The organism is Streptomyces hypolithicus (genome assembly GCF_052934925.1).
In genome coordinates this window covers 1423453-1480123 of sequence record NZ_CM128811.1, presented here as the reverse complement: position 1 = coordinate 1480123, position 56671 = coordinate 1423453, and the positions used below count along the sequence as shown (strand labels likewise).

Annotated in this window: 54 protein-coding genes, 4 pseudogenes and 2 riboswitches (1 of these 60 cut by a window edge); of the genes and pseudogenes, 38 read left to right on the top strand and 20 right to left on the bottom strand. The window is 69.9% G+C overall.

All coding sequences use genetic code 11. The features are described 5' to 3' along the window. From ACU6WZ_RS06735 to ACU6WZ_RS06705, 7 genes and pseudogenes are all read left to right on the top strand, one after another. Positions 1-926 carry the 3' portion of an aldehyde dehydrogenase family protein gene (locus tag ACU6WZ_RS06735; RefSeq protein WP_447032206.1) on the top strand. 424 nt of this gene lie to the left of the window's left edge, so the window shows 926 of its 1350 coding nt (coding positions 425-1350); its start codon lies off the left edge, out of view; it ends in the stop codon at positions 924-926. 54 nt (positions 927-980) lie between these two features. Then, positions 981-2104: pseudogene (locus tag ACU6WZ_RS06730) on the top strand (ISAzo13 family transposase); the annotation flags it as partial. Between the two features lie 64 nt (positions 2105-2168). Beyond that, positions 2169-2549 carry a helix-turn-helix domain-containing protein gene (locus ACU6WZ_RS06725; RefSeq protein ID WP_447034343.1) on the top strand — a complete coding sequence of 127 codons (381 nt, stop codon included), beginning with the start codon at positions 2169-2171 and terminating at the stop codon, positions 2547-2549. 203 nt (positions 2550-2752) lie between these two features. Continuing rightward, positions 2753-3751 carry a proline racemase family protein gene (locus tag ACU6WZ_RS06720; protein WP_447032205.1) on the top strand — a complete coding sequence of 333 codons (999 nt, stop codon included), beginning with the start codon at positions 2753-2755 and terminating at the stop codon, positions 3749-3751. After that, positions 3748-4689, top strand: coding sequence for an ornithine cyclodeaminase family protein (locus ACU6WZ_RS06715; RefSeq protein ID WP_447032204.1), 942 nt, complete (start codon positions 3748-3750; stop codon positions 4687-4689). Before ACU6WZ_RS06720 ends, ACU6WZ_RS06715 begins: the two co-directional genes overlap by 4 nt. A gap of 41 nt (positions 4690-4730) precedes the next feature. Next, positions 4731-5450 (top strand): GntR family transcriptional regulator, encoded by a 720-nt coding sequence (locus ACU6WZ_RS06710; protein WP_447032203.1) that lies wholly within the window; start codon positions 4731-4733, stop codon positions 5448-5450. Positions 5451-5658: 208 nt separating this feature from the next. Next, positions 5659-6107: pseudogene (locus ACU6WZ_RS06705) on the top strand (ISAzo13-like element transposase-related protein); the annotation flags it as partial. Between the two features lie 70 nt (positions 6108-6177). On the opposite strand, the gene ACU6WZ_RS06700 reads toward ACU6WZ_RS06705, so the two are convergent. The 7 genes from ACU6WZ_RS06700 to gcvT all read right to left on the bottom strand — a co-directional run bounded on the left by ACU6WZ_RS06700 (position 6178) and on the right by gcvT (position 13693). After that, positions 6178-6324: a hypothetical protein gene (locus ACU6WZ_RS06700; RefSeq protein WP_447032202.1), complete on the bottom strand. Its 147-nt coding sequence runs from the start codon at positions 6322-6324 to the stop codon at positions 6178-6180. Positions 6325-6469: 145 nt separating this feature from the next. After that, positions 6470-6895 (bottom strand): hypothetical protein, encoded by a 426-nt coding sequence (locus ACU6WZ_RS06695; protein WP_447032201.1) that lies wholly within the window; start codon positions 6893-6895, stop codon positions 6470-6472. Between the two features lie 772 nt (positions 6896-7667). Then, on the bottom strand, positions 7668-8846 hold the full coding sequence (locus ACU6WZ_RS06690) for a cytochrome P450 family protein (protein WP_447032200.1): 1179 nt from the start codon (positions 8844-8846) through the stop codon (positions 7668-7670). 430 nt (positions 8847-9276) lie between these two features. Beyond that, complete coding sequence (locus tag ACU6WZ_RS06685; protein WP_447032199.1) at positions 9277-10659, bottom strand: L-serine ammonia-lyase; 1383 nt, start codon at positions 10657-10659, stop codon at positions 9277-9279. A 158-nt stretch (positions 10660-10817) separates the two neighbouring features. Further along, positions 10818-12080 carry a serine hydroxymethyltransferase gene (gene glyA, locus ACU6WZ_RS06680; RefSeq protein ID WP_447032198.1) on the bottom strand — a complete coding sequence of 421 codons (1263 nt, stop codon included), beginning with the start codon at positions 12078-12080 and terminating at the stop codon, positions 10818-10820. A 19-nt stretch (positions 12081-12099) separates the two neighbouring features. Next, positions 12100-12480: a glycine cleavage system protein GcvH gene (gene gcvH / locus ACU6WZ_RS06675; RefSeq protein ID WP_447032197.1), complete on the bottom strand. Its 381-nt coding sequence runs from the start codon at positions 12478-12480 to the stop codon at positions 12100-12102. 88 nt (positions 12481-12568) lie between these two features. After that, complete coding sequence (gene gcvT, locus ACU6WZ_RS06670) at positions 12569-13693, bottom strand: glycine cleavage system aminomethyltransferase GcvT (RefSeq protein WP_447032196.1); 1125 nt, start codon at positions 13691-13693, stop codon at positions 12569-12571. A 41-nt stretch (positions 13694-13734) separates the two neighbouring features. Continuing rightward, positions 13735-13834: riboswitch (glycine riboswitch) on the bottom strand. Beyond that, positions 13835-13938: riboswitch (glycine riboswitch) on the bottom strand. Positions 13939-14182: 244 nt separating this feature from the next. Here gcvT and ACU6WZ_RS06665 point away from each other — a divergent pair. The 11 genes from ACU6WZ_RS06665 (at position 14183) to ACU6WZ_RS06615 (ending at position 26737) form a co-directional block, all read left to right on the top strand. Beyond that, positions 14183-14896 carry an AAA family ATPase gene (locus ACU6WZ_RS06665; RefSeq protein ID WP_447032195.1) on the top strand — a complete coding sequence of 238 codons (714 nt, stop codon included), beginning with the start codon at positions 14183-14185 and terminating at the stop codon, positions 14894-14896. 141 nt (positions 14897-15037) lie between these two features. Beyond that, positions 15038-15814 (top strand): enhanced serine sensitivity protein SseB, encoded by a 777-nt coding sequence (locus tag ACU6WZ_RS06660; RefSeq protein ID WP_447032194.1) that lies wholly within the window; start codon positions 15038-15040, stop codon positions 15812-15814. 181 nt (positions 15815-15995) lie between these two features. Continuing rightward, complete coding sequence (locus tag ACU6WZ_RS06655) at positions 15996-16799, top strand: enhanced serine sensitivity protein SseB C-terminal domain-containing protein (protein ID WP_447032193.1); 804 nt, start codon at positions 15996-15998, stop codon at positions 16797-16799. 492 nt (positions 16800-17291) lie between these two features. Continuing rightward, positions 17292-18290, top strand: a complete 999-nt coding sequence (locus ACU6WZ_RS06650) for an ABC transporter permease (RefSeq protein ID WP_447032192.1) — start codon at positions 17292-17294, stop codon at positions 18288-18290. A 158-nt stretch (positions 18291-18448) separates the two neighbouring features. Further along, complete coding sequence (locus ACU6WZ_RS06645; protein ID WP_447032191.1) at positions 18449-20218, top strand: ABC transporter substrate-binding protein; 1770 nt, start codon at positions 18449-18451, stop codon at positions 20216-20218. A 194-nt stretch (positions 20219-20412) separates the two neighbouring features. After that, on the top strand, positions 20413-21411 hold the full coding sequence (locus ACU6WZ_RS06640; RefSeq protein WP_447032190.1) for an ABC transporter permease: 999 nt from the start codon (positions 20413-20415) through the stop codon (positions 21409-21411). Next, positions 21408-22505, top strand: a complete 1098-nt coding sequence (locus tag ACU6WZ_RS06635; RefSeq protein WP_447032189.1) for an ABC transporter ATP-binding protein — start codon at positions 21408-21410, stop codon at positions 22503-22505. The genes ACU6WZ_RS06640 and ACU6WZ_RS06635 overlap by 4 nt, the downstream gene beginning before the upstream one ends. Continuing rightward, entirely contained in the window at positions 22502-23752 is a 1251-nt protein-coding gene (locus tag ACU6WZ_RS06630) for an ABC transporter ATP-binding protein (protein WP_447032188.1), read from the top strand. Before ACU6WZ_RS06635 ends, ACU6WZ_RS06630 begins: the two co-directional genes overlap by 4 nt. 30 nt (positions 23753-23782) lie before the next feature. Then, positions 23783-24457: a trimeric intracellular cation channel family protein gene (locus ACU6WZ_RS06625; protein WP_447032187.1), complete on the top strand. Its 675-nt coding sequence runs from the start codon at positions 23783-23785 to the stop codon at positions 24455-24457. Positions 24458-24483: 26 nt separating this feature from the next. Next, on the top strand, positions 24484-25320 hold the full coding sequence (locus tag ACU6WZ_RS06620) for a thioesterase family protein (protein ID WP_447032186.1): 837 nt from the start codon (positions 24484-24486) through the stop codon (positions 25318-25320). A 400-nt stretch (positions 25321-25720) separates the two neighbouring features. After that, complete coding sequence (locus ACU6WZ_RS06615) at positions 25721-26737, top strand: YihY/virulence factor BrkB family protein (protein WP_447032185.1); 1017 nt, start codon at positions 25721-25723, stop codon at positions 26735-26737. Between the two features lie 111 nt (positions 26738-26848). Here the strand turns inward: ACU6WZ_RS06615 and ACU6WZ_RS06610 are convergent, their stop codons facing one another. Continuing rightward, positions 26849-27475, bottom strand: a complete 627-nt coding sequence (locus ACU6WZ_RS06610; protein ID WP_447032184.1) for a TetR family transcriptional regulator — start codon at positions 27473-27475, stop codon at positions 26849-26851. Between the two features lie 90 nt (positions 27476-27565). Here ACU6WZ_RS06610 and ACU6WZ_RS06605 point away from each other — a divergent pair, with 90 nt between their 5' ends. The 3 genes from ACU6WZ_RS06605 to ACU6WZ_RS06595 are packed head-to-tail and all read left to right on the top strand — an operon-like array spanning position 27566 to position 29273. Further along, positions 27566-27733 (top strand): hypothetical protein, encoded by a 168-nt coding sequence (locus tag ACU6WZ_RS06605; RefSeq protein ID WP_447032183.1) that lies wholly within the window; start codon positions 27566-27568, stop codon positions 27731-27733. Positions 27734-27739: 6 nt separating this feature from the next. Next, positions 27740-28048, top strand: coding sequence for a DUF4190 domain-containing protein (locus ACU6WZ_RS06600; RefSeq protein ID WP_447032182.1), 309 nt, complete (start codon positions 27740-27742; stop codon positions 28046-28048). Positions 28049-28103: 55 nt separating this feature from the next. Then, the gene (locus ACU6WZ_RS06595; RefSeq protein WP_447032181.1) at positions 28104-29273 is read left to right on the top strand and encodes a cysteine desulfurase family protein; all 1170 of its coding nucleotides are present in this window, start codon (positions 28104-28106) and stop codon (positions 29271-29273) included. Positions 29274-29354: 81 nt separating this feature from the next. On the opposite strand, the gene ACU6WZ_RS06590 is transcribed toward ACU6WZ_RS06595, so the two are convergent. After that, entirely contained in the window at positions 29355-30023 is a 669-nt protein-coding gene (locus tag ACU6WZ_RS06590; protein WP_447032180.1) for an N-acetylmuramoyl-L-alanine amidase, read from the bottom strand. 54 nt (positions 30024-30077) lie between these two features. Here ACU6WZ_RS06590 and mnmA point away from each other — a divergent pair, with 54 nt between their 5' ends. After that, positions 30078-31217, top strand: coding sequence for a tRNA 2-thiouridine(34) synthase MnmA (gene mnmA, locus ACU6WZ_RS06585; RefSeq protein ID WP_447032179.1), 1140 nt, complete (start codon positions 30078-30080; stop codon positions 31215-31217). Positions 31218-31304: 87 nt separating this feature from the next. Next, on the top strand, positions 31305-31784 hold the full coding sequence (locus ACU6WZ_RS06580) for a hypothetical protein (protein ID WP_447032178.1): 480 nt from the start codon (positions 31305-31307) through the stop codon (positions 31782-31784). A 91-nt stretch (positions 31785-31875) separates the two neighbouring features. Here ACU6WZ_RS06580 and ACU6WZ_RS06575 read toward each other — a convergent pair whose 3' ends face one another. From ACU6WZ_RS06575 to ACU6WZ_RS06555, 5 genes and pseudogenes are all read right to left on the bottom strand, one after another. Continuing rightward, a complete protein-coding gene (locus ACU6WZ_RS06575; RefSeq protein WP_447032177.1) occupies positions 31876-32076 on the bottom strand; it encodes a DUF397 domain-containing protein in 201 nt (66 codons plus the stop codon). Positions 32077-32088: 12 nt separating this feature from the next. Next, positions 32089-32229: a hypothetical protein gene (locus ACU6WZ_RS06570; protein ID WP_447032176.1), complete on the bottom strand. Its 141-nt coding sequence runs from the start codon at positions 32227-32229 to the stop codon at positions 32089-32091. Positions 32230-32242: 13 nt separating this feature from the next. Then, on the bottom strand, positions 32243-32716 hold the full coding sequence (locus tag ACU6WZ_RS06565) for a DDE-type integrase/transposase/recombinase (RefSeq protein ID WP_447033895.1): 474 nt from the start codon (positions 32714-32716) through the stop codon (positions 32243-32245). Positions 32717-32741: 25 nt separating this feature from the next. Further along, positions 32742-33971: an IS110 family RNA-guided transposase gene (locus ACU6WZ_RS06560; protein WP_447032175.1), complete on the bottom strand. Its 1230-nt coding sequence runs from the start codon at positions 33969-33971 to the stop codon at positions 32742-32744. A 501-nt stretch (positions 33972-34472) separates the two neighbouring features. Beyond that, positions 34473-34700 (bottom strand): annotated as a pseudogene (locus ACU6WZ_RS06555) (IS3 family transposase); the annotation flags it as partial. Between the two features lie 203 nt (positions 34701-34903). Here ACU6WZ_RS06555 and ACU6WZ_RS06550 point away from each other — a divergent pair. After that, on the top strand, positions 34904-36247 hold the full coding sequence (locus tag ACU6WZ_RS06550; RefSeq protein ID WP_447028847.1) for an IS4 family transposase: 1344 nt from the start codon (positions 34904-34906) through the stop codon (positions 36245-36247). On the opposite strand, the gene ACU6WZ_RS06545 is transcribed toward ACU6WZ_RS06550, so the two are convergent. The 5 genes from ACU6WZ_RS06545 to ACU6WZ_RS06525 all read right to left on the bottom strand — a co-directional run bounded on the left by ACU6WZ_RS06545 (position 36248) and on the right by ACU6WZ_RS06525 (position 38408). Then, on the bottom strand, positions 36248-36472 hold the full coding sequence (locus tag ACU6WZ_RS06545; protein ID WP_447032174.1) for a hypothetical protein: 225 nt from the start codon (positions 36470-36472) through the stop codon (positions 36248-36250). Continuing rightward, complete coding sequence (locus ACU6WZ_RS06540; RefSeq protein WP_447032173.1) at positions 36469-36777, bottom strand: transposase; 309 nt, start codon at positions 36775-36777, stop codon at positions 36469-36471. The genes ACU6WZ_RS06545 and ACU6WZ_RS06540 overlap by 4 nt, the downstream gene beginning before the upstream one ends. A gap of 53 nt (positions 36778-36830) precedes the next feature. Beyond that, positions 36831-37031 (bottom strand): SseB family protein, encoded by a 201-nt coding sequence (locus ACU6WZ_RS06535; RefSeq protein WP_447032172.1) that lies wholly within the window; start codon positions 37029-37031, stop codon positions 36831-36833. A gap of 266 nt (positions 37032-37297) precedes the next feature. Continuing rightward, on the bottom strand, positions 37298-38077 hold the full coding sequence (locus ACU6WZ_RS06530; protein ID WP_447032171.1) for an alpha/beta fold hydrolase: 780 nt from the start codon (positions 38075-38077) through the stop codon (positions 37298-37300). Positions 38078-38126: 49 nt separating this feature from the next. After that, the gene (locus tag ACU6WZ_RS06525) at positions 38127-38408 is read right to left on the bottom strand and encodes a DUF427 domain-containing protein (protein ID WP_447032170.1); all 282 of its coding nucleotides are present in this window, start codon (positions 38406-38408) and stop codon (positions 38127-38129) included. A 128-nt stretch (positions 38409-38536) separates the two neighbouring features. On the opposite strand from ACU6WZ_RS06525, the gene ACU6WZ_RS06520 reads away from it, so the two are divergent. The 9 genes from ACU6WZ_RS06520 to gatB all read left to right on the top strand — a co-directional run bounded on the left by ACU6WZ_RS06520 (position 38537) and on the right by gatB (position 49157). Next, the gene (locus tag ACU6WZ_RS06520) at positions 38537-39076 is read left to right on the top strand and encodes an LOG family protein (RefSeq protein WP_447033894.1); all 540 of its coding nucleotides are present in this window, start codon (positions 38537-38539) and stop codon (positions 39074-39076) included. 16 nt (positions 39077-39092) lie between these two features. After that, positions 39093-39782 (top strand): SDR family oxidoreductase, encoded by a 690-nt coding sequence (locus tag ACU6WZ_RS06515; RefSeq protein WP_447032169.1) that lies wholly within the window; start codon positions 39093-39095, stop codon positions 39780-39782. Then, positions 39779-40786, top strand: a complete 1008-nt coding sequence (locus ACU6WZ_RS06510; protein WP_447032168.1) for a methionine synthase — start codon at positions 39779-39781, stop codon at positions 40784-40786. The genes ACU6WZ_RS06515 and ACU6WZ_RS06510 overlap by 4 nt, the downstream gene beginning before the upstream one ends. A 40-nt stretch (positions 40787-40826) precedes the next feature. Next, entirely contained in the window at positions 40827-43019 is a 2193-nt protein-coding gene (gene ligA / locus ACU6WZ_RS06505; protein WP_447032167.1) for an NAD-dependent DNA ligase LigA, read from the top strand. A gap of 232 nt (positions 43020-43251) precedes the next feature. After that, positions 43252-45438 carry a putative bifunctional diguanylate cyclase/phosphodiesterase gene (locus ACU6WZ_RS06500; protein WP_447032166.1) on the top strand — a complete coding sequence of 729 codons (2187 nt, stop codon included), beginning with the start codon at positions 43252-43254 and terminating at the stop codon, positions 45436-45438. A gap of 153 nt (positions 45439-45591) precedes the next feature. After that, a complete protein-coding gene (gatC, locus tag ACU6WZ_RS06495; protein ID WP_190154674.1) occupies positions 45592-45888 on the top strand; it encodes an Asp-tRNA(Asn)/Glu-tRNA(Gln) amidotransferase subunit GatC in 297 nt (98 codons plus the stop codon). A 5-nt stretch (positions 45889-45893) separates the two neighbouring features. Then, complete coding sequence (gatA, locus tag ACU6WZ_RS06490; RefSeq protein WP_447032165.1) at positions 45894-47393, top strand: Asp-tRNA(Asn)/Glu-tRNA(Gln) amidotransferase subunit GatA; 1500 nt, start codon at positions 45894-45896, stop codon at positions 47391-47393. Continuing rightward, complete coding sequence (locus ACU6WZ_RS06485; protein WP_447032164.1) at positions 47390-47632, top strand: hypothetical protein; 243 nt, start codon at positions 47390-47392, stop codon at positions 47630-47632. The genes gatA and ACU6WZ_RS06485 overlap by 4 nt, the downstream gene beginning before the upstream one ends. Positions 47633-47705: 73 nt before the next feature. Continuing rightward, positions 47706-49157, top strand: coding sequence for an Asp-tRNA(Asn)/Glu-tRNA(Gln) amidotransferase subunit GatB (gene gatB / locus ACU6WZ_RS06480; protein WP_447033892.1), 1452 nt, complete (start codon positions 47706-47708; stop codon positions 49155-49157). Between the two features lie 132 nt (positions 49158-49289). On the opposite strand, the pseudogene ACU6WZ_RS06475 reads toward gatB, so the two are convergent. Further along, positions 49290-49496, bottom strand: a pseudogene (locus ACU6WZ_RS06475) (DUF397 domain-containing protein); the annotation flags it as partial. A 347-nt stretch (positions 49497-49843) separates the two neighbouring features. Between ACU6WZ_RS06475 and ACU6WZ_RS06470 the strand changes: the two are divergent. The 5 genes from ACU6WZ_RS06470 to ACU6WZ_RS06450 all read left to right on the top strand — a co-directional run bounded on the left by ACU6WZ_RS06470 (position 49844) and on the right by ACU6WZ_RS06450 (position 56369). Beyond that, positions 49844-50197 carry a VOC family protein gene (locus ACU6WZ_RS06470; RefSeq protein ID WP_215016539.1) on the top strand — a complete coding sequence of 118 codons (354 nt, stop codon included), beginning with the start codon at positions 49844-49846 and terminating at the stop codon, positions 50195-50197. Positions 50198-50583: 386 nt separating this feature from the next. Next, positions 50584-50988, top strand: a complete 405-nt coding sequence (locus ACU6WZ_RS06465; protein ID WP_447032163.1) for an ATP-binding protein — start codon at positions 50584-50586, stop codon at positions 50986-50988. A 269-nt stretch (positions 50989-51257) separates the two neighbouring features. Next, on the top strand, positions 51258-53375 hold the full coding sequence (locus ACU6WZ_RS06460; RefSeq protein WP_447032162.1) for a phosphocholine-specific phospholipase C: 2118 nt from the start codon (positions 51258-51260) through the stop codon (positions 53373-53375). 195 nt (positions 53376-53570) lie between these two features. Next, positions 53571-55796, top strand: a complete 2226-nt coding sequence (locus ACU6WZ_RS06455) for an MMPL family transporter (protein WP_447032161.1) — start codon at positions 53571-53573, stop codon at positions 55794-55796. A 24-nt stretch (positions 55797-55820) separates the two neighbouring features. Continuing rightward, complete coding sequence (locus ACU6WZ_RS06450) at positions 55821-56369, top strand: GNAT family N-acetyltransferase (protein WP_447032160.1); 549 nt, start codon at positions 55821-55823, stop codon at positions 56367-56369. Positions 56370-56671: the final 302 nt, after the last annotated feature.

The window sequence follows — 56671 nt, the reverse complement described above, 5'->3', positions numbered from 1 at the left end:
GGAAGGCCGCGCCCGCACTGGCGGTCGGCAACACGGTGGTCCTCAAGCCCGCCCCCGAAGCCACCGCCTGCGCACTGCGGCTGGCCGAGCTGCTGGACGGGATCCTCCCCGACGGCGTGTTCACCGTCGTCCCCGGCGCCGCGACCGAGGGCAACGCCGTCGTCTCGGCCGCCGACGTTGTCTCCTTCACCGGCTCCATCGCGACCGGCGGCGCCGTGGTCCGTGCGGCCACCGCTCGCGGCATCCCCGTACAGGCCGAGATGGGCGGGCTCAACGCCGCGATCGTCCTGCCGGACGCCGACATCGCCCGGGCCGCCGCCGACATCGCCGCCGCCATCAGCGGTTACGCCGGGCAGAAGTGCACCGCGACCAGCCGGGTGATCGCTGTCGGTGCGGCGCTGGAGCCGCTGCGCGCCGCCCTCACGGAGGCGCTGCGCGCGATTCCCGCGGCCGCCTGCGGGCCCGTCATCTCCGAGGCCGCGCGTGACCGTGTCACCAAGTCGTGCGAGGGCACCCGGGTCCTGGCCGGGGGCTCCGCCCCCGACGGGCCCGGCTGGTACGTCGAGCCGACCCTCGTCACGGACGTGCCCGACGGCCATCCACTGCTGGCCGAGGAGGTGTTCGGCCCGGTGGCCGTCCTGCTGCACGCCGCCGACCTCGACGCGGCCGTGACGCTGGCCAACTCGGTGCCGCACGGGCTGGTCACGTCCGTCCACACGGCGGATCTCGACACGGCGCTTTATGGCTTGGACCGGCTGGACACCGGGATGATCCGGATCAACGCGCCTTCCAGCGGGGTCGACTTCCACTTGCCGTTCGGCGGGGCGAAGGCTTCAAGCTACGGGTCGCGGGAGCAGGGCGCGGTTGCGCTGGACTTCTATACCGCGACGCGTACGTATTCGCTCATGCCGACGGGGAGGGCTTAAGGGCTCGCAGAGAATCAACCTGTTGCTTCCCGTGATTCGGCTCGTTGGTGTGGTATGCGCATCAGTGACGAGGTTCGTGGTCAACTCGCGGTGAAGTTCGAGGGGTGTTGTTCCCGCATCTGGACGAGCGGCAGCGGCGGCTGTTGATGGGAGCCGAGGCCCGGATCCTGGGCCATGGCGGGATCCGGGCGGTCGCACGGGCGGCCGGGGTCAGCGAGGCGACGGTGCGTAAGGGCATGGGCGAGTTGGGAGCCGGCGAGGAACCGCTGGGACGGGTGCGCCGGCCTGGCGGCGGGCGGAAGAAAGCCGCGGATATTGATCCGGGGCTGCGGTCGGAGCTGCTCGCACTGGTTGAGCCGGATATGCGTGGGGATCCGATGTCGCCGTTGCGCTGGACGACGAAGTCGACCAGGAAGCTCCAAGACCATCGAAGGCGCACAGCACCGCGACCGGGGCTCCCGGTTCCGCTACATCAACGGGCAGGCCAAGGACCACATGGGTGCCGAGGGCCCGGTGATCAGCGTGGACACCGAGAAGAAGGAACTGGTCGGCGACTGCAAGAACGCCGGACGCCAGTGGCGGCCCAGGGGTGAGCCTGTGATGGTCAAGACGCACGACTTCCTGGATCGGCAGGGGCCGGGCAAGGCGATCCCGTACGGGATCTACGATGTCGCCGCGAACACCGGCTGGGTCAGCGTCGGCACCGACCATGACACCGCCGCATTCGCAGTCGCCTCGATCCGCCGGTGGTGGCAAGCCCGCGGCCAGCACGGCTACCCGCGCGCCACCCGTCTGCTGATCACCGCCGACGCGGGCGGCTCCAACGGCTACCGCACCCGCACCTGGAAGAGCGAACTCGCCGCCCTGGCCACCGAAACCGGATTATCGATCACCGTGTGTCACCTGCCGCCGGGGACATCGAAATGGAACAAGGTCGAGCACCGGCTGTTCTCCCACATCAGCATGAACTGGCGCGGCAGGCCGCTCACCAGCCACGAAGTCATCGTGAACAGCATCGCGACCACCACCACCCGCAACGGACTGAAGTCCATGCCGAACTCGACCCGGGCACCTACGACACTGGCGTGAAGGTCACCGACCGCGAGATCGACGCGCTGGCGATGAACCGGCACCGCTTCCACGGCGACTGGAACTACACGCTCCACCCTGGCCGATCCCAGCCGGCCCCCGACCGTGAGGCGGAACCGGAAGCTGCCGCCGCGATCGCCGCCGAGCAGCGGCATGACTATCGAGCAACTGGACACTCTAGCCGACTCGTTGATCCCGGTGCTGTCACACCGGCGCGCGCGGATTCGCCACGAACGCCGGGGCGGTGAGCGACTCCGCGCGCGAGGCGCGGGCGCCAAGGACAAGCTCTCCGATACGGACCGGATCCTGGCCACCGTCCTCTGCCACCGCGAGATCGGTACCCATGACCTGCTCGCCCGGCTCTTCGGCGTCACCGGCAGCACGCTCACCCGGGCCGTCCAAGAAGTCCGGCCCCTCCTGGCCGACCACGCTATCCCGCCCTCAACCGTCAGGCTCCGCACCCCGACGGATGTGGTCGCCCACCTCGACAAGTACGGCAGCCAGCCCTCGGCGAAGACCAAATCCGCATGTTGATTCTCTGCGAGCCCTAACGACTTCACCCACGATTGGCCGCGACGCCGCTGACAATCGTGGGTGAGGTCGCAAGCCGGGGTGCCCTGCGGGGCTTTCCCCCACCCCGCCCCTTCCCGGGGGCAAGCCCTCAGACCCCGTTCGTCCTCAAACGCCGGACAGGCTGAAACGAGGACCGGGGGAGGCCGATCCGCCGGAGGACCCTAGTGATCACCATCGCGACCACCGACTACCACTCCGCCGGGGAGCCCTTCCGGATTGTCACCGGCGGGCTGCCGCCGATACCCGGCGACTCCGTCGCCGAGCGCCGGGCGATCGCGCTCGGCCGGGGCGGGGCGGCGCTCGACCGGATCCGCCGCCTGGTCGTCCAGGAACCGCGCGGGCACGCGGGGATGTACGGCGGCTTCCTCGTGCCGCCCGACGATGCCGAGGCGCACCTCGGCGTCCTGCTCTGGCACAAGGACGGCTACTCCACCGCCTGCGGCCACGGCACGATGGCGCTAGGCGCCTGGGCCGTCGACAGCGGACTGGTCCCGGCCCCCGACGACGGCACCGCGCAGGTCCGGATCGACGTCCCGTCGGGCCAGGTCACCGCCACCGTCCACCGCGTGGAAGGCCGCACCAGCGCGGTCACCTTCCGTAACGTCCCCGCCCGGATCGCCGCCCGCAAGGTCTCCGTCAGCACCCGGTTCGGCACGGTCGAGGCCGACATCGTGCACTCCGGCGCCTACGCCTCGGTGGCCGCCGGACAGCTCGGCCTGGCCGTGATCCCCGAGGACCTTCCCGGCCTGGTGGCCGCCGGGCGGCAGATCCAGGCCGCCCTCGCCGACGAGCCCGCCACCCGGCACCCGTACGACCCCCGCCTGTCCGGCGTCTACGGCGTGATCCTCCACGAGGAGCAGCCCCGCACCTCCGCAGGGCCCGCCCAGCGCAACATCACCGTCTTCGCCGACGGCCAGGTCGACCGTTCCCCCTGCGGCTCCGGCACCTCCGCCCGGCTCGCCCTGCTGGCCGCCGACGGCCTCCTGGGGCCCGGCGACACTCTGCGCCACGAGTCCGTGGCCGGTACCGTTTTCCTTGGCCGGCTGGCGGGCGATCACCCGCAGGGCGTCATCACCGAGGTCACCGGCCCGGCACACCGCACCGGGGAACACCGCTTCCTCCTCGATCCGTACGACGCCCTGGGAACGGGATTTCTGCTGTGACGCTGCCCGGGACACTGCTCCACCTCGACGCCGACGACATCGCCCGGCTGCTGGGCCCCGCCGACGCGGCCGATGCCGTGGAAGCGGTCCTCCGGGCCGGTCTGGACCCCGAGACCGCTCCGCCGCGCAGCAACATCCCGGTGGCCGCCGGTGAGTTGCTGCTGATGCCCGCCGCGTACGAGGACTTCGCCGGAGCGAAGATCGCCGGGGTGGCCCCGGCCAATCCGGGGCGCAGCCTGCCGCGCATCACCGGCAGCTATCTCCTGCTGGACGGCGCGACGCTGATGCCCGTCGCCCTGCTCGACGGGCCCGCCCTCACCGTGCTGCGCACCCCGGCGGTGTCCGCCGTCGCGATCCGGCGGCTGGCGGCCCCGGACGCCGCGCACCTCGTACTGTTCGGGACCGGCCCGCAGGCGTACGGGCACCTGGACGCGGCCCTTGCCGAACGCCCCCTGGAGCGGCTGACGGTGGTCGGCCGCAGGCCGGAACCGGCCGAGGCGCTGGCGGCCCACGCCCGCACCCTCGGTCTGGACGCGCGGGTCGGCGGGCCTGAGGCGGTGGCCGGGGCGGACCTCGTGATCTGCTGCACCACGGCCCGTACCCCGCTCTTCGACGGGCGGTCGGTTTCCGATCACGCGGTGGTGATCGCGGTCGGCTCGCACGAGCCGGACGCCCGGGAGACGGACACCGCGCTCGTCACCCGGTCGACCGTCGTCGTGGAGGCCCGCGCGGCCGCCGAGCGCGAGGCCGGGGACCTCCTGGTCCCGGTCGCCGAGGGCGCGTACCGGCTGTCGGACATCGCCGGGACGCTCGCCGACCTCGTCACGGGGCGGCTGCTGCCCGAGCCGGGGCGGCCCCGGTTCTTCAAGGGCGTCGGCATGGCCTGGCAGGACCTCGCGGTGGCTGCGGAGATCTTCCGGGCCGCGAAAGCAACGTGACATTGTACGCTGGTGCTCCGCGCGATGACGGAGGAACAGTGATGGGTGACCTGAAGCAGCGCAACCTGATCACAGCACAGGAGCGGCTGCGTGACCAGGTCGGCCACGCCCTGCGTGCCGCGCTGATCGCCGGCGAACTGCGCCCCGGAGTCGTCTACTCCGCCCCGGCCCTCGCCGCCGACTTCGGGATCTCCGCCACCCCGGTCCGCGAGGCCATGCTCGACCTGGCCCGCGAGGGCCTGGTGGAGCCGGTCCGCAACAAGGGCTTCCGAGTCACCGAGATGAACGAGCGCGACCTCGACCAGTACACGGAGATCCGGGCCCTCATCGAGGTCCCGACCGTCGGCCGGGTCGCCCGCACGGCGACGCCCGAGCAGTTGGAGCAACTGCGGCCGGTCGCCGAGGAGATCGTCGCCGCGGCCCGTCAGCACGACCTGATCGGCTACCTGGAGGCCGACCGCCGGTTCCACCTCACGCTGCTCGGGCTGGCCGGGAACGAGCGGCTCGTGGAGGCGGTGGGTGACCTGCGGAAGCGGTCTCGTCTGTACGGGTTGACGCGGTTGGACGAGCGGGGCGAGCTTGTTTCGTCGGCCGAGGAGCACATTGAGCTGCTTGACCTGATGATCTCCGGCAATGCGGAGGGGGCGGAGGCGTGCATGGCGCGTCACCTTGGCCACGTCCGGTCCTTGTGGGCCGTGGGCCAGGAGGACCAGCCGACCAAGGTCGAGAAGGTGTTGAAGCGGAAGCTCGGCGGCGCGTAGGCGTTGCCCTGCGGGGCTTTTCCCCCACCCCGCCCCTTCCCGTAACCGGGGCTCCGCCCCGGCCCCCGGTCCTCGAGCTCCCCCAGCTACCACTGGGAAGTGCCCCCTGGACGGCTTACGCCCTCCCCCGCGCGCTATCGCGGGGGAGGGCGTAAGGCTCGCAGAGAATCAACCTGTTGCTTCCCGTGATTCGGCTCGTTGGTGTGGTATGCGCATCAGTGACGAGGTTCGTGGTCAACTCGCGGTGAAGTTCGAGGGGTGTTGTTCCCGCATCTGGACGAGCGGCAGCGGCGGCTGTTGATGGGAGCCGAGGCCCGGATCCTGGGCCATGGCGGGATCCGGGCGGTCGCACGGGCGGCCGGGGTCAGCGAGGCGACGGTGCGTAAGGGCATGGGCGAGTTGGAAGCCGGCGAGGAACCGCTGGGACGGGTGCGCCGGCCTGGCGGCGGGCGGAAGAAAGCCGCGGATATTGATCCGGGGCTGCGGTCGGAGCTGCTCGCACTGGTTGAGCCGGATATGCGTGGGGATCCGATGTCGCCGTTGCGCTGGACGACGAAGTCGACCAGGAAGCTCACGGCCGAGTTCACCCGCCAGGGACACAAGGTGAGCGCGGACACAGTCGGGGATCTGCTGCGGGAGGAAGGCTTCAGAGTCCGGTACGCGAGGTAATGCCGGTTTCGTGGTTGGGGTTGGGTGAGGAGCCCCGGTAGGCGGGGTGGGCTGGTGGTCAGGTGCGGGGCGGGGTGAACAGGCCGGGTTCGGGTTCGGTGAGGATGCCCCGTGTGACCAGGCGTTTCAGCTTCGACCGGATGCCTTCGGTGTTCTTCGGGAGGATCGGCAGGTCGAGGGCCTGGCACAGGTCGCGGGCCCGCATCGGCTGGCCCGGCGTCGGTGAGGGCGGTGAGTATCTGCTGGTAGGCCGGGTGGTCCGGCACGTCAGGGTGCGGCGGGTCCTCGGGCCCCCGGCCTCATCCGGCCGGGGACCCGTCCCCTTTCCGCTCCCGTCGTTCCCGGCTCCGTCAGGAGCGCTCGGGCTCCTCCAGCGCGCCGTCGGCGGTGAGCCGCAGGCTGCCCGTCAGAGCCTGGTCACAGCCCTCCCGCACCGGACGCAAGGTGACGGTGCCGGTGGCCACCAGCTCCGGCGCGTCCCGCGGGCCCGACAACTCCAGGCGTACCGCCGGGCGCCGCTCGTCGTAGCCCTCCGGCAGGGGCAGCGTGACGCGCACCTGCTCGCGGTACACCTGCGGGGTCCCGCTCTCGCAGAGCTTCCCCGCGCACAGGCGGTAGGTGGAATCCGCGCCGTACGGCAGCGCCTTCGCCTGCCAGACCACCCCGAGCCGGGGGACGACGTCGACCAGCCGGCACGGCTCGGGGGTGCTGCCGCAGGCGCTCAGGGCCCACAGGGCGGTGGCGGCGGCGCCGGCGGCCATGGAACGCCGGCTCACCACGTCTTCACCAGGCCGGGGAGCGCATCCTCGGCCAGTTTGATGTCGGTGAAGATCATCTCGCAGTCCCAGTCGGTGGAGTCCGAACAGTCCCGGTCGTCGTTCCAGGGCCACCGGCTCGGTGAGCACGTCGACCCGGTTGAGGACGAATGTCACCGGTTCCGACGGCGCGGGGTCGTCGTCGCCCTCGAAGCGGACCCTCAGCTGCACGTCGCCGTCGGCGGTGAGCCGGCCCGTGTCCCACACCAGGCCGGACAGGGCGCCGCCGGTGACGGCCGCGGGCCCAGGTCACGGACGCGCCCGAGGCCATCTTCACCTCGGCGGCCGGGATGTCGGACCAGGCGTCGGCGTCGGTGCGGCGGTACTGGAAGGTGGCCCCGGTCAGGTCGCCGGGTCCGGCGGCCGCGAGCGGCACCCGGTGACCAGCCTCCTCGCCGGGCAGCGGAGAGACCAGGCCCGCCGTGCCCACGTGGAAGGTGTACGCGGTCGGCGCGGACGCGTTGCCCGCCTAGTCGACCGCGACGACGTCCAGCCGGTGGCTGCCTTCGTCGGCGACGGTCAGGCGCACGGTGGTGGCGGACCCGGCGGCGGCGACCGTGGTCTCGGCCCCGCCGTCGAGCCGGTACCGCAGCGAGCGCAGGCCGGGTCCTTGGGTGCGTTCGGACAGGATCTCGACCCTGCGCCTGGGCGAGGGCGCGCGCCTCGGACTCGTCGGCGGCCTCGGCGGCTGCCCACGCGTGCTCCCTGAACACGAGGGCGCTTCACCGAGCGGCTACACCAGGACGGGAAGCGATGCGAGCCCGCGGACGAGACGGGTGCGCCGCCACTCCAATCGATCAGACGGTGCGGCAAGCCGGATTCCGGGAAACCGAATCAGTACCGCTCGTAGGGCGATTTCCGCCTCGGCCTTGGCCAGGGGAGCGCCGACACAGCGGTGGATGCCGTGGCCGAAGCTGAGATGAGCAGCGGCGTCCCGGTCCAAGTCGAGGAGGTCCGGCGACGGGAACCGCTCCGGGTCTCGATTGGCTGCTCCAAGAGCGACCAGCACCGGAACACCGGCCGGGATATCCGTACCGCCGAGCGTGACGGCTTCCGTGGTGAACCGGAAGGTAGCTGTACTGACGGGGGAATCGAACCGAAGCAGCTCGTCCAGCACGGCAGGGACGTCGTCCGGATTCTCCCGAAGGCGATCCAGCTCGGTCGGGCGCTGGAGCAGCGCCAGGGCCGCGTTGCCGAGGAAGTTGGTGGTGGTCTCGTGTCCGGCCACGAGCAGCAGCACCGCCAGAGAGACCAGCTCCTCCTCGCTCAGATGATCGTCTTCGTCGCGAGCCGAGATGAGCCGGTCAAGAAGAGAGCTACCGGGCTCCAGGCGCTTGGCTGCGATGAGGCCCGTCATGTAGTCGGCCATCGAATGCGAGGCCGCGTCGATGACGTCCGGCTTTCCCGCCGCGAACAGCTCTCCGGACCAGCGCTGGACATCGGACCGTTCTCCCTCCGGAACTCCGAGCAGCTCGCAGATCACGATGACCGGCAGCGGTACCGCCAGGCCGCCCACGAAGTCGAACCGCTCGCCGACGGGCCACTGATCCAGCAGCTCGTCGGTGACCCGGGCGATGAACGGACGCAGCTCCGTGACGGCCCCTGTCGTGAACGCCTTGGTCACCAGCCTGCGCAGCCGGGTGTGCTGGGGCGGGTCGCTGGCCAGCATGTTGTGAGCCACCGCAGGGTGCAGGCGACGCCGTGACCCCTTGCCCGCGGAGAAGGCGGCCGTGTCCTTCGAGAGCCGAGCGTCGCCGAGGGCTTCCCTGGCTTCCGCGTAGCCGGTGACCAGGTAGCTGGGGTGCCCACCGGAGCCGGCGGGCACGGACTGCACCGGACACGTGGACCGCATGGCCGCGTAAGCGGGATAGGGGTCCTGGAGGAAGCGGGGATCCTGAGTCGGGTCGGTCATGCTCTCAGGCTCCAACTGGTTCTGGCTGGCCGTCGTCGGCGACACGCCCAACACGGTTGGCGTAGGCGTCGGCCACCAGGGGGAGCCACTCCGTGTCCGCGCGGAGGTCCTTGCGGGAGGCGGCCTCCGCCGACGGCAGGGCAACCTCGTCGGCGCAGCACGAATGCTCACGGTCTCGTAATGCGTAGCTCTCACTCCTGACGACGTGCACCGACCGCACGCCACGTCTTGAGGTGACGTCGTGGACGCCTGGTCACCCCGGAAGCCGCCGCGTCCCAGCCCCCAAGAGCGAGGCGCCCCTGGGACATCCCAGGGACTTTTCAAGGACTTTCATATCTGTCTGAGAAAGATTCCAGAGACTTTTCGCGGCCTGAGCAGGGAAGGCCCTGACAGCGCTGAAAGGGGAACGCGCTGGTCAGGGCCGGTCCCCTCAGCACTCGATGACGTTGACCGCGAGCCCGCCCCGCGCCGTCTCCTTGTACTTGACCTTCATGTCGGCGCCGGTCTCCTTCATGGTCTTGATGACCTTGTCCAGGGACACCTTGTGGATGCCGTCCCCGCGCATCGCCATCTTCGCCGCCGTGACGGCCTTGACCGCCGCCATGCCGTTGCGCTCGATGCACGGAATCTGGACGAGGCCGCCTACCGGGTCGCAGGTCAGGCCCAGGTTGTGTTCCATGCCGATCTCGGCCGCGTTCTCGACCTGCTCCGGGGTGCCGCCCAGTACCTCGGCGAGTGCGCCGGCCGCCATCGAGCATGCGGAGCCGACCTCGCCCTGGCAGCCGACCTCGGCGCCGGAGATGGAGGCGTTCTCCTTGAAGAGCATGCCGATCGCGCCCGCCGCGAGCAGGAAGCGCACGACGCCGTCCTGCTTTTCGCTCTCCGAGTACTTCGCCGCGACGAAGTTCGTGTAGAAGTGCAGGACCGCAGGGATGATGCCCGCCGCGCCGTTGGTCGGGGCGGTGACGACGCGGCCGCCCGCCGCGTTCTCCTCGTTGACCGCCATCGCGTAGAGCGTCACCCACTCCATCGCGTGCGCCGTCGCGTCGCCCTCGGCGCGCAGCTGGCGGGCGGTGTGGGCGGCGCGGCGGCGGACCTTGAGGCCGCCGGGGAGGATGCCCTCGCGGGACATGCCGCGCGCCACACAGGCCTGCATGACGCCCCAGATCTCCAGCAGGCCCTCGCGGATCTCCGTCTCGGTACGCCAGGACAGTTCGTTCTCCAGCATGAGCGAGGAAATCGACAGACCGGTCTCGCGTGACAGGCGCAGCAGCTCGTCGCCGGTGCGGAAGGGGTACTTGAGTACCGTGTCGTCGAGCTTGATGCGGTCCTCACCGACGGCGTCCTCGTCGACGACGAAGCCGCCGCCGACCGAGTAGTAGGTCTTTTCCAGGAGAGGGGCGCCCGCCTCGTCGTACGCGAAGAGGGTCATGCCGTTCGCGTGGTACGGCAGGGAGCGGCGGCGGTGCAGGATCAGCTGGGTCGGCTCGTCGAAATCGATCTCGTGCGCGCCCAGCAAATTGAGGCGTCCGCTCGTGCGGATGCGCTCCACCTCGGCGTCGGCCGTCTCGACGTCGACGGTCTTGGGGGAGTGGCCCGCCAGGCCGAGGATGACGGCCTTCGGGGTGCCGTGGCCGTGGCCGGTCGCGCCCAGCGAGCCGAATAGTTCGGCCCGTATCGCCGTGGTGTGGGCCATCAGGCCGTCGTTCTTGAGGCGGCCCACGAAGAGGCGGGCGGCGCGCATGGGACCGACCGTGTGGGAGCTGGACGGGCCGATGCCGATCGAGAACAGGTCGAAGACCGAGATGGCCACGGGGTAACTCCTAAGGGGTTGGTAGACGCCGTTGTCTGCCTGCCGGGGTGGTGCAGAAAACCAAGGCGGTACAAGGGCCGGGGCGCCGCACTCACTGTCCAGTGTGCGCGGCGCCCCGTTGTTCAGCTGTTCAGCTGTTCAGCCTGTTTCGTACGAAACTACTTCAGGCCAGGGTAGAGCGGGTGCTTGCCGGCCAGGGCCGTGACCCGGGCGGACAGGCCATCGGCGTCGAACGACGGCTTCAGGGCCTCGGCGATGATGTCCGCGACCTCCGTGAAGTCCTCGGTCTGGAAACCGCGGGTGGCCAGGGCCGGAGTACCGATCCGCAGGCCCGAGGTGACCATCGGCGGCCGCGGGTCGTTCGGGATGGCGTTGCGGTTGACCGTGATGCCGAGCTGGTGCAGCCGGTCCTCGGCCTGCTGGCCGTCGAGCTCGGAGTTTCGCAGGTCGACGAGGACCAGGTGGACGTCCGTGCCGCCGGTGAGGACGGACACGCCGTGCTCGGTGACATCCGGCTGCACCAGGCGCTCGGCCAGGATGCGGGCGCCGTCCAGGGTGCGCTGCTGGCGCTCCTTGAAGTCGTCGGAGGCGGCCACCTTGAAGGAGACCGCCTTCGCGGCGATCACGTGCTCCAGCGGGCCGCCCTGCTGACCGGGGAAGACCGCCGAGTTGATCTTCTTGGCGAGTTCGGCGGTGGAGAGGATGATTCCGCCGCGCGGACCGCCGAGGGTCTTGTGCGTGGTCGTGGTGACGACATGGGCGTGCGGCACCGGGTTGGGGTGCAGGCCTGCCGCGACCAGGCCGGCGAAGTGCGCCATGTCGACCATGAGGTACGCGCCGACCTCGTCCGCGATCTTGCGGAAGGCGGCGAAGTCCAGCTGACGCGGGTACGCCGACCAGCCCGCGATGATCAGCTTCGGCTGCGACTCCTTGGCGAGGCGCTCCACCTCGGCCATGTCGACCTCGCCCGACTCCTCGTCGACGTGGTACGGGACCACGTTGTAGAGCTTGCCGGAGAAGTTGATCTTCATACCGTGGGTCAGGTGTCCGCCGTGCGCGAGGTTCAGACCCATGATCGTGTCGCCGGGCTTCAGCAGCGCGAACATCGCGGCGGCGTTGGCCTGCGCACCCGAGTGCGGCTGCACGTTCGCGTGCTCGGCGCCGAAGAGCGCCTTCACTCGGTCGATCGCGATCTGCTCGACGACGTCGACGTGCTCGCAGCCGCCGTAGTAGCGGCGGCCCGGGTAACCCTCGGCGTACTTGTTGGTGAGGACGGAGCCCTGGGCCTCCATGACCGCGACCGGAGCGAAGTTCTCCGAGGCGATCATTTCGAGGGTGGACTGCTGGCGGAGCAGCTCGGCGTCGACGGCGGCGGCGACGTCCGGGTCGAGCTCATGCAGGGGAGTGTTGAGAAGCGTCATCACGGTCCCGTTCGAGGTCTCAGTTGCCGGAGGTAAGGGCGATGTACTCGTCGTTGGAGAGCAGGTCGGCCGGCTCCTCCGAGACGCGCACCTTGAAGAGCCAGCCGCCCTCGAAGGGGGCGGAGTTCACCAGCGCGGGGTCGTCCACGACGTTCTGGTTGGACTCGGTGACCTCACCCGTCACGGGGGAGTACAGGTCGCTGACCGACTTGGTCGACTCCAGCTCCCCACAGGTCTCGCCCGCGGTCACCGTGTCGCCGACCTCCGGGAGCTGGGCGTAGACGATGTCACCGAGCGCGCTGGCCGCGAACTCCGTGATGCCGACCGTCGCGACGCCGTCCTCGGCGGTCGACAGCCACTCGTGCTCCTTGCTGTAACGCAGCTGCTGGGGGTTGCTCATGACCTGAATTCTCCTGTACGCGGGGGAGTGCTGGTGAACGGGGAAGGTGTACGAGTGCCAGGTGTACGGGTACGAGGTGTGCGGGGCGTCACTTCTGGCGCTTGTAGAACGGCAGCGCGACGACCTCGTACGGCTCATGCGTACCGCGGATGTCGACGCCCACACCCGCCGTGCCGGGCGCCGCGTGCGCGGCGTCGACGTACGCCATGGCGATCGGCTTGCCGAGGGTGGGGGACGGGGCGCCGGACGTGACCTCACCGATCACCTTGCCGTCCGCCACTACGGGGAAACCGGCGCGGGGGACACGGCGGCCCTCGGCGACCAGGCCGACCAGCTTGCGGGGCGGGGCGTTCTCGGCGCGCCCGGCGGCGGCCTCCAGGGCGGCGCGGCCGACGAAGTCGCCGTCCTTCTCGAACTTCACGACCCGGCCGAGGCCCGCGTCGAACGGTGTCAGCGCGGTGGTCAGCTCGTGCCCGTACAGCGGCATGCCCGCCTCCAGGCGCAGCGTGTCGCGGCAGGACAGACCGGCGGGGACCAGGCCGACATCCTTGCCGGCCTCCGTCAGCGCCTGCCAGAGCGTCTCGGCGTCGGCAGGGGCGACGAAGAGCTCGAAGCCGTCCTCGCCGGTGTAGCCGGTACGGGCGATGAGCGCGGGGACGCCGGCGACGGTGCCGGGCAGGCCCGCGTAGTACTTCAGGCCGTCGAGGTCGGCGTCGGTGACGGACTTCAGGATGCCGGGGGACTCGGGGCCCTGGACGGCGATCAGGGCGTACGCGTCACGGTCGTCCCGTACGACGGCGTCGAAACCCGCGGCGCGCGCGGTGATCGCGTCGAGCACGGTCTGGGCGTTGCCGGCGTTGGCGACGACCAGATATTCGGGGGCCTCGGTGTCGTCCAGGCGGTAGACGATCAGGTCGTCCAGGATTCCGCCGTCCTCCTGGCAGATCATGGTGTAGCGGGCGCGGCCGAGGCCGACCGTGCCGATGTTGCCGACCAGCGCGTAGTTCAGGAGAGCGACGGCCTGCGGCCCTGTGACGGTGATCTCACCCATGTGGGAGAGGTCGAAGAGGCCCGCGTGGGTGCGTACGGCGTTGTGCTCGTCGCGCTCGCTGGCATAGCGCAGCGGCATGTCCCAGCCCGCGAAGTCGGTCATGGTCGCGCCCAGCGAGCGATGCAGCGCATCGAGGGCGGTGAGACGGGGGACATTGCTCATAGGTGTGCTCCCAGGGCGCAGGGCAAGACGGGCGAGGACAATCCTCCCCATCTGTCATCGGAACCTGAGAGGTTCACCGGGAGAGTCCCGGCTTGCACCTTGGGTGGAGCCGCGACGAAGCGGCCCGCTTTTCAGATCTGCCTCGCCCGCGCGGTACGGGGCCTGAGAGATTCAAGGGAGGAACTTGCTCCTTCGGCGTCCTGGGGCACATGGTGCTGTGCTCCGGACTCTCCCGCGCGGATTCAAGCGGCCGGTATGCAGTTGGCGCGCACATCATTGCACGCGTCGGCGGGCGGCGGGCGGCGGGGCGGTGGGCGGCGGGCGGGAGGAAGGTTGGGGTCAGGCCGGAGGAGGGTCGGAGGCAGGTCGGAGGCAGGTCGGAGGAGGGCCGGAGAGATCCACAAACAGCTTGTGGCGCATTACCTTTTCTTTACACTTCGTGGGAAAGGGCCGGGCAAAGGGTGGGGGACACCCGACAGGGGGAGAGCGATGACGGTGCAACAGCCCGGTGTGTACGCGGCGACCGCGGGCGCGGGCGCGGCGCACGGAGCGGTGGCGGCGCAGCAGTGCGTACCGGCCGGGGAGGCGCCGGTCGGCAAGGCCGCCGGGCGCGTCGCCGCGCCGGTGGTGCGGGATCTGCGCGGGTGTGCGGGGCGCGGGCCGCGGAGCCTGGCCTTCGCGGCCGGGGACCTGGTCGTCGTGTCCGGACTGCCGGGCAGCGGCAAGAGCACCCTGATCCGGCGTACGGCCGGGGCGGCGGGCGTGCGGCGCATCGACTCGCAGGACGTGCGGGAGCGGTGGGCGGCGCGGATGCCGGGGCTGCTGCCGTACGCCCTCTACCGGCCTCTCGTACGGGCCGCGCACTACGCCGGGCTGCGCAGGGCGCTGCGCTCCGGCGAGAGCGTCGTCGTCCACGACTGCGGAACGCTCGCCTGGGTCCGGCACTGGCTCGCCCGCGACGCCAGGCGCCGTGGGGCCGCGCTGCACCTGGTCCTGCTCGACGTGCCGCCGGAGGTGGCCAGGGCTGGGCAGCAGGAGCGGGGACGCGGGGTCTCGGGGTACGCCTTCGCCCGGCACCGGCGGGCGGTGGGGCGGCTCGTACGGGACGCGGAGCGGGGGGTCCTGCCGGTGGGGTGCGGGGCGGCGGTGCTGCTGGACCGGGACGCGGCCGGCGCGCTTGCGGCGATCGGCTTTTCGACGTAGCGCGGGGATTGGGCTGAGGTTTCCGGTCGGGTCCGGAAAATGCCAGCCTCTCCGGCGATTGAGGAGCGGGGTCCGGGGCGGAGCCCCGGGGGTGTGGGGGCGCAGCCCCGGGGTGTGGGGCACAGCGCTAGGGTCGGGCCCGTGGATTACCCAGAATTCCCCGGGCCTGGCCACCCGCACGGCGGCAACGGCTGGCCCGGCAACGAACTCGAAGAGGTGCTCGCCGCCTCCGTCGGCAACCCGGCCGCCGGCGGCCGCATCGTCGAGGTGCTGGGACGCAGCCAGGTGTGGGTGCCGCTGCCCTCCGGCGGCGGCCCCCAGTCGCGGAGCCTCGACCTGCCCACCGTCGAGATCCACGGCGCGGCGTACGTCCCCGTGTACAGCTCCGAGCAGCAGCTCCGCCAGTGCGCCGGGCCGCACATGTCCTTCACAGTGGCGCCCGCCCGGGACTTCGCCCGCGGCCTGCCCCCGCAACTCGGCATCGCCGTGAACCCGGACGGCGCGGTCGGTGCGCCGCTGCCGCCGCCCGCCGTCGCGGAGTTGTGCCGGGCCGGCCGTACGCCGCTGGACGGGCCGGCGAGCGGAGGCCGGGTGCGGCTCTTCGAGCCGGACTGGCAGGAGGAGCCGGTCGACTTCCTCGCTGCCGCAGCGGGGGAGTTCGAGGAGAGCCGGGTGGTGGCGAGCGCCCGGCGGGCGCTCGCGAGCATCGAGGGGGAGTCCCCGACGCTGTTCGTCGGCGTACAGCTCTCGTCCTGGGAGGGCGCCGACCGCAACGCCCCGATGGACGCGCTGGGCCGCGCCCTCGGCCGGGTCCAGGTGCCCTGGCCGGTCAACCTCGTCCTGCTGGACGTCGCCCAGGACCCGGTCGCCGACTGGATGCTGGAGAGGGTACGGCCGTTCTACACGCGCCACGCCTGACCCGCGCCGACCGGCCGCGCGCAGCGAAGCGCGCAGCCAAGCGCGCAGACTCCTGACGTGTGCGTCAGGACGGTGTCAGTGCGGCCGGTCTAAGCTGGTTTGATGACCTCGCCACACGGGGGCGGTTGGTCGGGCCGGCCGGTTGGGCCGGCACGTGGATCGAAGAGGGGCGGAACCCAGGGTGAGCGCGTCAGGCACCGCCGCGGCCGGGCAGGTCGAGCACATGCTGCGCCAGGTGACGCCCGGGCGCTTCGACGCGTACGAGGCGCTTCTGCGCGCCATCGCCGACCCGGCCGGCGGCCACGTCTGGATGCTGCTCTGGCACGGCCAGGCGGGATCCCCCGACGCGCAGTACGGAAACATGGAGGTCGACGGCCTCGGCTACGCCCCGTGCGTGACCTCCGCCCAGGAGCTCGCAGCCAGCGGCTGGAGCCGGGCGTACGACGTGGTGACCGGGCAGGACATCGCGCGGGCGCTGTTTCCCGACCGCTGGGGCATCTGGCTCAACCCGCACGCGCCCGGCGGCGGCGTCGGCATTCCGTGGCTCGATCTGCGGCGTATCGCCACCGGACTCGACCGGATGCCGGCCGGACCGCTGCGCATGTCCGAACCGGCCGTCGAGATCCCCCAGTTCTACGCCCGGCTGGCGCAGCACGCCCACCGTACGCCGGCGGTCCGCGCGCTGCGCCGGGCGTGGGTGCAGCCGGCGCTCGGCGCGCCGTACCTCGCCGTCGGGCTCGATCTGTACGACACCAGCCCCCAGTCGGTCGACGCCGTGCGGGCCATGATGCAGCAGTCGATCGGGGTGGTCCCCGACGGGCTGCCGGTGTCCACCGTCGCGATGTCCGACGAGTACGACCCGGTGTCCATGTGGCTGCGCGCCAACGCCCGGCCGTTCTACGACCGTGAGGCCCACGCACCGGCGGCACCCTCCACCGCCGCACCCGGCGGCGGTTACGGCTATCCGGCGCCCCGCGGCTACTGACCTGACCTGACCTGACCTGACCCGATCCGACGCGGCCTGACCCGTCGGCAGATGTGCCGATAGCCCAATTCGGCGGTTCATGACGGCCGTTGGCTGGCTTGTCCGGTCTGCGGCATAACGCTGCTTGTGGTCCGCTGAGCCGATCAAGATGTTCGGATAACGGAAGCCCACAGGCCACATCACGGTTGCGCATCCATTCCCCGCCAGGTCTGGCGGGTGATCGCGAGCTCATTGAAGACTCCGGCAACAAGGAACGCCGGTCCGGCGTACGACCGCCACGAACCGCGTTCCCCGTGCCAACCGCGGCTGTCCGAGCACCTTCATTTTTTGAGCACCCGCAGCACCTGCACACGTTCAGCACCTGCACCACGTTCAGCACCTTCTGCACTTTGCGCATCTACCGCACCACCTGCACCTGCGATGAGAGAAGCCGCTACAGCGGCGGGCGCGGGCCGACCACAGTCGGTCGAGCCGAGAGGGGTCCCCACCACGATGACGGCACCACTGCACGACACGAGCGCGGCCGAGACCGCCGCCGTTGACGTCGCGGCCGATGTTCCGGCGAAAGCCATCGAAGGCCGTTCGCCCTGGGAGATCGCCTGGGTGCGGCTCAAGCGCGACAAGGTGGCGCTGGCCGGCGGCGTCGTCGTGGTGCTCCTGATCCTGGTCGCGATCTTCGCGCCCCTGATCGTCAGCCTCCTGGGACACCCGCCGAACGAGTTCCACGAAGACCAGATCGACCCGCTGCTCGGCACGCCCGTCGGCTCCTTCGGCGGCATGAGTTCGGAGTTCCTGCTGGGCGTCGAACCGGTCAACGGGCGCGACGTGTTCAGCCGCGTCGTCTACGGCGCACGGATCTCGCTGCTCGTCGCTTTCCTCGCGGCGATGTTCGCCGTGCTGCTCGGCTCGGTCTTCGGCGTCATCGCCGGATACTTCGGCGGCTGGGTGGACGCGGCGATCAGCCGGGTGATGGATGTTCTTCTCGCCTTCCCGCAGCTGCTGTTCATCATCGCGCTGGTCTCCGTCCTGCCCAACGAGCTGTTCGGCGTGACGGGCAGCGGGGTGCGGATCGGTGCGCTGATCGTCGTGATCGGCTTCTTCGGCTGGCCGTACGTCGGCCGGATCGTGCGCGGCCAGACGCTGTCGCTGCGCGAGCGCGAGTACGTCGAGGCGGCGCGCAGCCTCGGCGCCGGGCGCTCGTACATCCTCTTCCGGGAGCTGCTGCCCAACCTGGTGGCACCCATCACCGTCTACGCGACGCTGATGATCCCCACCAACATCCTCACGGAAGCGGCGCTGAGCTTCCTGGGTGCGGGAGTCAAGCCGCCGACGGCCTCCTGGGGACAGATGCTTTCCAAGGCGGTGAGCACCTACGAGAGCGACCCGATGTTCATGGTGATTCCGGGTCTGGCGATCTTCATCACCGTGCTGGCCTTCAACCTCTTCGGTGACGGAGTGCGTGACGCCCTCGATCCCAAGGGATCACGCTGACCGCGCCCCGCTCGGCCACATCACCTGCGCGGCCACATCACCCGCTCGGCCACAGCGACACCCCCCGCCCCTGACAACCACCTGACAACCAGTCGGGCGGCAAGCACCAAGGACCGGTTCTGCACCAGGACCGCCACTCTCACGGAGGATGCGAGATCGTGACAACCAACAGCTCAAGTAGGCGCAGGCTGGCCGCAGGCTCGGCTCTCGTCGTCGCGGCTCTGCTGGGTACCGCGGCCTGTGGAGGCGGCGGCACCAAGGACGACGGTGAGGGCAAGGCCGCCGGCTTCAACGCCGCGACCAAGGGCATCGCCAACGCGTCGGCGAAGAAGGGCGGCACGCTCAAGTTCGCGGGCTCCCAGGACTTCGACTCGCTCGACCCGGCGCGCATGTACTACGGCTTCGCCTGGGACTTCTCCCGCTTCTACACCCGTCAGCTCGTGTCGTACGACACCAAGCCGGGCGTGAAGAGCACGTCGCTGGTGCCCGACCTGGCCACCGACATGGCCAAGATCACCGACGACGGCAAGACGTACACGTACACCCTGCGCGACGGCGTGACCTTCGAGGACGGCTCGCCGATCACCTCGAAGGACATCAAGTACGGCATCGAGCGCACCTGGGCCGCCGACGTCATCTCCGGCGGTCCCGGCTACCTGAAGCAGGTCCTGGACCCCAAGGGCGAGTACAAGGGCCCGTACAAGGACAAGTCGAAGGACAAGCTCGGGCTGAAGGCCATCGAGACGCCCGACGACAAGACCATCATCTTCAAGCTGCCGAAGGCGAACGGTGACTTCGAGCAGATCCTCGCGCTGCCGACGAGCACCCCGGTCCCGCAGGCCAAGGACACCGGCGCCAAGTACGCGCTGAAGCCCGTCTCCTCGGGTCCGTACAAGTTCGAGTCGTACACGCCCGGCAAGGGCGGCACCCTGGTGCGCAACGAGAACTGGAAGAAGGAGTCCGACCCGATCCGCCCGGCGCTTCCGGACAAGATCACGGTCACCATCAGCTCCAACGCGGACGACATCGACCAGCGCCTGATCAAGGGTGACTACGACCTCGACCTCAACGCGACGGGCATGACCCAGTCCGGTCGTACCGAGGCGCTCCAGAAGCACAAGGGCAACGTCGACAACGGCCTGACGAACTTCATCCGTTACGCGGTCTTCCCGGAGACCGTCAAGCCGATGGACAACATCGAGTGCCGCAAGGCGGTCATCTACGCGGCCGACAAGAAGTCGCTGCAGACCGCCCGCGGCGGCCCGCTGGCCGGCGGTGAGATCGCCCCGAACATGCTCCCCACGAGCATCAAGGGCGCCGACGGCTACGACCCGTACGGTGCGCTCAAGACCCCCACGGGTGACGTGGCCAAGGCCAAGGAAGCCCTGAAGAAGTGCGGCAAGCCGAACGGCTTCAAGACCACCATCTCGGTGCGCAACAACAAGCCGCAGGAAGTCGCCACCGCTGAGTCGCTGCAGAACTCGCTGCAGAAGGTCGGCATCGACGCCCAGATCGACCAGATCGACGGCGCCCAGTCCAGCTCCATCAACGGCTCGCCCAAGGTCGTCAAGTCCAAGGGTTACGGCATCATCGTCTCCGGCTGGGGCCCCGACTTCCCGACCGGTCAGGGCTTCTCCCAGCCGCTGGTCGACGGCCGCTTCATCGTCGAGACCGGCAACTACAACAACAGCGAGACCGACGACCCGAAGATCAACAAGCTCTTCGACGACGCGATCGCCGAGACGGACCCGGACAAGGCCGGTGAGATCTACAAGGAGATCAACCACATGGTCTCCGACCGCGCCGTCTACCTGCCCTTCGTGTACGAGAAGACGATCACGTGGCGCAGCAGCCGCCTGACCAACGTCTACACGGCCGATTCCTACAGCGGCCGCTACGACTACGTCTCCCTCGGCGTCGTCAAGTAGTCGGCATCGTCGTCCAGTCGATGATCCGCCGCGTGATGATCCGCCGACTCCGACTCCGACTCCGACTCCGACTCCGACTCCGACTCCGTCACCGGACCCGATAAGCCCGAAGGGCAGGTGATGGCCGTGTGCGGCGGCCCGGGAACCCCCTCCCACCACTGAGGGGGCCCCGGGCCGCCGCCGGGCCGAGCACAGTGTTCGCATACCTCATCCGGCGCTTGTTCGCCGTCGTAGTGATGCTGATGGTCGTCGTTCTCGCGACCTTCGCCATCTTCTTCATGATCCCGAAGCTGACGGGAACCGACCCCGCTCTGCTCTTCGTCGGCAAACAGGCCGACCCGGAGGCCATTGAGGGCATCCGGCAGAAGATGGGACTCAGCGACCCCATCTTCGTCCAGTTCTGGAACTTCCTCCAGGGACTGGTGGTCGGCCGCGACTATGCCAACGGCGTGGATGTCAGCCGCTGTTCGGCGCCCTGCTTCGGTTACTCCTTCCGTACCGAGCAGGAGATCTGGCCCATCCTGATGGACCGGCTGCCCGTCACGGTCTCGCTCGCGATCGGCGCCTGTCTCCTCTGGGTCGTCGGCGGTGTGGCGACCGGTGTGGTCTCCGCCCTCAAGCGCGGCACGCTGTGGGACCGCGCGGCCATGAGCATCGCGCTCGGCGGCGTCTCCCTCCCCATCTACTTCACCGGCCTGGTCTCGCTCGCGATCTTCAGTTACGGACTGCAGTGGATCAGCGTCGACTACGAGGGCATCACCGAGAACCCGGCGGCCTGGTTCGAGAGCCTGCTGCTGCCCTGGGTGACACTCGCCTTCCTGTACGCCGCGATGTACGCCCGCCTCACCCGCGCCACCATGCTGGAGATCCTGGGCGAGGACTACATCCGTACCGCCCGCGCCAAGGGTCTGCGGGAGCCGGTCGTCATCGGCAAGCACGCCATGCGCTCCACCATGACCCCGGTCCTCACCGTCCTCGGTCTCGACCTGGGCGCGCTGGTCGGCGGCGCCGTTCTCACCGAGACCACGTTCAACCTGCCGGGGCTCGGCCAGGGAGCGGTACGGGCGATCAACGAGCGTGACCTGCCCCTGATCATCGGCGTCACCCTCATCGCCGCCATCGGCATCGTGATCGCGAACCTCGTCGTGGACCTTCTGTACGCAGTGATCGACCCCCGAGTGAGGCTCTCGTGACCGAGCTGACCAAGACCGGCGCCGTCGGCGAGCCCGTGAGCGCCGGCAGCGCGCCCCCGGACGCCTTCCTCGAAGTCCGTGACCTCAAGGTGCACTTCCCGACCGACGACGGCATCGTCAAGTCCGTCGACGGGCTCTCCTTCCAACTGGAGAAGGGCAAGACCCTCGGCATCGTCGGCGAGTCCGGGTCCGGCAAGTCGGTGACCTCGCTCGGCATCATGGGCCTGCACACGGTGGGCCAGTACGGGCGCAGCAAGGCCCGGATCTCCGGCGAGGTCTGGCTGAACGGCACCGAGCTGCTGTCGGCCGACCCCGACGAGGTGCGCAAGCTGCGCGGCCGCGAGATGGCGATGATCTTCCAGGACCCGCTGTCCGCCCTGCACCCGTACTACACGATCGGCCATCAGATCGTGGAGGCGTACCGGGTCCACCACAAGGTCGACAAGAAGGCCGCCCGCAAGCGGGCCGTGGAGATGCTCGACCGGGTCGGCATCCCCGAGCCGGCCAAGCGGGTGGACAGCTACCCGCACGAGTTCTCCGGCGGCATGCGCCAGCGCGCGATGATCGCGATGTCGCTGGTCAACAACCCCGAGCTGCTGATCGCCGACGAGCCGACGACCGCGCTGGACGTGACGGTGCAGGCCCAGATCCTGGACCTGATCCGCGACCTCCAGGTGGAGTTCGGCTCGGCCGTCATCGTCATCACCCACGACCTCGGCGTCGTCGCCGAACTGGCCGACGACATCCTGGTGATGTACGGCGGCCGGTGCGTGGAGCGCGGCCCCGCCGAGAAGGTCTTCTACGAGCCCCAGCACCCCTACACCTGGGGGCTGCTCGGATCGATGCCGCGCATCGACCGCGACCAGACCGAGCGCCTCATCCCGGTCAAGGGTTCCCCGCCCAGCCTGATCAACATCCCGAGCGGCTGCGCCTTCAACCCGCGCTGCCCGTACGCCGACGTACCCAAGGGCGGCATCACCCGCACCGAGCGGCCCGAACTGCGCCAGGTCGGCGTCCGCCACCACTCCGCCTGCCACATGTCGCAGGAGGAACGGACGCGGATCTGGACCGAAGAGATTGCGCCGAAGCTGTGAGCGAGACAAAGGATCAAGACGTGACGCTCCCGGAGCAGGCTTCCTCTTCCCCCGAGCCGCTGCTGAAAGTCTCCGGCCTGGTCAAGCACTTCCCCATCAGGAAGGGGCTGCTGCAGCGGCAGGCCGGCGCCGTGAAGGCGGTCGACGGCCTCGACTTCGACGTGCGCCAGGGCGAGACGCTGGGCATCGTCGGTGAGTCGGGCTGCGGCAAGTCGACCATGGGCCGGCTGATCACCCGGCTGCTCGAACCCACCAGCGGGCGGATCGAGTTCCAGGGCAAGGACATCACGCACCTCGGAGTCGCCGCCATGCGGCCGATGCGCCGCGACGTACAGATGATCTTCCAGGACCCGTACTCGTCGCTGAACCCGCGGCACACGGTCGGCACGATCGTCAGCGCGCCGTTCAAGCTCCAGGGCGTGACACCCGAGGGCGGCGTGAAGAGGGAGGTCCAGCGGCTGCTGGAGCTGGTGGGCCTCAGCCCCGAGCACTACAACCGCTATCCGCACGAGTTCTCCGGCGGCCAGCGCCAGCGCATCGGCATCGCCCGCGCGCTCGCGCTGAAGCCGAAGCTGGTGGTGGCGGACGAGCCGGTCTCGGCGCTGGACGTGTCGATCCAGGCGCAGGTCGTGAACCTGCTCGACGACCTGCAGGACGAGCTGGGCCTGACGTACGTGATCATCGCGCACGACCTGTCCGTCATCCGGCACGTCTCGGACCGCATCGCGGTGATGTACCTCGGCAAGATGGTGGAACTCGCCGACCGCAAAGCGCTGTACGAGTCCCCGATGCACCCCTATACCAAAGCGCTGCTGTCCGCGGTGCCGGTGCCGGACCCGCGGCGGCGCGGCGTCAAGAGCGAGCGCATCCTGCTCAAGGGCGATGTGCCCTCGCCGATCTCACCGCCGTCGGGCTGCCGCTTCCACACGCGGTGCTGGAAGGCGACCGAGATCTGCACCAAGCAGGAGCCGCCGCTGCTCGCGCTGAAGACCGGCCACCAGGTCGCGTGCCACCACCCGGAGAACGCGCCCGACCAGGCGCCGGAATCCACGGTGCTGGCAACGGCGCGCGAGGCGATCACGGTCGTCGACGTGGCACCGGCGTCGCTCGTGAAGCCGGCCGCCGGGCCGCCGGTGTTGCGCGCGGAGGCCACGGGCGCCGGGGGTACGGGGACCGCAGAGGCCGGGGGCGCGGGGACCACGGCCGCCGGGGGCACGGAGACCACGGAGGGCACCGGTAAGGAGTAGAGCCTGTCCTGGAGGCTGCACAATTGGCCGGTGTTCCAGGAACTCTTCACGCCCTCCGTCCAGCACGCACTCGACCTCGTCGGGATCTTCGTCTTCGCGATCTCCGGCGCCCTGCTCGCCGTGCGCAAGAACTTCGACGTATTCGGCATCGCGGTGCTCGCCGAGGTCACCGCGCTGGGCGGGGGGCTGTTCCGCGACCTGATCATCGGCGCGGTGCCGCCCGCCGCCTTCACCGACCTCGGGTACTTCACCACCCCGCTGGTCGCGGCGGCCCTGGTCTTCTTCCTGCACCCCGAGGTCGAACGCATCCAGGGCGGCGTCAACGCCTTCGACGCGGCCGGCCTCGGGCTCTTCTGCGTCACCGGCACCACCAAGGCGTACGAGTACGGGCTCGGCCTCACCGCGTCCGCCGCGCTCGGCCTGGCGACGGCCGTCGGCGGCGGCGTACTGCGCGACGTACTCGCCAACGAGGTGCCCTCGCTGCTCCGCTGGGACCGGGACCTGTACGCCGTCCCCGCCATCGTCGGGGCCACGATGGTCGCCCTGTGCATCCGCTTCGACTTGCTGAACGCGGGGACCAGCGGGATCGCCGTCGTCACCGCCTTCGTGCTGCGGCTGCTGGCGCTGCACTTCCACTGGCGGGCGCCGCGCGCCTGGAACCGCAGCTCAGCGAAAGCCGAGGACCAACCTGAAGCTACCGCTTAGTAATGTGCCGGTGTACCGTGCATGCCATGGCACAGGCATCCATCGGGGACAGCGAGTTCGACCGCGACACGTCCCTCTCCTTGCGCGAACCGGGCGTCTATGACGCGGAGCTCTCCGCAGGCTGGACGATCATCAACGCCGTAAACGGCGGCTACCTCCTCGCCCTGCTCGGCCGCGCCCTCGGCGACGCCCTGCCGCACCCCGACCCGTTCACGGTCTCCGCGCACTACCTGACGCCGTCCGTGCCCGGCAGGGCCGTGGTCCGGACCGAGACCGTCCGCGCCGGCCGCAGCCTCTCCACCGGCCAGGCCTCCCTCTTCCAGTACGCGGACGACGGCACCGAGGTCGAGCGGATCCGCGTCCTCGCCTCCTACGGCGACCTCGACGCGCTGCCCGACGACGTACGCACGACGGCCAAGCCGCCCGCCATTCCGCCGTACGAGCACTGCCTGGGCGCCGAGGCCGGGCCGGCCGCCATCCCCGGCAGCTCCGCCATCACCGAGCGGCTGAACATCCGGCTCGATCCCGCCACCGTCGGCTGGGCCGTCGGCGCACCCTCCGGCCTGGGCGAGATGCGCGGCTGGTTCGGCCTCGCCGACGGCCGCGACGCCGACCCGCTGTCTCTGCTGCTGACCGTCGACGCGCTGCCGCCGACATCGTTCGAGCTGGGCCTCACGGGCTGGACGCCGACCGTCGAACTCACCACCCACATCCGCTGCCGGCCCGCACCGGGTCCGCTGCGCGTCGCCATCGCCACCCGTAACCTCGCGGGCGGCTTCCTTGAGGAGGACGCGGAGGTCTGGGACAGCGCGGACCGCCTGGTGGCGCAGTCCCGGCAGCTGGCACGGGCGCCGCGCGGCTGAGCGCGTACGGAACGTCTCACCGGCATGCCGGAGCCACGTGGTTGTGAGCTGGGCTGCGGCCGGGTTAGGCGTCACCGTTCACCAGGGCGTTCGCCAGCCTCACGGCCTGGTGCGCGATAGGGGACGGGCCCGCGACGCCGACTACGGCACCTCGCCGCGTTGGCGAAACGCCCTAATTGCTCCGCTATGAGGACGCTCCGCCGCCTTGCGATGTACCGCATCCGACGCCGCGGGCTGATCCGCCCCCTATCGCGCACCAGGCCGTAAGGATTGCGGGCTGGATGAGAAGGCAGACAATGAGAGAGGCGGGACCGCAGCCGCATCAGGGGACGCGCATGCGGAGTTCGCGGAACTCGTTGAGTTCCTGGCACGTGGTGCCTTCTGCAGATGAGGAGTGTTCATGTCCGAGTCAGAGCCAACCCCGGACAAAGGGGACTCCGGAGACCACGAGAAGTTTTCCGGCCGTCACCGCCCCGAGGGCCCCGCGCACACGCAGAAAGGCGGGCTGGGGCAGACCCTGAAGCGCACCCTGACGGAATTCAAGGAGGACAACCTCTCCGACGCGGCAGCCGCGCTCACCTACTTCGCGGTGCTGTCGGTCTTTCCGGCGCTCATCGCGATGCTCGCGCTCGTCGGTCTGGTCATGGACCCGAAGAAGATCGTCGACACGGCCACCGATCTCGTGAGTTCTATCGGGCCGGCCTCAGCGGTGGACACCTTCAAGGGGCCGATCGAAGGACTGGCCTCCAACAAGGGATCTGCAGGCATCCTGCTGATCGTCGGCGTCGCCGCCGCGTTGTGGACCGCCTCCGGATACGTCGGCGCCTTCATGCGCGCCTCGAACACGATCTACGAGGTCGAGGAGGGCCGGTCCTTCATCAAGCTGCGCCCCCTGCAGATGCTCGTCACCCTCGTCCTCATCATCCTCCAGGCCCTGGTGCTCATCGCCCTGGTGGTCAGCGGTCCACTGGCCAAGAAGGCGGGCTCGGCACTCGGCGTCGGTGATGCGGCGGTAACGGCCTGGAACATCGCCAAGTGGCCGGTGATGCTGCTCGTGGTCATCCTCATCTTCGCCGTGCTCTACTACTCCTCGCCCAACGCGCGGCTGGCCGGGCTGAAGTCTGTCGTCCCCGGTGCCGCGCTGGCGTTGGTCATCTGGCTCGTAGCCTCTGTGGCCTTCACCTTCTACCTGGCCAACTTCGGCTCGTACAACAAGACGTACGGGGCGCTGGGCGGCATGATCGCGTTCCTGGTCTGGCTATGGATCACGAACCTGGCGCTCCTGCTCGGCGCGGAATTCAATGCGGAAAGAGAACGCAGCCGCCAACTCGCGGCAGGCACCCCCGGCGCGGAGCGGGAAATCCAGCTCGACGAGCGCACGAAGCCGAAGCGCAAGAAGCGCTCGCGGACCGTGTGATCCCCCAGGAATCCGTGGCCGTCCAGACGTGGCCTCCAGATGTGGCCGTCCAGGCAGGGAAGTCGACCGGCATCGCCCGCCAATTGCTTTCCCTGCGCGTAGAACCTGACCTCAGTCCAGCCAGTGGCGGCGGCCGAGGCTGATCAGGCGCATCTGGCGGCGGGCCACGTCCGCGGCCGCATCGATCCGTTCGGGCCCTTCCTCCCGCGCCTCCAGGAGGGCTGAGGCCGTCATCACCATGTGGTCGACGTAGACGTGCGCGAGCATCTTCAGGTCGTACTCACTCCACCCCGCGAAGCCGGGCGCCGAGCCGAGCGCGGCCGCCACCTCCTCGACGAACATCCGCAGTTGCTCGCCGATCGCGGCGCGCACCGGTTCCACGCCCCCGTGGCGTTCGCGCGCGATGAAGCGGATGTGCGCGGGGAACGCGCGCACATGGCCGGAGATGAGGCTCACGGCGGTGTCGATGCGCTCCTCGCTGTCGCCGGTCGCGGCCAGCGCCTCACTGATCATCGTGCGCAGGCCGCCCAATGACTGCTCGACCAGCGCGACGCCGAGATCGGCCGTGTCCCGGAAGTGCCGGTAGAACGCCGTCGGGGCCATGCCGACAGCGCGGGTGACCTCACGCAGGCCGAGGCTGCTGAGGCTCTGGTGCTCCAGCAGGACGAGGGCCGCGTCCATGAGGGACTGGCGGGTCTTCTGCTTCTGGGCCTGGCGGACGCCGACGGTGTGACTCATGCCATTCAGTAAACAACTGTTCTCTGTGTACGGGAACTCTAGACTGGGCAGTCAGTAAACAGTCGTACTCCTAAGCTTGAGAGGTGTTACATGATCATCCTCGTAGCGGCTCTGCTTCTGCTGGGGGTCGCGCTGGGCCCGGTGGCGCACGTTCCGCTCCCGGTGACGCTCATCGCCTCCGCGGCCATCGGCGCCTGGCTGTTCGTCTTCGCCGCCCGCGAGCGCATGGCCCGCCGATCCGCCGACCGAAGGAGCTGACACGTCATGGAACTCACCGCATCCGCACGCCGCCGCACCGGCCTGCGCGACGCCACCGGGCTGCGCGACGCCAACGGCCTGCGCGACGCCAACGGCATGGCGGTCGCGTCGTTCGTCCTGGGCCTGGTGGGGCTCCTGGTGATGAACATCTTCCTCGGACCGGCCGCCATCGTCCTGGCCGGCCTCGCCCTGTGGCGCGGCACCGGGCGGCGCGGCCGCGCCCTGCTCGGCCTGGGGCTCGGCGTCGCTGATCTGATCGTCCTCGCCGTGGTGGTCTCCGCAGACGACACCCTCTCGTGGAGCTTCGCCGGCTGACCTGCCCCCGCCCGGTCGGTCGGGCGCCCACCGGGCTCGTAGAATCGTGCCCACCATGGCCTACCTCGACCACGCCGCGACCACTCCGATGCTTCCGGAGGCGGTCGGGGCGATGACCGCCCAGCTGACCGCCACCGGCAACGCCTCGTCCCTGCATGCCGCCGGCCGACGGGCGCGGCGCACCGTCGAGGAGGCTCGCGAGGCGTTCGCCGAGTCCCTCGGCGCCCGGCCCAGCGAGGTCGTCTTCACCGCCGGCGGCACCGAGGCCGACAACCTCGCCGTCAAGGGCCTGTACTGGGCGCGGCGCGACGCCGACCCGCGCAGAACCAGGGTGCTGGCCAGCCCCGTCGAGCACCACGCGGTCCTCGACGCCGTCGACTGGCTGGGCGAGCACGAGGGCGCCACGGTGGAGTACCTTCCCGTCGACGCCTACGGGCGGGTGCACCCGGCGGCGCTGCGCGAGGCCATCGCGAGCGACCCGTCCTCGGTCGCCCTGGCTACGGTCATGTGGGCCAACAACGAGATCGGCACGGTCATGCCGGTCCGTGAACTGGCCGACGTCGCAGCAAAGTTCGGCGTACCGCTGCACGCCGACGCGGTGCAGGCGTACGGCCAGCTGGAGGTGGACTTCGGCGCCTCGGGGCTGGCCGCGATGACCGTGTCCGGGCACAAGATCGGCGGCCCGTACGGCATCGGCGCACTGCTGCTCGGCCGTGAGTACACCCCCGTGCCCGTGCTACACGGCGGCGGCCAGGAGCGGCACGTGCGCTCCGGGACCCTCGACGTACCGGCCGTAGCGGCGTTCGCGGTGGCGGGGCAGGTGGCGGCCCGGCAGCGCGAGTGGTTCGCGCGCGAGATCGGCGGGCTGCGGGACGACCTGATCGAGGCGGTACGCACCGCCGTCCCCAGCGCGATCCTCGGCGGCGACCCGTCCCCGGCGGGCCGACTGCCCGCCAACGCGCACTTCACCTTCCCCGGCTGCGAGGGCGACTCGCTGCTCCTGCTGCTCGACGCGCAGGGCATCGAGTGCTCCACGGGCTCCGCCTGCACGGCGGGCGTCGCCCAGCCCAGCCACGTCCTGCTGGCCACCGGAACCGACCCGGACCTGGCCCGGGGCACCCTGCGCTTCTCGCTGGGCCACACGTCGACGGTGGAAGACGTGGCGGCGGTGGCGGCGGCGATCGGCCCGGCGGTGGAGCGGGCGCGTTCGGCGGGGCTGGTTTAGCGGGCCAGGCCCTCCGGCCCTGGTCGGCCATTTCCAGCCCGTCCGGCGTTTGAGGACCGTGGTTCGGGGCAGAGCCCCGCGCTACGCCCGGACCCCGTCCAGCTCCCCCCGCACAAGCCGCAGATACCGCGCCCAGTCCCAGTGCGGCCCAGGGTCCGTATGGTCCGTCCCCGGCACCTCATGGTGGCCGATGATGTGCTCCCGGTCGGCCGGTATCTCGTACCGCAGGCAGATCCCCGCCGCGAGGCGCGCCGACGACCGGTACATGACGTCCGTGAAGTCCTCCGGCCGGTCCACGAACCCCTCGTGCTCGATACCGATGCTGCGTTCGTTGTACGACCGGTTTCCCGCGTGGTACGCCACGTCCAGCTCCCGCGCCATCTGCGCGATGTGGCCGTCCTTCGCCCGCACGATGTAGTGCGCCGCGGCCGCGTGCAGCGGGTCCTCGAAGACCTTCACGGCCGTCGCGAAGCTGCCCTGCGTCACATGGATCACGATCCGGTCGATCGTGTAGTCGGCCGGCCGGTCGGCGGTCCGCAGATTCGCCGCCGACGCCGCCACCCACCGGGCGCCGGTGTGATCCACCTCTCCGTCCACGCGCTGCTTGTCCACCCCCGGCACGAGCCACCACAGCCGCGACAACTCCTCCCCGAACAGGGCCGCCGTACCGCCCGCGACGGCAACGCCGCCCCCGACGAGCAAAGCCCGTCTGCTCACCCCGCCCTGCCCCGCAGCCTTCTTGTGTCCCATGAGGCTGTTAACGCTTATGGCCCTGTCAGTGGTTCCGTCTACCCTGGTGGAGCTATGACTGAGACCCCGCCTGAGACCCCGCGCCGCCTCCGTGTCCTCGCCGCCATGTCCGGCGGGGTCGACTCCGCCGTCGCCGCCGCCCGTGCCGCCGAAGCCGGGCACGACGTGACCGGCGTACACCTCGCCCTGTCCGCGAACCCGCAGTCGTTCCGCACGGGTGCGCGCGGCTGCTGCACCATCGAGGACTCGCGCGACGCACGCCGGGCCGCCGATGTCATCGGCATCCCCTTCTACGTCTGGGACCTGGCCGAGCGTTTCCGCGAGGACGTCGTCGAGGACTTCGTCGCGGAGTACGAGGCGGGCCGCACCCCCAACCCCTGCCTGCGCTGCAACGAGAAGATCAAGTTCGCGGCGCTGCTGGACAAGGCGCTGGCCCTCGGCTTCGACGCGGTGGCCACCGGCCACTACGCGACGGTCGTGCTTCGGGAGGACGGCACGCGGGAGCTGCACCGCGCGTCCGACATGGCCAAGGACCAGTCGTACGTCCTCGGCGTCCTCGACGAGCGCCAGCTCGCCCACGCGATGTTCCCCCTCGGCGACACCCTCACCACCAAGGACGAGATCCGCGCGGAGGCCGAGCGCCGGGGACTCGCGGTAGCGAAGAAGCCCGACAGCCACGACATCTGCTTCATCGCGGACGGCGACACCCAGGGTTTCCTGGCGAACCGCCTCGGAGGCAAGGCGGAGGGCGACATCGTCGACGAGTCCGGCACCAAGGTCGGCACCCACGAGGGCGCGTTCGGCTTCACCATCGGCCAGCGCAAGGGCCTGCGCATCGGCCACCCGGCCCCGGACGGCAAGCCGCGCTACGTCCTGGACATCTCCCCGGTGAACAACACGGTGACGGTGGGCCCCGTAGAGGCCCTGGACGTCACCGCCCTGACCGCCATCAAGCCCCGCTGGTGCGGCAACGCCCCGGCAGGCCCCGGCACGTACACCGCCCAGCTGCGCGCACACGGCGGCGAGACCGAGGTGACCGCGGAGCTGGTCGACGGCTCGGAGCTCCGGGTCACCTTCACCGAGCCGGTCCGGGGCATCGCCCCCGGCCAGGCGATCGTCCTGTACGACGGCACGCGCGTGGTGGGCTCCGCGACGATCGCGACTACGAGCCGGGCAGCGGCGGCCGCCGTCTGAGGCCAGGGCCACTGAGCTCCCGCAAGCCCCGGCCGCCTGAACCTGTCGTCGTCTACTCTGACTCCGATCAAGGGTGAGGGGGGCCTCGTGAGCAAGCATTTCGTGAGGGGCGGGGTCGTCACTGCTGTCGTGGCGGTGGCCGGCGTCTGGACGGTCTGGTTCCGGCCGCCGTACGGCTTGGCCGATGCACCGGCGGTCGACGTCACCGTGCGGGCGGAGAAGTCCGCGTACCGGGACGTGGCGGAGACGGCGGAAGACATCGACACGCTCGTGAGGGTGTACGTCCAGCGGCTCAAGGCCGAGGACGTCGCAAGCCTCGCAGCGCTGGCCGGTCCGGACTACGACCGGCCTGACCCGGAGGCGCGCAAGCTCGTGCGTACGTACGCTGCCGGGGCGCGAGGGCAGGTGACTGCCGAGGTGCGCGAGGGCGTCGTACCGTACTTCAACGAAGTGACGCTGACGTACGAGAAGACGGGCCGGCGCCAGCAACTGCTCCTCGTCCACGACGACGGAACGTGGTGGCTCGCCCTGGGCGAAGGAGACCCGGCCGCGGGCCAGGAGCAGTGAGTTCCCCCGCGAAGAACTCCCGCAGCACCGGGCCCCAGCGCCTGCGGCGGCCTAGCGGAAAGGTCCGCGTCCGCGTTGCGTAAGCGGCGCGTCAGAGCCGGGGAGGATCGAGGTACCCGGCCTTCACCCGGTTCACGAGCGCGCACAGGGCAGCCCGAGTCGTCGACACCATGACGGCCGGGCAGTCGCTCTCACGGATCGCGATGTCGTCAGCGGCAGCAGCCGCGACCTCGACGCAGGCGTTGCCGGACGCCTCGGAGAACGACGACTTGAGCCACTTCAACTCGGGCAAGGGCCGTACCTCTCACAGTTCTTTAGCGATGCCGAGGATGAGATCCCTCGTTTCCCTCGGATTCAACGCCACCTGTTCGACCAAGTCCAGCCGCCGCCTGAAGTTGGCCAGTTGCGTGGGTGAGTCGAAGAAGTGAAGTTTCCCCGTGATCATGGACACAGTTCCGTTATGCCGCGAGGGCCTGTTCTTGCTGGTAGCGCAGGCGCGTCTCGTGGGGCGTGAGGTAGCCCCAAGTGATGTGCTTGCGGAGTCTGCGGCGGTTGTAGAAGGTCTCGATGAACGTGAAGATCTCGGCGCGGGCGGTGGCCCGGTCGGGCCAGAAGCGGGTGCCGATCTCCTCTTTGAGGACGGCCCAGAAGCTTTCCGCCACGGCGTTGTCGAAGCAGATTCCGGTCCGCCCCATACTTTGCCGACCGCTCAATTGCTCTATCTTGGCGCGGAGTTGAGCGGAGGTGTATTCGGATCCGCGGTCGGAGTGGATCACGCAGCCGGGTTCCAGGCGGCCCAGGTTCGCGGCCATGTCCAGGGCGTCGACGACGAGGTCGGCGCGATGGTGATCGGCCATTGAGTAGCCGACGATCTCGCGCGTCGCGAGGTCCAGCCAGCCGGCGAGGTAGAGCCAGCCCTCGGCGGTGGGGATGTAGACACCTCAGGCGCTCAACGTGTCAAGCGGCTGCGGCGAGTGGGGTGGGGAAGGCGGTGTGTTCGTCGAACAGGGTGTGGTGCTGGAGGCAGTAGTAAAGCTGGCCGAGCATGCGGTTGAAGAGGTTGCGCTGGGCGGCTGCGTGCCAGTCGTTGTGGTCGTCGCGGCGGCGCCGGTAGTGGGCCTTGGCGCCGGGTGACGCGGTGATGGAGGCGAAGGCCCAGAGGTAGCCGGCGTGGTTGAGTCGGTCGTTCTTCACCCACCGGCGGGTGATGCTCGACTTCTTGCCGGAGGCCCTGGTGATGGGCGAGGCACCGGCGTATGCCTTCAGACCTCGGGCGTCCGCGAAGCGGGTCTTGTCGTCTCCGATCTCGGCGAGCACCCGGGCTCCGAGCTGGATGCCGAGGCCGGGGAAGCTGAGGATGATCTCAGCGTCCGGGTGCTGAGGGAAAGCCTCTTCGACCGCCTTGGCGAGGTCGTCAGCCGCGGTGCAGGCGGCCTCCAACTGGAATAGGAGTGCATGCATCTGCTTGCCCAGCGCGTCTTCGACCAGCGGCGGCTGATGAGCGTAGTCGCCGCGGAAGATGTCACGGAGCCGGTCGGCCTCGGCAGTGATGCCCCGCTTGCGGCCGGCCCGCTTGAGCGCGGCCTCCAACTGCGTGCGGGTCAGCCGCGAGGCCCGGGTCGGAGTCGGGGCGGCCTTGAGGAGTTCTCGGGCCTCCGGCCGGCACAGCCCGTTGCGCCAGGGCTCGAAGGCCGCCAGGGCGGCCGGGTAGTACTCCCTCAGCAGGGAGCGGAGCTGGTTGGAGAGCTGCTGCTGGTTCCAGAGTGAGTCCTGCTGAGCGCGGGCGAGGACGGCGATGGCACGGCCGAGGTTGCTGTCGTCGGGCAGCGTCCGGTGGGCGTGCATGTCGGTACGCAGGATGTTCGCCAGGACGAGGGCGTCGCCGGGGTCGGACTTCTTGCGCGAGACGGATGTGCGGTCGCGGTAGCGGGCGGCGGCCATCGGGTTGATCGCGAAGACTTGCCGTTTGCCAGTCCGCAGCACCGCGACAAGCAGGCCGCGGGACGTCTCGATCGCGACCGGGATCGGGTTCTCCTCGCTGTCGCCGTACTCGGCGAGCAGGTCCAGCAGGATCTTGTAGCCAGCGGCATCATCGGTGATGTGCCGCTTGGCCAGTAACTGGCCGCTGTCGTCGACCAGCGCGACGTCGTGCGTGCGCTCGGCCCAGTCGATGCCGCAGTAGATCATGACGGTCCTCCCCTTAGAGCTGTTTTGGCAGGTCACGAGCTCATGCGGAACCACGCAGCGACCTAATCCCAGGACTCAGCACGGGGGCCGGTCCGCCACCTCAGTAGCTGTTCGTGGCACCAGCTCACCCCACGGGCCCCGGTCTATGCGGGAGCTCGAATCAGCTCGGGCTTAACGAGAGGTCACCGTGGCGCGGGCTCGCACCACCAACTCCAACGAGTGATCAAGGGTTGGGTGTTGACATCCGCAGGTGCCGGGCGTTGCCGCTCTACATACAGGCGCAGGGCCTGGTGATGTCTAGGCATCCGTCCGGCACCCGCGGGCACCAACACCATCACCTCGTTCTGGTGGGCTGCGAGGGACACCTGACGCCGCGCGATCTGCTTCGAGGCGTCGAGGCCAGGTGAGTCGTGGGCGTCCGTCCGGTACCCACGCAGCCCACACCACTCGAACAGTCCGCCTGACTACCCGTGCCGCCGGACCGTTCTTAACTCCGGATTAGGTGATGTCGCCGACGATCCTGATGCCGGGGCGCGTGGCGTGGAAGTCGCGGCCGACCAGGTCCGGGGCCGGTGCGGCTTTGGTGTCCTGCCGGGTCAGGCTGCGGCGCCCGGTGCGGCGGCTGTGCCCGGCGATGCCGTGCTCGCGCATGATCCGCTCCACCCGCTTGCGGTTGACTAACCGTCCCTGGCGGCGCAGTTGGGCCGTCATCCGCGGCACCCCGTAGGTCAATGCCGGGAAGCTTGGCTTGATCATCTCGTGTGCGGGCGCTGGATGCAGCGAAGCTCCTGTAGAACGAGCGATCTACCACGATCGACTTGTTCGGAACAGGAGCTTCGTTGTCTGGGGAGTCTGGCATAGAGGGGTCGTCGCGTGCGAGCGCGGGACAGACGGGGCAGCTGGGTGTGTTGCGCCAGGTTGTGACACGGCGGATGGTCACGGATGTGCTGGCGGCTTCCGGCCGCGGGGACCGGCGTAGTGACGGCAAACTCTGCGCGGTGACGTGTGTGTTCTTCGTGCTCGCGTTGACGCTGTTCCCGAGAGACGGCTACCGGTCGGTGCTGTCGAAGCTGGCCGGTGGGACGGCGCGGCTGGCCGCGCGGGGCCAGCTGGTCTCCTCCTCGGCGCTGCGGCAGCGCCGCGTCACGCTGGGCCCGGAGCCGTTCCGGTTACTGTTCGAGCGGATCGCCGGGCCGGTCGGCACGGTCGCGATGCCGGGGGTGTTCTGGCGGGGGCTTCGGCTGGCCTCGGTGGACGGCACGTTTCTCGAGGTCGCCGACACCGCGGTGAACGCGGTGTTCGGCCGGACCCGCAATCAGCGGCGGATCGCCGCGTTCCCCCAGGTCCGCCTGGTCGCGCTGATCGAGTGCGGGACCCGGGCGCTGCTCGGGGTGGCGTTCGACATCCGCCGGGTCTGTGAGCAGGACCTGACACGGCGCCTGCTGGACCGGATGCGCCCCGGGATGCTGGTCCTGGCCGACCGGGGATTCCCGGGCTGGCTGCTGTGGGTCGATGCCGCCGCCGGCGGGGCGGATCTGTTGTGGCGGATCTCGGCGGCGGTGCGGCTGGTCCCCGACGAGGTCCTGCCCGACGGCTCCTGGCTCGCGACCCGGCACGCGCACAAGAACATCACGAAAGCCCTGGCGGGGCGGCCCCGGTCGGTACGGATCCGGGTGATCGAGATGGTGGTCGTCATCGAGGCCGCCGACGGGTCACGACGCCATGAGCCCTACCGGCTCATCACCACCTTGCTCGACCCTGCGGCCTTCCCCGCCGGTGAACTGGCCGCACTGTATTCCCAGCGGTGGGAATCCGAGCTCGAATTCCGGGACTTGAAGATCACTCAGCGCGGGGCACGCGCCGTCCTGAGATCGAAGACACCCGCGCTGGTCAACCAGGAGATCTGGGCGTATCTCGTCACCCACCAGGCGATCCGCCGCACGATCAGTTCCACCGCCGCCGGCCACGGGCTCGATGCCGACCGGCTCTCCTTCACTGTCGCCCTGACCGTCGCCCGGGACACCGTGATCCGCACCACGGCGCGGATCGGCACCCACCTCGCCGAGATGACCACGTCGCTGCTGGCGAACCTGCGATCGGCCGAGCGACGCCTGCGGGTCTGCCCCCGGACCGTGAAACGCCCCAGCTCCATCTTCCCCTCGAAACCCGCCGGGCCGGCCAGCCGCAGCACAAAAATCACCGGATACGGGATCGAAATCATCCCACTCGACACAACCCCGCCGACCACCGCGGAGCCCGACAGCCACACGAGATGATCAAGCCAAGCTTCCCGGCATTGCCCCGTAGGTGCGCCGGGACGAAATGTGGATCACAGTCATCTCGTGGGCCAGGGCCTCATCGGCCCGCCGTCGCTTCTCGCGGGCCTCGATGCCCGCCACCCAGGCGTAGTAGGAGGAGCGGGCCGTCTTCATCACCCGGCACAGCAGGACGATCGTGTAGTTGGCCTTCTCCACGTGGATGAACCGGCATATAGCACTCACCGATCGCTCTCCTTCGCGAAGAAAGCCGTCGCTTTTTTTAGGATCTCGATCGTTTTGGCCTGTTCCAAGGTCAGCTTCCGCAGCCGCTTCAGCTCCGCCGCATCCGCGGCAGACAGCCCCGGCGAGTCCGTCGTGGCCACCCCGGCCTCGGCGGCCTTGGCCTTCTTGACCCAGCCGCGCAGGCTCTCGGAACTGACGCCGAGCTGCCGGGCGACATCGGTCACCGTCCGCCCCGACGAGCGCACGAGCTCGATCGCGTCCCGCTTGTACTCGTCCGAGTACCGCTTCGTGTACTTGCTTCCCACCTGGCACTACTTCCTCTGGAACCACTCAGATCCCAGTCTCCAGGTGTCCACGATCAAGGGGAAGCTTCAAGCGCCGCATCATCCGTGAACACGAACAACCACCGGATGCCACCGGCCTCCGCCGACAGCAATGAGCCGTCCACCACCGGCACCAGCACCTCACTACGCCGGAACTCCCCCACTACCTCGCGGAGATCACCCCGCTCGGCCGCCGCCAGCTCCGCCAGCCGCACCCTCAACGCCTCAGCGCTCACGCCTGCCCCCGTAGTTCGTCGCCGCTCGTCGCACAACTGAGCGACCACGCTACTGGGGTGGGCTCGGGATCACAGAACGGCCATGTCTCAATCCACCGACTGGGGCGTGATGGCCGTGGCTTCCGGGCCGCGAGAGGCTGCAGGGCAACGAGTACCGAGCGATCTTCGGTTCACGAGCTTCGTCACCCGTAAGCGGCGCGTCAGAGTTGGGGAGGATCGAGGAGATGTCCGGCCAATGGTGGCCGCGGCCTCCTCCCCCCCGCCGCTCACGCCGCGAAGAACTCCCGCAGTACCGGCGCCAGTACCTGCGGTGACACGTCGTGGACCTGGCCCGTGAGGGTGCGGTGGCGGCCTCGGGCTACGGCATCTGCGACTGTTCGGGCCGCCCCGCGCATCGCCGGCGGGCTGGCGCCGCCTTCGATCACCAGCACCGGCCGGCTGATCGACGCCAGCCGCTCGGCCGGCACCGTCCCGTCGCCCATCACCGCGTTGTCGTAGGCGAGCGTGTGCGCCACCGCCTCCAGCCCCGGCCACATCGGCGCCGTACGCATCTGCGCGATCACCTCGGGCGGGGTGCCCACCACGGTCATGAACAGCTCGACCGCGCCCGAGCGGTCCCCGGCGGCCAGCAGCTCACCGAGGCGGGCGGTGTACCGCGCCTTGGCCGCTCCGCCGGCCGGATCGACGGCGGTGAACGGCGGTTCGTACACCGCGATCCGCTCGAACGGCACACCGCTCGCCGCCGCCTCCAGGACCAGCGCCCCGCCCGACGACATGCCGTACACACAGACGGGACCGCTCTCCCGCATCACGAGGGCCGCCAGGTCCTCGACCTCGCGCGTCACCGCATAGGGCGCGGTGTCGCCACTGTCCCCGCGGCCCCGCCTGTCGTACGTCACCACACCGAAGTGGGGCGCGAGCCGCGCCGCCAGGAGTGCCTCGGTGGCGCCTGTGCTGAACGCACCGCCGACCAGGATCAATGCCGGTCCTTCGCCGTGACGCTCGTAGGCGAGTTGAGTGCCGTCACTTGAAATCACATTGCTCATGGAGTGCTGACCGGGCCGCGTCGCGGAACTCATCGCTGCCGGCGAAAAATCACCGAACCACTTCGACCTCGTAGAAGCAGAAGTGGTCCTTCACCTCCGCCACCTCCGGCTTCGGGTCGGGGTACGCCCACACCAGGTCCGCCGCGTCCGGCAGTGACCAGTACGAGGCGTCGCCCTTGAAAGGGCAGTGGGTGGTCGTGTCGGACGGCGTCAGCAGGTCGGTCCTGACGTCGTCCGGCGGAAGGTAGTGGCGCACCGGCAGGCCCGTCTCGTGCAGCAGCAGCGGGCGGCGGCTCTCGGCCAGTACCTGCCCGCCGTGCGTGACCCGCACGTGCTCGGCGCCCTGCTAGACGGTGATGCGATGTCCTGCGGTCATCGGTCTCGCTCCTCGTTGTGTGCGCGGGGTACGGCGCCGTCTCCTACTTCAGCACGCGTGCGCCGTAGCCTCTTCCCATGGCATTGAACATCTGCGTCTTTCTTTCCGCCGCCGACCTCGACGAGCGCTACACCGGCCCCGCCCGCGAGTTCGCCGAGCTGATCGGCAAGGGCGGCCACACCCTGGTCTGGGGCGGCTCGGAGGCCGGTCTGATGAAGGTCGTCGCGGACGGGGTGCAGGAGTCCGGGGGGCGGCTGGTGGGGGTGTCGGTGGAGTTCCTGCACAGCTTGGCGCGGGAGAACGCCGACGAGATGGTGATCACCAAGAACCTCGCCGAGCGAAAGGCGACGCTCCTCGCCAAGTCCGACGCCGTCGTGGTGATGGTCGGCGGCACCGGGACACTCGACGAGGCCACCGAGATCCTGGAGCTGAAGAAGCACGGCCTGCACAGCAAGCCGGTGGTGCTGCTGAACACGGCCGGCTTCTACGACGGCCTCAAGCAGCAGTTCCAGCGGATGGACGCGGAGGGCTTCCTGCCGCTTCCCCTCACCGACCTGGTGTTCTTCGCGGAGGACGGCGTCGCCGCACTCGCCTACCTGGAGGAGTCCACCGGCGTGCAGTGATGCGAGCATGGGCCCCATGGCTACCCATGTGATCACCGGAGCGGGCTCGGGCATCGGCGCGGCCGTCGCCCGCCGCCTGCACGAGCGCGGCGACGACGTCGTCCTGATGGCCCGCGACGCGGGCCGCGCCAAGCAGCTCGCGGCGGGCCTTCCCGGCGCCCGTACGCTCGTCGGCGACCTCTCCAACCCGGACCGGCTGTCCTGGGCCTTCTCGCACCAGCCGATGCCGGAGCGGGTCGACTCGCTGCTGCACATCGCGGGCGTCGTCGACCTCGGCCGGATCGGTGACCTCGGCACGCGCGCCTGGCACAGCCAGCTGAACGTCAACCTGATCGCCCCCGCCGAGCTGACCCGGCTCTTCCTGCCCCAACTCCGCCTGGACCACGGCCACGTCGTCTTCGTCAACTCGGGCGCCGGGCTCGCCGCGCATGCCGAATGGGGGGCGTACGCCGCCAGCAAGCACGGGCTCAAGGCCCTCGCCGACTCGCTGCGCCACGAGGAGCACGGCGACGGGGTGCGCGTCACCTCCGTCTATCCGGGGCGCACCGCCAGTCCCATGCAGGAGAAAGTCCACCACCAGGAGGGCAAGGAGTACGACGCGGCCCGGTGGATCGACCCCGAGTCGGTCGCCACGACCATCCTCATGGCGCTCGACCTGCCGCGTGACGCCGAGGTCAACGACCTGACCGTGCGGCCGGGCCGATGAGCGAGCGCACCGACACGTTCGTATGGGGCCCGGCAACCGGCGTCGGGTCGATGCCCGGCGGGGACGCGCGGGAGACCGCCAGGGCCGTCACCGGGTCGTTCGAGGACTTCCCGTATCTCGCGGAGCTGCCCGCGCGCGGCCCCGGCGCCGACATGATCGGACGCACCGCCGGGATGCTCGTCGAGATGTACGTGCACCTGGAACCCAGTGGCTGGCGGTTCAGCGACCGGCCCGGCCGCGACACGCGGCGGGCGCGGTCGTGGCTGGGGGAGGACCTCGACGCCCTGGAGGAGTTCACCCAGGGGTACGCCGGGCCGCTGAAGGTACAGGTCGTCGGCCCCTGGACGCTGGCGGCCGCCCTGGAACTGCGCGGCGGCGAGTCCGCGGTCGGCGACCCGGGCGCGGTGCGCGACCTCGCGGGCTCGCTCGCGGAGGGGCTGCGCGCGCATCTCGCGGAGGTGCGGCGGCGGGTGCCGGGCGCGCAGGTCGTGCTCCAGCTCGACGAACCGTCCCTGACGGCCGTACTGCGCGGGCAGGTCAGGACCGCGAGCGGATACCGCACCCACCGGGCGGTGGACCGCCAGGTCGTCGAGGGCGTCCTTCGGGACGTGATGGCGGTCCACGACGGTCCTGTGGTGATCCACTCCTGCGCGCCGGACGTGCCCTTCGCGCTGCTGCGCCGGGCGGGCGCGGCAGGTGTCTCCTTCGACTTCTCGCTGCTCACCGAGCGTGACGAGGAGACGATCGGTGAGGCGGTGGAGAGCGGCACGCAGCTGTTCGCCGGAATCGTCCCCACCGCCGACACGGCGTTGTCAGACCCGGCAGGTAGCGTCATGGGTGTCAGGACGCTGTGGCGCAGGCTGGGGCTGAATCCGGGGACTCTCGCGAAGTCCTTGGTGGTCACCCCGTCGTGCGGGCTCGCGGGGGCTTCTCCCGCGTACGCGCGCGCTGCGCTCGCGCACTGCGCCCGGGCGGCGAGATCGCTCGCGGACAACCCTGAGTGACGGAACTCAGGTCGGGTCGGGTTAACGGGAGGACGAGACGGTGGCTGGCGAACAGCGGGCGGTGGTACCCGCGGAGGCACGGGAGCGGCATGCACAGCTTGCTGAGCAGGTCGAGGAGCACCGCTTCCGCTATTACGTGAAGGACCAGCCGGTCGTCAGCGACGCCGAGTTCGACCGGCTGCTGCGCGAGCTGTCGGCGCTGGAGGACGAGCACGCCGAGCTGCGGACGCCCGACTCGCCGACGCAGAAGGTCGCGGGGGCGTACGAGACGGACTTCACGGCGGTCCAGCACCGCGAACGCATGCTCTCCCTCGACAACGCCTTCGACGACGACGAGCTCAAGGCCTGGGGCGACCGCCTCGCGGCCGAGCTGGGCGCCGTCCCGTACCACTTCCTGTGCGAGCTGAAGGTGGACGGCCTCGCGGTCAATCTGACGTACGAGAAGGGCCGGCTGACCCGGGCCGCGACGCGTGGGGACGGGCGCACCGGTGAGGACATCACGCCCAACGTCCGTACGATCGCGGGCATCCCGGAGCGGTTGAAGGGCGACCACATCCCCGACCTGGTCGAGATCCGCGGCGAGGTCTTCTTCCCCATGGAGAAGTTCCAGGAGCTGAACGCCAGGCTGGTGGCGGCGGAGGACAAACCCTTCGCCAACCCGCGCAACGCGGCGGCGGGTTCGCTGCGTCAGAAGGACCCCAAGGTCACGGCGAGCCGCCCGCTGCACATGGTGGTGCACGGTATCGGAGCCCGCGAGGGCTTCGACATCGACCGCCTGTCGCACGCGTACGAGCTGCTGCGCGAGTGGGGCCTGCCGACCGCGCAGCACAACCGGGTCGTCGCGGGCGGCGAAGGGCTGGCCGGCGTAAGGGAGTTCATCGCGCACTTCGGTGAGAACCGGCACTCGGTGGAGCACGAGATCGACGGGGTCGTCGTCAAGCTCGACGAGATCCGGCTGCAGGGCCGGCTCGGATCGACCTCCAGGGCGCCGCGCTGGGCCATCGCGTGGAAGTACGCGCCGGAGGAGGTCAACACCAAGCTGGTGAACATCCGCGTCGGGGTGGGCCGCACCGGGCGGGTGACGCCGTACGCCCAGGTGGAGCCGGTCGTCGTCGCCGGCTCCGAGGTCGAGTTCGCCACCCTGCACAACCAGGAAGTGGTGAAGGCCAAGGGGGTACGCATCGGGGACACTGTCGTGCTGCGCAAGGCAGGCGACGTCATCCCGGAGATCCTCGGGCCGGTGGTGGACCTGCGGGACGGTACCGAGCGGGAGTTCGTGATGCCGTCCGAGTGCCCGGAGTGCGGCTCCGTGCTGCGGCCGATGAAGGAGGCCGACATCGACCTCCGCTGCCCCAACTCACGCTCCTGCCCCGCCCAGTTGAGGGAGCGGCTGTTCTACCTGGCCGGCCGGAAATCGCTTGACATCGAGAACTTCGGGTATGTCGCCGCGGCCGCGCTCACCAGACCGCTGGAACCGGCCGAGCCGCCGCTGCGCGACGAGGGCGACCTGTTCGACCTGAAGTTGGAGCAGCTGCTGCCCATCAAGTCGTATGTCCTGGACCAGGATTCGGGTCTGCCCAAGCGGGACCCGAAGACGGGCGAGGAGAAGATCGTCACCTTCTTCGCCAACCAGGAGGGGGTGGCGAAGAAGAACACTCTGGCCATGCTGGAGAACATCGCGGCGGCCAGGGAGCGGCCGCTGGCCCGGGTCATCACGGGGCTGTCCGTGCGGCATGTCGGACCCGTCGCCGCCGAGGCGCTGGCCCGCGAGTTCCGGTCGCTGGAGCGGATCGAGCAGGCGACGGAGGCGGAACTGGCCGCCGTCGAGGGGGTCGGCCCGATCATCGCCGCCTCGCTCAAGCAGTGGTTCGCGGAGGACTGGCACCGGGAGATCCTGCGTAAGTGGCGGGCCGCCGGGGTCCGGACGGAGGAGGCGGGCGCCGGTGAGGAGCAGGGGCCGCGCCCACTGGAAGCGATCACTGTCGTTGTGACCGGGACCCTTCAGAGTTTCACCAGGGATGGCGCAAAAGAAGCGCTCCAGGCCCTCGGAGCGAAAGTAACCGGTTCTGTTTCGAAGAAGACCGGATTCGTTGTGGTCGGTGACAGTCCCGGTTCGAAGTACGACAAGGCCATGCAATTGAAGGTTCCTGTCCTCGACGAGGACGGATTCGCCATTCTTCTGGCGGAGGGACCCGAAGCGGCTCGGGAAGCGGCCGTGCCCACCGAGGAGTAGGGGTGGCGCGGGGCGGGGAAAGGGGCGGTGAGAGGGGTGAACCACCGCGGCCGGACCACCCGTTCGGCGCATAGCAGACGGACCGGGGTGGCTGGGTCGCATTCGGGCAACAGCGGTGGACCGCTGCCCGCGAGAGCCATCCGCGGCCTACTGTTGAGACGTGCGCCTGTCGTGCACGGCTGCAATGGCGTACCCCTGCTCAGGAAGAGCCGGGGGAAGGAACGCAGTCGTGATGGCACGGACAACGGAACCATCGCGTCGCACGGGCACCGCCGGCTGTGAGAGGGACGGAATGAAACCGAGCGAGAGTGCCGACCCGGCTTCACGGCTGCGGCGGTGGGCAGGCGCCCCGCGGACGCTTCCCGCCGCCGTCGTCACACTGGCTGCCCTCGTCCTGGTCTCCGGGTTCGTCTCCGCCCTGAGCGGCCACCGCGCACTGTTCCCCGACGGGACCGTCGGCTGGTCCCTCACCCTGCTCACCGGCATCATCGTGTGCCACCTGGTCGCCCTCGGCCGGGACCGGTGGTGGGGCGGCACCGGATCGGGCGCCGCGCTCACCCTCGCCGTCTTACTGCTCTACGGCTGGGTGCCCGCCGGGCTCGTCAGTCTCGCCGTCGTGGTCCTGGTCGGTGTGGCGCGCAGGCACCGCTGGCGGCAGGGGCTGCTGCACGGCGCGGCGGACATCCTTGGAATCGGCGCCGCGGCGCTCGTGCTGGCCGGGTTCGGCGACGTACCGACCATCGAGAGGCCGTGGAATCCACTGGAATGGGGGATCGACGCGGTCCCCGAGCTGGTGCTGGCGGCCACCGCGTATATCGCCCTGACCCGCATGCTGCTGTGGTACGCGCTGGCGCCGCGCGGCGCACGGCTGCCGTCCGTCGCCCGGACGGCCTTGTACCGGCAGGCGCTGGTCGCGGTGGCGCTGCTCGGCATCGCCCCGCTGATGTGCGTGGTCGCGGTGGCACTGCCGGTGCTGCTGCCGCTCTTCGCGGTACCTCTGATCGCGCTGGACTCCACGCTGTGGATCGCCAGGGCGCGCGCGGAGGAGCAGCTGCGGGACCCGTTGACCGGACTGCCCAACCGGCAGTGGCTGTTGGAACGAACCAGGCCGGCGCTGGAAGAAGCGGAGAACATCGGGGCCAGGTCCGCCCTCGTCCTGATCGACCTCGACCGTTTCCGGGCCGTCAATGACACGCTGGGGCATCTGGCGGGGGACCGGCTGCTGCTCCAGATCGCGGACCGGCTGCGGCTGGCCCTGCCGCGCGGGGCGGAGGCCGCGCGGCTCGGCGGCGACGAGTTCGCGGTGCTTCTGCCGACCGCCGACTCCACGACCAGCGCCCAGCGGGTCGCCCGGCACCTGGTGGCGGAACTCTCCTCACCGCTCGACCTGGACGGCCTGACGCTCGTCCTGGAGGCCAGCGCGGGCGTCGCCGTCTTCCCCGACCACGCGCTCGACCCGGAGGGCCTGCTGCGGCGGGCGGACGTGGCGATGTATCAGGCCAAGCGGGACCGTACGGGCGTGGAGGTCTACGAGTCCAATCGGGACAGCAACACGCCGGACCGCCTTGGCCTGTTGGCCGATCTGCGGCGGGCGCTGGACGCGAGCGAGGTCGAGCTGCACTACCAGCCCAAGGTCCGCTTCGACGGGCAGGTCGCGGGCCTCGAAGCGCTGGTGCGGTGGGAGCACCACGAGCGGGGGCGGGTCCCCCCGGACGAGTTCATCGCCATCGCCGAGTCGTCGGGACTGATGCCGCACCTCACGGAGTACGTCCTGGAGAGCGCGCTCGCGCAGGTCGCGCGGTGGCGGGCGCAGGGCTTGGACGTGCCGGTGGCGGTCAACGTCTCACCGCGCGACGTGCACACCCCCGGCTTCGCCGGCGCGGTCGCCGCGCGGCTCGCCCGGCACGGGGTCCCCGCCGGGTCCCTCCAGCTGGAGATAACGGAGCACGTGCTGCTGGAGGATCCGCAGCGGGCGGCGGACACGCTGGCCGGGCTGACCGGCCACGGCGTGAAGATGTCGCTGGACGACTTCGGTACGGGCTACTCCTCGCTGGTCCACCTCCGCAGGCTCCCGGTGAGCGAGCTCAAGATCGACCGGTCGTTCGTGGCCCGGCTCGCGGTCGACAACGAGGACGCGGAGATCGTCCGGTGCACGGTCGACCTGGCGCACTCGCTGGGCCTGCTGGTCGTGGCGGAGGGCGTCGAGGACGACGAGACCTGGGAGCGGCTGCGGGACCTCGGGTGCGACGCGGTGCAGGGCTGGCTGGTGGCGGCCGCGATGCCGCCCGACGAGGCGACGGCGTGGCTGCGGGCCCGGGGCGAGCGGGGCTGGCACCGCCAGGACGACCTGGACCGGTTCGCTGCGGCGGCCCTGGAGGCGGCGAAGCACGCGTCCCCGTCGGGCCAGCCGGTCCAGTAGCCCGGGCCATGCCCGGCCCCGGCGGGTGCGCCCAGCCCGCGGCGCGCGCGGGGGGCACCCATAAGCACCGGCCCCGGGGTCCCGGACCCGGCACCCCGCCCCGCCCCATAGGATTGGGCCAAAACCCGCACACTCACCCCTGAGGATCGCCGCATGCCTGGCATCACGCGCGAGGAGGTCGCCCACCTCGCACGGCTGGCGCGTCTGGAGCTGAAGGGCGAAGAGCTCGATCACTTCGCCGGTCAGCTCGACGACATCATCGGCGCGGTCGCCCGCGTCTCCGAGGTCGCCGACCAAGACGTACCGCCGACCTCCCACCCGCTGCCGCTGACCAACGTCATGCGCGCGGACGAGGTCCGCCCCTCGCTCACCCCGGAGCAGGCCCTCTCCGGGGCCCCTGCCCAGGAGCAGCGGCGTTTCAAGGTGCCGCAGATCCTGGGGGAGGACTAAACACCATGACCGACACCCACATCATCAGGCTCACCGCCGCCGAGACCGCCGCGAAGATCGCGTCCGGCGAGCTCACCGCCGTCGAGGTCACCGAGGCCCACCTGGCCCGTATCGAGGCCGTCGACGAGAAGGTGCACGCCTTCCTGCATGTCGACCGCGAGGGGGCGCTCGCCCAGGCCCGCGCCGTCGACGCGAAGAAGGCGAACGGGGAGAAGCTCGGCCCGCTGGCCGGCGTCCCGCTCGCGCTCAAGGACATCTTCACCACCGAGGGCATCCCGACGACCGTCGGCTCGAAGATCCTCGAAGGCTGGATCCCGCCGTACGACGCCACGCTGACCAAGAAGCTCAAGGCAGCAGACGTCGTCATCCTCGGCAAGACCAACATGGACGAGTTCGCCATGGGGTCCTCCACCGAGAACAGCGCGTACGGCCCGACCGGCAACCCCTGGGACCTCACCAAGATCCCCGGCGGCTCCGGAGGCGGCTCCTCCGCCGCCCTCGCGTCGTACGAGGCCCCCCTCGCCATCGGCACGGACACCGGCGGCTCGATCCGCCAGCCCGCTGCCGTCACCGGCACCGTCGGCGTCAAGCCGACGTACGGCGCGGTCTCCCGCTACGGCATGGTGGCGTTCTCGTCCTCGCTCGACCAGGGCGGCCCCTGCGCCCGTACGGTCCTGGACGCCGCGCTGCTGCACGAGGTCATCGCCGGGCACGACCCGCTCGACTCGACCTCCATCGACGCCCCGGTCCCACCGGTCGTCGAGGCCGCCCGCAACGGTTCCGTCGCCGGCATGCGCGTCGGCGTCGTCAAGCAGTTCCGCGGCGAGCACTACCAGGCCGGCGTCATGCAGCGCGTCGACGAAGCCGTCGCGCTGATGAAGGAGCTCGGCGCCGAGATCGTCGAGCTGGACTGCCCGTCCTTCGACCTCGGCCTCTCCGCGTACTACCTGATCGCGCCCTCGGAGTGCTCCTCCAACCTCGCCCGCTTCGACGCCATGCGCTACGGCCTGCGCATCGGCGACGACGGCACGAAGTCCGCCGAGGAGGTCACCGCCCTCACCCGTGAGGCCGGCTTCGGCGACGAGGTCAAGCGCCGGATCATTCTCGGTACGTACGCACTCAGCTCCGGCTACTACGACGCCTACTACGGATCCGCCCAGAAGGTCCGCACGCTGATCACCCGCGACTTCGAGAAGGCCTTCGAGCAGGTCGACGTGATCGTCTCGCCGACCACGCCCACCACCGCCTTCCCGATCGGCGAGCGCGCCGACGACCCGATGGCGATGTATCTTGCGGACCTGTGCACGATCCCGACCAACCTGGCCGGCAACGCCGCCATGTCCCTCCCGTGCGGTCTCGCACCGGAGGACGGCCTGCCGGTCGGACTGCAGATCATCGCCCCCGCGATGAAGGACGACCTGCTTTACAGGGCAGGAGCTGCAGTAGAAGCGGCCCTCGTGGAAAAGTGGGGCCACCCGCTACTTGAGGAGGCACCGTCGCTATGAGTCCCATGACTGTCAAGGCCAAGGGTTTCAAGAAGTCCAAGCCCGCCACCTACCTGTCGATCGGCACCACCGCGTTCAGTGCGATCGGTGTCGTCAAGCAGGCCAGGATGGCCCGCAAGGACAACGACACGCTCCGGCTCGTCGACGCCGTCATCTCCGCCGCCGCCATCGCCACCGGCATCGCTCTGCTCTATCGCGAGCTGAAAAAGCTCGGCGACGACGACGTTCTGCTGGGCTGAGAGGGAAAGTTTCACCGTGACCGTCACTGAACTGGTGTCGTACGAGGACGCACTCGCGGCCTACGACCCCGTCATGGGCCTGGAGGTCCATGTCGAGCTCGGCACAAAGACGAAGATGTTCTGCGGCTGCTCCACGGAGCTGGGCGCGGACGCCAACTCGCAGACGTGCCCCACCTGCCTCGGTCTGCCCGGCTCGCTGCCCGTCGTCAACGCGATCGGCGTCGAGTCGGCCATCAAGATCGGCCTCGCGCTGAACTGCGAGATCGCCGAGTGGTGCCGATTCGCCCGGAAGAACTACTTCTATCCGGACATGCCGAAGAACTTCCAGACCTCCCAGTACGACGAGCCGATCGCCTTCAACGGCTATCTGGACGTTCAGCTGGAGGACGGCGAGATCTTCCGTGTGCAGATCGAGCGCGCCCACATGGAGGAGGACACCGGCAAGTCGACGCACGTCGGAGGCGCCACCGGACGTATCCACGGCGCGTCCCACTCCCTGCTCGACTACAACCGGGCCGGCATCCCGCTCATCGAGATCGTCACCAAGCCGATCGAGGGCGCCGGCGAGCGCGCCCCCGAGGTCGCGAAGGCGTACGTCGCCGAACTCCGCGAACTCATCAAGGCGCTCGGCGTCTCCGAGGCGCGCATGGAGCAGGGCCAGATGCGCTGCGACGTGAACCTCTCGCTGCGCCCGCACGGCCGGGAGCAGTTCGGCACCCGCTCCGAGACGAAGAACGTCAACTCTCTTCGCTCGGTGGAGCGCGCCGCCCGCTTCGAGATCCAGCGGCACGCCGCCGTCCTCGACGCCGGGGGCACGATCGTGCAGGAGACCCGGCACTTCCACGAGGAAGACGGCTCCACCACGGCCGGCCGCATCAAGGACAATGCCGAGGACTACCGGTACTTCCCGGAGCCGGACCTGGTGCCCGTGGCCCCCGCGCGCGACTGGGTCGAGGAGCTCCGCAAGGGCCTCCCCGAGCTGCCGCGGCTGCGCCGCAACCGCCTCCGCGAGGAGTGGGGAGTCGGCGAGCACGACATGCAGTCGATCCTGAACGCCGGTGCGATCGACCCGATCGTCGCCACCATCGAGGCCGGTGCGGACGCGGCCTCGGCGCGCAAGTGGTGGATGGGCGAGCTGGCCCGTAACGCCAACGAGACGGGCCGCGACCTCGCGTCGCTCCCGGTCACACCGGAGCAGGTCGCCCGCGTCACCGCGCTGGTGAAGGAGGGCTCGCTCAACGACAAGCTGGCCCGCCAGGTCTTCGAGGGCGTCCTCGCGGGCGAGGGCGGCCCGGACGACGTCGTCGAGAAGCGCGGATTGAAGATCGTCTCGGACGAAGGCGCGCTCGGCACCGCCGTGGACGAGGCCATCGCCGCCAACGCCGGCATCGCGGACAAGATCCGCAGCGGCAAGGTCGCGGCGGCCGGAGCGCTGGTCGGCGCGGTCATGAAGGCGACTCGGGGCCAGGCGGACGCGGCGCGCGTGCGGGAACTGATTCTTGAGCGGCTTGCCCCGAAAGAATAGTTGAGCACAGTTTGGAGAAGCTGGGCGTCGAGGGCTGACGAGCGACTGCGTAGGTACGTACGAAAAGAGGCGGCCCGCACCGATCATGGTGCGGGCCGCCTCTTCGTGTCGGCCGTCAGGCGGCGAGGGGACGAAGGCCGACCAGGCGGCCGGGGCGACGGTCAGGACCGGGCCGCCGGTGACCTTGGAGTCGCGAATGTGGACTGCGGCGGGGTGGGCGGCCACCTCGACGCAGGCACCGCCCTCGGAGCCGCTGTAGCTCGACTTGCGCCAGTCGTAGGCGACTTCGAGGCAGTTGCCACCTTCGTCACCGCTGTAGCTGGACTTGAACCACTTCAGTGCTGCGGGGGGTCATGACTCTCCTGCCAGATCGTCCAGCAGGCCCATGCTCTCCTCGGGGGTGAGGGCCTGTGATCGCAGCATCCCATTTCTGCTGGAGCACACTGAAACCGACGGGTTCGCTTATTCCTGAGTGTGTCTGGGCGAGAACCCGCTGGTCTCTCCCCCGTGTTGGGGGCAGTGTGCGACGGGTTCAGTGCCTGTTGTCGGCGTACACATGAACGTCCCCAGCCGCGTACGGATGAACGTCACCTGACGGCTGGGGTCGTTCATCCGTACGCAACTGGGGAGAGAAGTCCGTACTCCGACACCTGTTTTCGAAGCCCTGGCAGGTCTAAGCTCGGCGGATGACCTTGGAATGGGAACAGGTAATTGTTCACTCGGTAGATCCGGTGGCCTTGGGGCAGTGGTGGGCTACGGCTCTTGGTTGGGTTGTGGTCCACTCCTCTGATGAGGAGTTCGAGATCCGCCCGGAGCCGGATCGCCTGCCGGGGTTGGACTTCGTCCGGCTTGATGAGAGCAAGAAGGTTAAGAGCCGACTGCATCTCGACTTCAGGCCTGATGACCAGGACGCCGAGGTGGCTCGTCTGGTGGCTCATGGCGCACAGCGTGTTGATATTGGCCAGGGTGATCAATCGTGGGTTGTATTGGCAGACCCCGAAGGTAACGAGTTCTGTGTCCTTGGCCAGCGGCGTCAGTAAGAACTCCTTCAGGCTTGGATCGGGTCGGCCTTCTTGTCCGGGTGAGCGGCGGCGACGTATCTCGTTGCGGTCGCGCTGCAGACGCCGAAGACGCGCATGAGGCGGTGGCCGGCGGCCCTGCTCGATGGAGCCCGGGTGTCTCCAGGTGGATGCAGACGCGCTGGGCGAGCTGGGGCTGTGTCAGACCCGCCATGCTGCGGTAGTGGCTGAGCTGGGCGCCAACGACCTCCCAGGAGGGGGTCTTCTTCTTGGAACGCTTCGGTGCCGGATGCATGAGAGCTGCATTCCCACCCGGCGTCGTACTCGACCCAGTCTGTTGCCGTACAAAGAATTTGTACGGCAACGACTCCTGGGGCCGGAGTGCCCCAGATCGAGACAGTGGCCCCATGAGCGACCAACTGCCCCTCTTCCGCGAGGTTTTCTACCGGCGCGAGCGCCGATCCGTCCCGCTGGCGCGGGAGTTCACCCGTACGGCTCTCGCGGACTGGGGTGTGTACGAGCGTATGGGCGACGTACTCCTGTGCGTGAGCGAGCTCGCCACCAACGTGCTTCTCCACGGCGTCCCGCCCGGCCGGGGCTTTCGCCTGCATCTGTATCTGGAGCGCCCGGGGCCCCTTCGCGTCGAGGTCCACGACAGCGGCGGCGGCCACCCGAAGGTCCGTGAACCGGACGGCGAGTCCGGGCGGGGGCTGCTGTTGGTCGCCGCGCTCGCGGACTGCTGGGGGGTGGGGGAGCGTGACCCCGGCAAGGTCGTGTGGTGCGAGTTCGCCAAGGCGGCGCAGGAGGCCTGAACGGCTAGGGTGGCCCGGCTGATCCTCGCGCCGACGGGCCTCCACTTTCTGTGAGGCCGGCGCCTCGACTCGCGCCGCGCCTCACGCCTCGACTCGCGCAGGCTCACGCCATGGCCGGAAAGCGCTTGGACTTTCGGTGGATCGCCTTGGACGTTCACGGCTGAGTCGGCACTGGGTCTTCTCGCCGTCATCCCGGCTCACTAGCGTCCCCGTCGTACCCCTTCAATGGAGCGCAGGCGAACCATTGGTCGTCGACTGGGAGGTCGGACTTGTCATCGGACATTTCGCGCAGAAGGATGCTCGCGCTCGGCTCAGGGGCGCTCGGCGCCGCCGCGGCGGGGTCGCTGCTGCCGCCGTCGCTTCAGGCCGCGCTCGCCGCCGAACCGCCGTCCGGCGGGATGCGTGCGGTCAAGCACGTGGTGATCCTGATGCAGGAGAACCGGTCCTTCGACCACTACTTCGGCACGCTCCGGGGCGTGCGCGGGTTCGGCGACCGCAACGCCATTCAGCTGCCGGGCGGCAAGCCGGTGTTCGAGCAGCCGGGACCGCTGCGCACCGTCCTGCCCTTCCCGGTCCGGGACGCCGCCGAGGCGCAGCGCAAGGACCTCCAGTACATCGGGGACCTCGACCACTCCTGGGGCGGCGGCGCCAAGGCATGGCGCGACGGGTGGATGGACGGCTGGGTGTCGGCCAAGACCGCCGCCACCATGGCGTACTACGACCGCCGCGACCTGCCCCTGCACTACGAGCTCGCGGACACCTTCACCATCTGCGATGCCTACCACTCCTCGATCCATACGTCGACGAGCCCGAACCGCAACCATCTGTGGTCCGGCTGGACCGGCTTCGAGGCCGACGGCAGCCGCGCCGTCACCAACGCGGCGTACGCCGAGGGCACCCACCCCGGTTACCCCTGGCCCACGTACGCCGAGCGGCTGGAGAAGGCCGGCCGGTCCTGGAAGACGTACCAGGAGTGGGAGAACTTCACCGACAACAACATCGAGTTCTTCACCTCCTTCAAGAAGATCGCCCGCAAGGCGCTCGCGAAGGCCCCCGGCGGCTTCACCTACATGGAGGCCTTCTACGCGAGGGTCCGCGACACCGACGATTCCGCTGAGCGGGCCCGGCTGCTCGCCGCACTGGAGGAGGGCGTCGCCGACCTGACCGGCGCCGAGCGGTCGCTGTTCGAGCGCGGGATTCGGCGTGGTGAGACCGGCAGCCTGGCGGACGACTTCCGGGCCGACGTCGAGGCCGGCACGCTGCCCGAGGTGTCGTACCTGGTGCCCTCCGCGATCGACTCCGAGCACCCCGGCTCGTCGTCGCCGATCGCCTCCGCGACCCTCGTCTACCAGGTGCTGGACGCCCTCGGCGCGCACCCCGACGTGTGGCGGCACACCGTCGTGCTGATCAACTACGACGAGAACGACGGCTTCTTCGATCACGTTCCGCCGCCGGTTCCGTCCGCCGACCACACCGACGAGCGCTACCAGGGCCTGCCCACCGGCCTCGGTATCCGGGTGCCGATGCTGGTCGTATCGCCGTGGACCGTCGGCGGGTACGTCTGCTCCGAGGTCTTCGACCACACGTCCGTGATCCGCTTCCTGGAGGAGTGGACGGGCATCGAGGAGCCGAACATCACGCCGTGGCGACGGGCCGTCACCGGCGATCTGACCTCGGCGTTCGACTTCCGGCGTGGCAGGCGCCTGCCCGACGTCGAGCGGCCCGGCGCGATCCCGCCGTTCACCGGGCGCTGGCGGCCCGTACCGCCGGCGGAACAGCACCTGCCCGTACAGGAGGAGGGGACGCGGCCGGCGCGCCCGCTGCCGTACCAGCCGGACGCGCACGGGAAGGTGGCGGACGGCGTCTTCCGGGTCGCGCTCAGCAACACGGGACGCGCGAGCGCCCACTTCGCGCTGTATCCGTACGCCGGTGAGTTCGCCGCGCCGCAGCACAAGGACGTAAGGGGCAAGGCGCAATGGGCGGTGCCCCTTACCGGTGACCCGGCCGGCACCGGTGGCGCGTACCGCTTCACGATCACCGGTCCGAACGGATTCCGCCGCGAGTTCGCCGGTACGCGCACCGGCGCCGCAGAGGTCTCCTCGTACGTCGACGCACGCGACCGGGACCTGCACCTCACCCTCACCAACCGGGGGAAGGCACCGCTCACCTTCACCCTGCGGACCCTGGCGTACGCCGACGAGGCCGACCTCGAAGACGGTCGGCCCCGCGCAGTCACCGTCAAGCCGGGCCGCAGTCGCACCGTGGTGCACTCGGCGGCGGACGCGCACGGCTGGTACGACCTGGAGATCACCGTTTCGGGTGATGCCGCTTTCCGCCGGCGCCTCATGGGGCACATGGAGAACGGGCGCGCCAGCGTCTCGGGCTGACCGGCAGGCCGGCGCGTGGCGGCCGGGACCCTCATGCACTGCTTCGGTCCCCGGTTTCCGCGCCAGCCCGTGTGAGTAAGCACACGAAAGGGACAAATGATTAGGTTTGGCTGTCAGAGTGGCTGGGCGTAGGTCATGAGTTCTTTGCGGGTTGTTCCCTGTGAAGATCCACGAACCACACAGGGAGCAAGTCTGTTGGCAGCCATCGCACGGTGGTGCATCTCGCACCGGATCGCCTCAGTCCTGCTGTGGCTGCTCGCGCTCGGCACAGTCGGCGGCGCCGCAGTCGTCGCCGGATCGTCGTACTCCAACGACTACCAGGTGCCCGGCACCGAATCGGGCCGTGCCACCGCCCTCCTCGACGCCGGATTCGACGGCAGGGGCGGCGACAGCAACACCGTCGTATGGCACACCGCGGGCCGCGGCACCGTCCAGGCGTCCGGGGTCGAGCAGTCGATGACACGGACGCTGGACGCCGTCGAGAAGCTCTCCGGCATCGCGACCGTCGTCAGCCCTTACGACAGCGCCGGCGCCGCGCAGATCAGCGCCGACGGGCACACCGCCTACGCGGTCGTCACCTTCGACGACCAGTCCGACGACATCAGCGAACCGCAGGCGCGGGCGCTGGTCGACACAGCCAAGGCCGCCGAGACCGGCGAGCTCCAGGTGGAGCTCGGCGGCACAGCGATCGCCCTCACCGAGGCCCCCGGAGCGCACCTCAGCGAGGTCATCGGGGTCGTGGCCGCGGCCGTCGTCCTGTTCCTCGCCTTCGGTTCGCTGGCCGCGAGCCTGCTGCCCATCGCCACGGCCCTGGTCAGCGTCGGCACGGCGTACGCGGGCATAGTGCTGCTCGGCCACCTCATGACCGTCGCCGACTTCGCCCCGATGCTCGGCATGCTCATCGGCCTCGGCGTCGGCATCGACTACGCGCTGTTCATCGTCACCCGGCACCGCAGAGGGCTCCGCTGCGGCCTGTCCGTCCCCGAGGCGGCCGCCAACGCGGTCGCCACCACGGGCCGCGCCGTCGTCTTCGCCGGCGCCACCGTCTGCATCGCGCTGCTGGGCATGCTGATCCTGCGTCTGTCCTTCCTCAACGGCGTGGCGATCGCCGCCTCACTCACCGTGGTCCTCACGGTCGCCGCCTCGGTGACCCTGCTCCCCGCCCTGCTCTCTCTCATAGGCATGAAGGCGCTCAGCCGCCGCGAGCGCGGCCGGCTGGCCGAGCACGGTCCGCAGCCCGAGTTGCCCACCGGTTTCGCGGCCCGCTGGTCCGCCTTCGTCGAACGCCACCCCAAACTGCTCGGCGCGGTGGCCGCCGTCATCATGGTGCTCCTCGCGCTGCCCACGCTCTCCCTCCACCTGGGCACCTCCGACCAGGGCAACAACCCGCAGTCCTCGACGACCCGCGCGGCGTACGACCTGATCTCCGACGGATTCGGGCCCGGCAGCAACGGTCCGCTGGTCCTGGTCGCCGAGGTCGACGGCGCCGACGACCGCGCCGCCATGGACGCCCTCGGACAGACCCTGCGCACCGCCGACGGCGTCGCGTCCGTCGGCCCGGTCGCGTACGGCAGCGGCGGCGACACCGCGGCCCTCACCGTCGTACCGACGTCGTCGCCGCAGTCGCAGGACACCAGCGACCTCGTGGACCGGCTGCGCGACAGCGTCCTGCCGCAGGCCGAGCAGGGCACCTCGCTGCAGGTGTACGTCGGCGGGGTGACCGCGGGCTACGACGACTTCGCCGAGATCATCATCGACAAGCTGCCGCTGTTCGTCGGCGTGGTGGTCGCGCTCGGCTGCGCCCTGCTGCTGCTCGCCTTCCGCAGTGTCGGCATCCCCCTCAAGGCCGCGCTGATGAACGTGCTCGCCGTCGCCTCCTCCTTCGGGGTCGCCGTGGCCGTCTTCCAGTGGGGCTGGGGCAGCGAACTGCTGGGGCTCGGCAGTTCCGGGCCGATCGAGCCCTTCCTGCCGGTGATCATGGTCTCGGTGCTCTTCGGGCTGTCCATGGACTACCAGGTCTTCCTGGTCAGCCGGATGTACGAGGAGTGGCTGGAGACCGGCGACAACAGGCGGTCCGTACGGGTCGGCCTCGCGGAGACCAGCCGGGTGATCAACTCGGCAGCCGTGATCATGATCGCCGTCTTCCTCGCCTTCGTGCTCAGCGGTGACCGCGTCATCGCGATGTTCGGCATCGCCCTCGCGGCGGCCGTCGCGCTGGACGCGTTCGTGCTCCGTACGCTCCTGGTGCCCGCCCTGATGCACATGCTGGGCGGCGCGAACTGGTGGCTGCCGCGCCGCCTCGACCGGTGGCTGCCGCGCATCAGCATCGAGGCTCCCGAGACCCTTCCGGCACGTGCGAAGATCGACGCGCAGCGGGCGAGCGAGCCGGAGGACTCCGAGCCTCCTCAGCTCGTGCCTTAGACCGACCGGCGGTAGGGGAGCAGGATGTTCGCGATAACCCTGGACGACCACGCCGAGCTGCGGCCGCTGGAGCCATGGCAGGCCGAGGAGTACCTCGCCCACATCGACCGCGGGCGCAGCTGGATCGACCGGTACATCGGACTGAGCGCCGCCGCCACGGACCTCGATTCGGCGCGGGCGTTCCTCCAGTCGTACGCCGACAAGCAGGCGGCGGACAGCGGCCGGCTCTTCGGCATCTGGCTCGACGGCACGCTGGTCGGCGGGGTGCTCTTCCGAATCTTCGACGCCGCGCAGGGCACTTGTGAGGTGGGCTGCTGGCTGGAGGAGTCCGCGGTGGGGCGCGGGCTGGTCACGCGTGCGGCGCGGGTACTGATCGACTGGGCGGTCCAGGAACGCGGCATCCACCGCGTCGAGTGGCTGGTCTCCTCCGCCAACGCCGCCAGCATCAAGGTCGCCCAGCGGCTCGGGATGCGACGGGACGGCGTACTGCGGGAGAGGTACCCGTACCGGGGTGTACGGCATGACACGGAGGTCTGGTCGGTGCTGGCGCGTGAGTGGCGCGAGGGGCGTTAACGGCCTGGTGCGCGATAGGGGACGGGCCCGCGACGCCGGCTACGGCACCTCGCCGCGGTGGCGAAACTCCCTAATAGCTCCGCTATGAGGATGCTCCGCCGCTTTGCGATGCACCGCATCCGACGCCGCGGGCTGATCCGCCCCCTATCGCGCACCAGGCCGTAAGACCGACCGGCACTTGGGGGGCGGCGTCGCGGTGTGGGGGCACGCACGCCCCCAAGGCCTCAAGGGCCAGGTGGGACCCCCTCCCGCGTTGTCGTCGACCTTCCCCAAGCTCTCGGCTTCGCTCGAGCAGGGGAGAC

Bases quoted from the DNA above. Each gene is read 5' to 3' on its own strand.
- ACU6WZ_RS06725 (WP_447034343.1), top strand. From the start codon at position 2,169: ATGACTATCGAGCAACTGGACACTCTAGCCGACTCGTTGATCCCGGTG.
- ACU6WZ_RS06710 (WP_447032203.1), top strand. From the start codon at position 4,731: ATGGGTGACCTGAAGCAGCGCAACCTGATCACAGCACAGGAGCGGCTG.
- ACU6WZ_RS06700 (WP_447032202.1), bottom strand. From the start codon at position 6,324: ATGCGGGCCCGCGACCTGTGCCAGGCCCTCGACCTGCCGATCCTCCCG.
- ACU6WZ_RS06690 (WP_447032200.1), bottom strand. From the start codon at position 8,846: ATGACCGACCCGACTCAGGATCCCCGCTTCCTCCAGGACCCCTATCCC.
- glyA (WP_447032198.1), bottom strand. From the start codon at position 12,080: ATGACGCTTCTCAACACTCCCCTGCATGAGCTCGACCCGGACGTCGCC.
- gcvH (WP_447032197.1), bottom strand. From the start codon at position 12,480: ATGAGCAACCCCCAGCAGCTGCGTTACAGCAAGGAGCACGAGTGGCTG.
- gcvT (WP_447032196.1), bottom strand. From the start codon at position 13,693: ATGAGCAATGTCCCCCGTCTCACCGCCCTCGATGCGCTGCATCGCTCG.
- ACU6WZ_RS06665 (WP_447032195.1), top strand. From the start codon at position 14,183: ATGACGGTGCAACAGCCCGGTGTGTACGCGGCGACCGCGGGCGCGGGC.
- ACU6WZ_RS06650 (WP_447032192.1), top strand. From the start codon at position 17,292: ATGACGGCACCACTGCACGACACGAGCGCGGCCGAGACCGCCGCCGTT.
- ACU6WZ_RS06620 (WP_447032186.1), top strand. From the start codon at position 24,484: ATGGCACAGGCATCCATCGGGGACAGCGAGTTCGACCGCGACACGTCC.
- ACU6WZ_RS06615 (WP_447032185.1), top strand. From the start codon at position 25,721: ATGTCCGAGTCAGAGCCAACCCCGGACAAAGGGGACTCCGGAGACCAC.
- ACU6WZ_RS06610 (WP_447032184.1), bottom strand. From the start codon at position 27,475: ATGAGTCACACCGTCGGCGTCCGCCAGGCCCAGAAGCAGAAGACCCGC.
- ACU6WZ_RS06605 (WP_447032183.1), top strand. From the start codon at position 27,566: ATGATCATCCTCGTAGCGGCTCTGCTTCTGCTGGGGGTCGCGCTGGGC.
- ACU6WZ_RS06600 (WP_447032182.1), top strand. From the start codon at position 27,740: ATGGAACTCACCGCATCCGCACGCCGCCGCACCGGCCTGCGCGACGCC.
- ACU6WZ_RS06595 (WP_447032181.1), top strand. From the start codon at position 28,104: ATGGCCTACCTCGACCACGCCGCGACCACTCCGATGCTTCCGGAGGCG.
- ACU6WZ_RS06590 (WP_447032180.1), bottom strand. From the start codon at position 30,023: ATGGGACACAAGAAGGCTGCGGGGCAGGGCGGGGTGAGCAGACGGGCT.
- mnmA (WP_447032179.1), top strand. From the start codon at position 30,078: ATGACTGAGACCCCGCCTGAGACCCCGCGCCGCCTCCGTGTCCTCGCC.
- ACU6WZ_RS06570 (WP_447032176.1), bottom strand. From the start codon at position 32,229: ATGATCACGGGGAAACTTCACTTCTTCGACTCACCCACGCAACTGGCC.
- ACU6WZ_RS06560 (WP_447032175.1), bottom strand. From the start codon at position 33,971: ATGATCTACTGCGGCATCGACTGGGCCGAGCGCACGCACGACGTCGCG.
- ACU6WZ_RS06550 (WP_447028847.1), top strand. From the start codon at position 34,904: ATGGTCACGGATGTGCTGGCGGCTTCCGGCCGCGGGGACCGGCGTAGT.
- ACU6WZ_RS06530 (WP_447032171.1), bottom strand. From the start codon at position 38,077: ATGAGCAATGTGATTTCAAGTGACGGCACTCAACTCGCCTACGAGCGT.
- ACU6WZ_RS06515 (WP_447032169.1), top strand. From the start codon at position 39,093: ATGGCTACCCATGTGATCACCGGAGCGGGCTCGGGCATCGGCGCGGCC.
- ACU6WZ_RS06510 (WP_447032168.1), top strand. From the start codon at position 39,779: ATGAGCGAGCGCACCGACACGTTCGTATGGGGCCCGGCAACCGGCGTC.
- ACU6WZ_RS06500 (WP_447032166.1), top strand. From the start codon at position 43,252: ATGGCACGGACAACGGAACCATCGCGTCGCACGGGCACCGCCGGCTGT.
- gatC (WP_190154674.1), top strand. From the start codon at position 45,592: ATGCCTGGCATCACGCGCGAGGAGGTCGCCCACCTCGCACGGCTGGCG.
- gatA (WP_447032165.1), top strand. From the start codon at position 45,894: ATGACCGACACCCACATCATCAGGCTCACCGCCGCCGAGACCGCCGCG.
- ACU6WZ_RS06485 (WP_447032164.1), top strand. From the start codon at position 47,390: ATGAGTCCCATGACTGTCAAGGCCAAGGGTTTCAAGAAGTCCAAGCCC.
- gatB (WP_447033892.1), top strand. From the start codon at position 47,706: ATGGGCCTGGAGGTCCATGTCGAGCTCGGCACAAAGACGAAGATGTTC.
- ACU6WZ_RS06470 (WP_215016539.1), top strand. From the start codon at position 49,844: ATGACCTTGGAATGGGAACAGGTAATTGTTCACTCGGTAGATCCGGTG.
- ACU6WZ_RS06465 (WP_447032163.1), top strand. From the start codon at position 50,584: ATGAGCGACCAACTGCCCCTCTTCCGCGAGGTTTTCTACCGGCGCGAG.
- ACU6WZ_RS06450 (WP_447032160.1), top strand. From the start codon at position 55,821: ATGTTCGCGATAACCCTGGACGACCACGCCGAGCTGCGGCCGCTGGAG.